31 protein-coding genes and 2 pseudogenes are annotated in these 45069 nt (G+C 47.8%); 12 read left to right on the forward strand and 21 right to left on the reverse strand.

What is annotated here, in order from left to right; translation table 11 throughout:
- Positions 1–76 precede the first annotated feature (76 nt).
- Genes E5S67_RS32310 through E5S67_RS07500 form a run of 3 tightly spaced genes read right to left on the reverse strand, consistent with a single transcriptional unit; the run spans position 77 to position 1124 of the window.
- Positions 77–664 (reverse strand): hypothetical protein, encoded by a 588-nt coding sequence (locus tag E5S67_RS32310; RefSeq protein ID WP_216670276.1) that lies wholly within the window; start codon positions 662–664, stop codon positions 77–79.
- Positions 651–884 (reverse strand): hypothetical protein, encoded by a 234-nt coding sequence (locus E5S67_RS07495; RefSeq protein WP_172186446.1) that lies wholly within the window; start codon positions 882–884, stop codon positions 651–653. Before E5S67_RS07495 ends, E5S67_RS32310 begins: the two co-directional genes overlap by 14 nt.
- A gap of 27 nt (positions 885–911) precedes the next feature.
- A complete protein-coding gene (locus tag E5S67_RS07500; protein ID WP_172186447.1) occupies positions 912–1124 on the reverse strand; it encodes a hypothetical protein in 213 nt (70 codons plus the stop codon).
- Positions 1125–1386: 262 nt separating this feature from the next.
- On the opposite strand from E5S67_RS07500, the gene E5S67_RS07505 reads away from it, so the two are divergent.
- Entirely contained in the window at positions 1387–1962 is a 576-nt protein-coding gene (locus tag E5S67_RS07505; protein ID WP_339382789.1) for a helix-turn-helix domain-containing protein, read from the forward strand.
- A gap of 124 nt (positions 1963–2086) precedes the next feature.
- On the opposite strand, the gene E5S67_RS07510 is transcribed toward E5S67_RS07505, so the two are convergent.
- The 3 genes from E5S67_RS07510 to E5S67_RS07520 form a co-directional block, all read right to left on the reverse strand.
- Entirely contained in the window at positions 2087–2860 is a 774-nt protein-coding gene (locus E5S67_RS07510) for a class I SAM-dependent methyltransferase (RefSeq protein WP_246276663.1), read from the reverse strand.
- 13 nt (positions 2861–2873) lie between these two features.
- Positions 2874–4832, reverse strand: coding sequence for a cation:proton antiporter (locus tag E5S67_RS07515; RefSeq protein ID WP_172186448.1), 1959 nt, complete (start codon positions 4830–4832; stop codon positions 2874–2876).
- A 453-nt stretch (positions 4833–5285) separates the two neighbouring features.
- Positions 5286–6563 (reverse strand): GH25 family lysozyme, encoded by a 1278-nt coding sequence (locus tag E5S67_RS07520; RefSeq protein WP_172186449.1) that lies wholly within the window; start codon positions 6561–6563, stop codon positions 5286–5288.
- Positions 6564–6675: 112 nt separating this feature from the next.
- On the opposite strand from E5S67_RS07520, the gene E5S67_RS07525 reads away from it, so the two are divergent.
- Both E5S67_RS07525 and E5S67_RS07530 read left to right on the forward strand, forming a co-directional pair.
- A complete protein-coding gene (locus E5S67_RS07525) occupies positions 6676–7170 on the forward strand; it encodes a DUF427 domain-containing protein (RefSeq protein ID WP_172186450.1) in 495 nt (164 codons plus the stop codon).
- A gap of 391 nt (positions 7171–7561) precedes the next feature.
- Positions 7562–8671 (forward strand): diguanylate cyclase, encoded by a 1110-nt coding sequence (locus E5S67_RS07530; RefSeq protein ID WP_172186451.1) that lies wholly within the window; start codon positions 7562–7564, stop codon positions 8669–8671.
- A 59-nt stretch (positions 8672–8730) separates the two neighbouring features.
- Here the strand turns inward: E5S67_RS07530 and E5S67_RS07535 are convergent, their stop codons facing one another.
- Entirely contained in the window at positions 8731–8970 is a 240-nt protein-coding gene (locus tag E5S67_RS07535; RefSeq protein ID WP_172186452.1) for a helix-turn-helix transcriptional regulator, read from the reverse strand.
- Positions 8971–9120: 150 nt separating this feature from the next.
- On the opposite strand from E5S67_RS07535, the gene E5S67_RS07540 reads away from it, so the two are divergent.
- Positions 9121–9300: a hypothetical protein gene (locus tag E5S67_RS07540; RefSeq protein WP_172186453.1), complete on the forward strand. Its 180-nt coding sequence runs from the start codon at positions 9121–9123 to the stop codon at positions 9298–9300.
- 106 nt (positions 9301–9406) lie between these two features.
- Here E5S67_RS07540 and E5S67_RS07545 read toward each other — a convergent pair whose 3' ends face one another.
- A complete protein-coding gene (locus tag E5S67_RS07545; RefSeq protein WP_246276664.1) occupies positions 9407–10423 on the reverse strand; it encodes a methyltransferase domain-containing protein in 1017 nt (338 codons plus the stop codon).
- Between the two features lie 583 nt (positions 10424–11006).
- Between E5S67_RS07545 and trxB the strand changes: the two genes are divergently transcribed.
- From trxB to rpoD, 3 genes are all read left to right on the forward strand, one after another.
- On the forward strand, positions 11007–12377 hold the full coding sequence (gene trxB / locus E5S67_RS07555) for a thioredoxin-disulfide reductase (protein WP_172186454.1): 1371 nt from the start codon (positions 11007–11009) through the stop codon (positions 12375–12377).
- A 265-nt stretch (positions 12378–12642) separates the two neighbouring features.
- On the forward strand, positions 12643–13527 hold the full coding sequence (locus E5S67_RS07560; protein WP_172186455.1) for an ABC transporter permease: 885 nt from the start codon (positions 12643–12645) through the stop codon (positions 13525–13527).
- 1844 nt (positions 13528–15371) lie between these two features.
- Positions 15372–16538, forward strand: coding sequence for an RNA polymerase sigma factor RpoD (rpoD, locus tag E5S67_RS07565; protein WP_172186456.1), 1167 nt, complete (start codon positions 15372–15374; stop codon positions 16536–16538).
- A gap of 211 nt (positions 16539–16749) precedes the next feature.
- Here the strand turns inward: rpoD and E5S67_RS07570 are convergent, their stop codons facing one another.
- From E5S67_RS07570 to E5S67_RS07580, 3 genes are all read right to left on the reverse strand, one after another.
- Positions 16750–16902, reverse strand: coding sequence for a chlorophyll A-B binding protein (locus E5S67_RS07570; protein ID WP_172186457.1), 153 nt, complete (start codon positions 16900–16902; stop codon positions 16750–16752).
- Between the two features lie 122 nt (positions 16903–17024).
- Positions 17025–18461, reverse strand: a complete 1437-nt coding sequence (locus tag E5S67_RS07575) for an ATP-binding cassette domain-containing protein (protein ID WP_172186458.1) — start codon at positions 18459–18461, stop codon at positions 17025–17027.
- A 199-nt stretch (positions 18462–18660) separates the two neighbouring features.
- Positions 18661–21213 (reverse strand): DNA gyrase/topoisomerase IV subunit A, encoded by a 2553-nt coding sequence (locus E5S67_RS07580; RefSeq protein WP_172186459.1) that lies wholly within the window; start codon positions 21211–21213, stop codon positions 18661–18663.
- 1454 nt (positions 21214–22667) lie between these two features.
- On the opposite strand from E5S67_RS07580, the gene E5S67_RS07585 reads away from it, so the two are divergent.
- Positions 22668–23063 carry a response regulator gene (locus E5S67_RS07585; RefSeq protein WP_172186460.1) on the forward strand — a complete coding sequence of 132 codons (396 nt, stop codon included), beginning with the start codon at positions 22668–22670 and terminating at the stop codon, positions 23061–23063.
- Between the two features lie 307 nt (positions 23064–23370).
- Here E5S67_RS07585 and E5S67_RS07590 read toward each other — a convergent pair whose 3' ends face one another.
- From E5S67_RS07590 to rpsT, 7 genes are all read right to left on the reverse strand, one after another.
- Positions 23371–27501, reverse strand: a complete 4131-nt coding sequence (locus E5S67_RS07590) for a DNA-directed RNA polymerase subunit beta'' (RefSeq protein WP_172186461.1) — start codon at positions 27499–27501, stop codon at positions 23371–23373.
- Between the two features lie 349 nt (positions 27502–27850).
- Positions 27851–29725 (reverse strand): DNA-directed RNA polymerase subunit gamma, encoded by a 1875-nt coding sequence (locus E5S67_RS07595; protein WP_172186462.1) that lies wholly within the window; start codon positions 29723–29725, stop codon positions 27851–27853.
- An 84-nt stretch (positions 29726–29809) separates the two neighbouring features.
- Entirely contained in the window at positions 29810–30901 is a 1092-nt protein-coding gene (locus E5S67_RS07600) for an HNH endonuclease (protein WP_172186463.1), read from the reverse strand.
- A 142-nt stretch (positions 30902–31043) separates the two neighbouring features.
- Positions 31044–34430 carry a DNA-directed RNA polymerase subunit beta gene (rpoB, locus tag E5S67_RS07605; protein WP_172186464.1) on the reverse strand — a complete coding sequence of 1129 codons (3387 nt, stop codon included), beginning with the start codon at positions 34428–34430 and terminating at the stop codon, positions 31044–31046.
- Between the two features lie 267 nt (positions 34431–34697).
- Positions 34698–35063: a hypothetical protein gene (locus E5S67_RS07610; RefSeq protein ID WP_172186465.1), complete on the reverse strand. Its 366-nt coding sequence runs from the start codon at positions 35061–35063 to the stop codon at positions 34698–34700.
- Positions 35032–35811, reverse strand: coding sequence for a TatD family hydrolase (locus E5S67_RS07615; protein ID WP_172186466.1), 780 nt, complete (start codon positions 35809–35811; stop codon positions 35032–35034). The genes E5S67_RS07610 and E5S67_RS07615 overlap by 32 nt, the downstream gene beginning before the upstream one ends.
- A gap of 276 nt (positions 35812–36087) precedes the next feature.
- Positions 36088–36390: a 30S ribosomal protein S20 gene (gene rpsT / locus E5S67_RS07620; RefSeq protein WP_172186467.1), complete on the reverse strand. Its 303-nt coding sequence runs from the start codon at positions 36388–36390 to the stop codon at positions 36088–36090.
- Positions 36391–37266: 876 nt separating this feature from the next.
- Here rpsT and hisD point away from each other — a divergent pair.
- Together hisD and E5S67_RS07630 are read left to right on the forward strand one after the other, a co-directional pair.
- Complete coding sequence (gene hisD, locus E5S67_RS07625; protein ID WP_172186468.1) at positions 37267–38574, forward strand: histidinol dehydrogenase; 1308 nt, start codon at positions 37267–37269, stop codon at positions 38572–38574.
- A 348-nt stretch (positions 38575–38922) separates the two neighbouring features.
- Complete coding sequence (locus E5S67_RS07630) at positions 38923–39345, forward strand: universal stress protein (RefSeq protein WP_172186469.1); 423 nt, start codon at positions 38923–38925, stop codon at positions 39343–39345.
- Between the two features lie 41 nt (positions 39346–39386).
- On the opposite strand, the gene E5S67_RS07635 is transcribed toward E5S67_RS07630, so the two are convergent.
- From E5S67_RS07635 to E5S67_RS33160, 3 genes and pseudogenes are all read right to left on the reverse strand, one after another.
- Positions 39387–40661, reverse strand: coding sequence for an ATP-grasp domain-containing protein (locus E5S67_RS07635; RefSeq protein ID WP_172186470.1), 1275 nt, complete (start codon positions 40659–40661; stop codon positions 39387–39389).
- Between the two features lie 202 nt (positions 40662–40863).
- Positions 40864–41757 (reverse strand): isoaspartyl peptidase/L-asparaginase family protein, encoded by an 894-nt coding sequence (locus E5S67_RS07640; RefSeq protein ID WP_172186471.1) that lies wholly within the window; start codon positions 41755–41757, stop codon positions 40864–40866.
- A gap of 386 nt (positions 41758–42143) precedes the next feature.
- Positions 42144–42335: pseudogene (locus tag E5S67_RS33160) on the reverse strand (hypothetical protein); the annotation flags it as partial.
- Between the two features lie 8 nt (positions 42336–42343).
- Here E5S67_RS33160 and E5S67_RS07645 point away from each other — a divergent pair.
- Both E5S67_RS07645 and E5S67_RS33165 read left to right on the forward strand, forming a co-directional pair.
- A pseudogene (locus E5S67_RS07645) lies at positions 42344–42580 on the forward strand (geranylgeranyl reductase); the annotation flags it as partial.
- 369 nt (positions 42581–42949) lie between these two features.
- Positions 42950–45069, forward strand: a 2120-nt coding sequence (locus E5S67_RS33165; RefSeq protein ID WP_246276665.1) for a two-partner secretion domain-containing protein, incomplete at its 3' end; no start/stop codon positions are given.

A 45069-nucleotide genomic window follows, 5' to 3' on the forward strand; every position in this document is an offset into this window, starting at 1 on the left:
CATCTTTCACCGATCGCGTCATTGGTTTTCTCACCGGATGGTCTTGGATTTTACATTCTTTATCTCTATCACATCTTTAAAAAAATGGTATGAGATCTGCTGAATATATCCATCCTTCTACAATAGCTTTAGTAATATTACTTAAAGGAATATTATCCAGAAGACTCTCGACAGCAGATATACTACCAGCTTTGACAGCACTAGCTACGCGAGACTTTAAAGCAGGAGGAGTTTCATCGTTAACATAGGCTACTTTTTCAGCCTCAGTAGCAGTAGGGTTTGACTTCTCTAGTTGCCTGAGAAGTTGCTGAATTTCGACAGCAGCTTCAGCAAGTGTTTGTTTTCTTTCACTTCCTTGATTAATGGTTCCACCAACATAATCACCACAAATGTAAAAACCTCCCTCCTGAACAATGATCTGACTAAACTGATTCACTAAAGAAGATCGTGTACTATCTAAAGCTTTTCTGAACGCATCAATAGTAGCAATTGTAATTAAGCCCAGAATAACTATCAAGGCCTGCTGTAACTCAGCAGCCATCTCAATCTTGACTAACACACCAATTATAGAAAGAAGTATTATTGAAAGATACACCGCAACCGAAGTTTTAAGTCGCTTTTCAAATTTGAACGCACTAATTAAATCTAGTTTATTCTCTTCCATTTTTCTGATCCTCAGACTGATTATCCTTGTCCTTTCCCTTATAGAGAAGTTCATTTGAATCTTTGGAAAAGCCTTTCAACCCATCTAAAAAGTCGCCGATTTCTCCCAAAGAATAGCCTAAAGGTTTAGCCAATCCTAAAATTAAAAATAGCGAACCTGCTAAAGGAACAGTTTGTATTAATAAAACCCCTATTCCAACGGAAAAAAGGCTAGCTACCATTTGTTGATATCGTTGAAAAATGTCTTTTTATTTTGCTTTGTGAAGTTGAAGTTCTGCCGATTGTTGTGTGTAATTTAATTGCCTTTCTTTTCTATCCAATTCATGAAGTCCCTGTCTCAACTCTATCAATATTTCGTATTCTTCTGGTGTTTTCGCTAGTGCGAATTTTTCAACCAGAATCTCTTTATAAACTTGGATGTCTGATTGATTTTCCTGTTTTGTACTCTCTCCACTCTGCATCTGATAAGGAAGGCAGCAAAGTGATATTTCTTGGTTGATCTAGTTTTTCATCGGTCATTTCCTACCTCTGCATTGGCAAGTAGTTAGGTACAATACCAGTTGCTCCTATAATTTCTGCTTTATATGGGATTATGAACATTTTAAGATCCTCATAGTAGACTTTTAACGCAAAAACTTCAAGGCAGAAAAAGTTGGAAAAAGTTGGATCTTTCTCAAATTGGCACAAACAATTCGGAGGCGAGGTCAAAAAAGTTGGAAAAAGTTGGAAAAAGTAGGGTATAGTAACGGTATTCATCTCATCGGCCTACCTATGAACATTCCTCAGATGTTGCAATCCGTCGATGAAACTGTCTGCGCTAAGACAGGCAAACATTTAAACGACTTGCAGCGGAGAATTATCGCGGGAATACTGAATCGTCAAAAGTATGCTGGGGTTGCAGAAACATACGGTTACAGTGACAAGCACGTTAAAAAAGTCAGTCACGAGCTTTTACAAATGTTATCTGATATCTTTGGCGAACAAGTTAAAAAAAGTAATCTTGAATCTGTGCTAGAAGGTCACATAAATGTAAATATAAGTTTAGGAAATAAAAACACTTGGAATAAAAATAATGTCAATATAGGTTACACCCACAATTGCCCCGATGCTTCAGCTTCTACCCCAGATGAAAGTCAGCCTGCAACTCCTGACTTCCAGCAGCAAAGCAATAATTACACAGGCCTCGCAATAATTGAATTAATTGATAAGTTGCGTCAGTTTGGTTTGACGGATGAGCAAATTGCAGAAGCGCTAAATCTACCCTTGAATGAACTTAATAGGGTGGATTTAGAAATTTGATTTGTTGGCTGGGAATGTAGCGAGAGTGCTAGAGGCTGTGCTGCGACGGGACATCAATATTGTGTGAAATATGTGTCTTAATCCTATTGATTTTTTTCCCCGCAAGCCATCAACCAAAAACTCATCATCGATCGCCCGCAGCTACAAACTCATCCCGCGAAACCAGATAGCTGGCTATTTCTGACTCTGAAACCAAGCCCTGTTTGACCAATTGCAAAATGGGGCCGGAGTCAAGCAAAGGTTGAAACGCCTCAATTCCGATGATATCGCTGTGGCTGACAACCGCTTCTAAATCAACGCTAACAAACCCAGCTTCTTTGAGAATGCGGCACAGATTTCGCCCGACGGATAAATCGCCGCCCCGCGATGCCATCACCTGCTTGAATTTCTCCCGGACAATCTCGACTGACCAAGGTGGATTTGTCAGCCAAAACAGATCCGCGTCGCTATCAATAATCACCAGTTTGCCGCCGGGTTTCAAGATGCGGAATATTTCTCTAGCTGCTGCGACGGGATCTGGGAGGTGAACGAACAGCAAACGGGCGATCGCAAAATCGAAAGTGTTAGCCGCCAAACCAGTATCCGCAACCGATGCTTGGATGCGATCTACTCGATCGCCCCCTTTGTCCTGCAAATATGCTACTGCTTTTTCGTGCAGTACCGGGTCAATTTCTACCGCCGTTACCGAACTGTTTGGCAGCAACTCTAACAGTTTTTCGGTAAAAAATCCCGGCCCGCTTCCAGCTTCCAAAACATTCATCCCGTCGGCTAAACCGAACCACTTTAAAGTGCGCGCTTCCTTTTCCCAACTGAGGAGAACTTGAGCTTTTAACCGCTGAATTTCTCCCTCAAATTCTAGATTGAACGTGTTTGCTTGATACGAACCTTCTGCTGTCATAAAATCATTCCTCTTACCGCGAAACTGGTGGCTGCAAAATTTCAGCATCCTTTGCTATTTCCGTTTCCTCCAAAACCGGCTCTAAAACCGGAGGAGGAATCGGCACTTCTTCAACTACCTGATGCTTTTCCAAAGTCAAACGAGACTGCGACGAACCAGACAATCTTTTCAACAATTTCGGTGTCGGATCGTACAGCAAATAAATAATTCGATCGCCCGCTTGCCAAATCTGGGTTGCCGAGACTACTTGCAAGTATCCTTGCCTTTCCAGCAGCAGCGGTGCCAACTCCCCGGCTTGAACCAAAGCTTGCAAGTGAGCAATCTGAAACTGCAATCCCTCACTTTTTAACTCAGTTTCCCCCAATTTTACTTCGCCGTCGCTCAAATATTCGTTCCAATCCTTCAGCGACAAATCGGAGACAAAAGCTTGATTGATTTTAGCCTGATTTGCAGGCGTATTTGCTTGCGGATCTTTGGGGAATATTGCCAAAACCCTCGGCGGTGCAAACTCTTCGGCCGCTCGCTGAGCTAACACTAAGTTTACCTCGCCGTTGTTAGTCATTGCCAAAAAAGTTCCCATCGAATCGAGTCCGGCTTCTTCTAACACGCTGTGGTCGAGAGCACTGCTCAAAAACACTCGCAAACCTTCTCGTTCTGCTTGTGCGCAAGCTTCCGGGTCGGTGTCGATAATTGCCACAGATTCTCCGCGTTCTTGAAACAAGCGAGCAATTAATCTGCTCAAAGGATTTGACCCCACAATTGCTGCACCGGTTACAGATTTTGAGGTGATGCCCAACAGTTGAGCCATCCGTCCGGCGGTTAGTCCCTGGACAAAAACTGTCATAATAATTGTTAGGAAAACTAAGGCTTTAATCGAGTCGCCGCCGTTGATTCCCCGCTGGGTGAGCAAAATTGCAAATAAAGATGCGATCGACGCTGAGACAATTCCCCTCGGCGCTACCCAACAAATAAATAATTTCTGCCGCCAATTCAGTCCGCTGTTCCAAGTACACAGCCAAACATTGATCGGCCGCACTACCCACATTAAAGCTAAAACTGTAAACAAACTTCCCCAACCGAGGGCGACCACACTAGCGAGGGATAAATCGGCCGCTAGCAGCACGAATAGAACGGAAATAGCAAGGACTGTGAGTTGACCTTTAAACCTCCTCAGCAGCCTTTCTTCTGGGACAGCAGCGGTTCTGAGGACGATGCCGGATACCACAGTTGCCATCAGTCCAGATTCGCTGCGGATTTCTTCTGCTAAGCCGAAAAATCCCCATAAACTGGCTAAAACTACTAAGTTTTTGAGGTCTTCTGAGAGAAATTGCGATCGCTTGAGAATGAATCCCAGCAGCCAACCTCCCGCAACTCCGACGATTGCGCCAACGAAAAGCCGCACGATTAAATCTCGGAACAAAACCAGCAAATCAGGATTGCCGTTTAAAATAATATTCAGCACCAATACTGCCAGAATTGCTCCGACAGGATCGATTAAAACGCCTTCAGCTTCTAGCAAAGCGGCGACTTGTTTGTCAACCGATACTTGTTTGAGTAAAGGGCCGATTACTGTCGGACCGGTGACGACTACTAGAGAAGCATACAGAAATGCGATCGGCCAGGGAAATTCCCCCAACCAGTGTGCGGCCATTCCGCCGCCAATTAGCGTAATTAAAGTGCCTACCGTAACTAAATTGCGGATGCTGCCGGAAACTTTGCCCAAATCTCGCAATTCCAAATTCAAGCCGCCTTCAAACAGAATTAACGCTACGCAAAGCGATACCATAACTTCCAAACCGCTGCCCAGCAGATTGGGGTGCAGCAATCCCAAGCAGTCTGGGCCGGCTAAAATGCCAAACAACAGCAAAAAGACGATCGCCGGAACTTTCAGATAAGCTGCGAGAACTTGAGCGCTGATGCCACAGATGACGGTCATGACCATCAACTGGGTGATGTTAAAGGGGATTTCCATAGATATAATTGTTACAGGCTGCCCGCTCAGTTTTAAATGTTCGATCGCGGGTAATTGGAGTGCAGGCGCTCTTTTCGGCGCAGCTTACAAACTCGGCACGGCCCTGGATTTTTCCCAATAAGATTAAAAAACCTTGATAGTCGCTATAACTTTATCAGATAATCCTCTTGGCGTCAAAGATGGCAGCAAGCTGTAGCTAAGCGAGAGATGGTCTGTTATGTTCGAGAGTTCGACGGGGATGCGCACACAGAGGGAGAGGATTTGACTTGTTTTGATGTGGAGTCAATCTCAAATCTCAAATCTCAAATAGCAAGATTTGGCGGCTTTTCAATTACAGAGCCGTCAAACCCCCAGATTCATTTGTGGAGTCAATCTACAATCTAAAAGAATCTAAAATCGCAAGATTCATCTGTAGAGTCAATCTAAAATCTACAACTTTAAATATCTAATCTATCATCGATTGGCATTCTGCCACCTGCGAAAAAACTCCGATAGAATGGCCGGCGAAATTCGCCCTTCCAGCCAATCTAAAGACTGGTTTTGGTTGGGTGCTGCCCGATAAAATTTGCACGCATCTATCAGCCGAATCGGAGAATTATTGACAGTAGATTGAGAGCGCCACTTTTGCGCAAAATCGGTAAGAATAGCCGGAGAAATTTGTGTTTGCAGCCAATCTAAAGCTTGGTCTTGTTGTGCTAAACCGCGATAAAATTTGCCGACATCTATCAATCGCAAATTAGTGTCTGGAGGTAAGGCAGTTGCCCGCCATTTTTGAGCAAAGTCCCCTAAAACAGAGGTAGGCACCTGACTTTGCAGCCAAATTAAGGCAGTATCTTGGCTAGCGCTAGCTTGATAAGACGAGAATACCTGAGTCAGCCGCACACCTGATATGGGAGGGGGAGTTGGAGTGGGAGTCGGCTGCGGGGCGGGTGTCGGCGCTGGTGGGGGGACAACTACTTTGGGAGATTTTCGCATCAAAGCGGCCCAGGTTTTGAGGCTTGCAATCCCGTCTGGATTGAGACCTTGAGATTTCTGAAACGAGATGAGCGCCGCTGTGGTGGTGGCTCCAAATTTACCGTCCATCGCGCCTTGATAAAAACCTTTAATTCTTAATTCCTTCTGGATGTCTGCAACTTTATAACTTAGGGCGCCTTCTCGGACGCTTTCATAAATATTGGTATCTACATTGCCCGATACGCCGGACACGGTGCCTGTATCGCTGTACTGCCAAAAAGTCCAAGTTTTCCAGCCGCCGGGAACCCAAGGTTCCTCAGCACTGGTATAGTGAGCAATCCACAGCGGGTAATCGGCAAACCGTTTTGTCCCCAGGCTGTCCCAGAAACCGGGGTAAGTGTAGATAATCGGCCGCATCAACGTGGCTTTTTCGACTGCTTCTAACCAAATTGCCGCTCGATCGCACAATTGAGTCACAGTCAAACCGCCTGTAGTTTCCAAATCCAAGACTGCCGGCAAATCCCCCGCTTCGAGTTTTACAGTTTTCAAGAACAAATCTATTTGTCCTTGAACGCTGCTTGCAGGTCGAAAAAAGTGGTAAGCACCGCGTTGAATCCCTGCCGCTTTCATCGCCGCCCAATTGCGAGCGAAAGTTTGGGCAACTAAGGTTGCACCCTCGGTCGATTTGACAAAACTGAAGGTAATACCATCCCGGGCAACTGCTTGCCAATTGACATTGGGCTGGTAGTCGGAAACGTCTATACCGCGAATACTCATATACGAAGAGTTGAGAAAAGCTGGTTTGGTCTGAAGCAGCGACTCGATTAAGGGTACATTAAATTGTAATGCTAAGTCGCTAAGTGTTTTTTTTGCAGGGGAGATTGTGCAAATGAACTTCGATCGAATAGAGCCCGGCCCCGGTCAAGAGTCTGTTTGGGATTACCCGCGTCCCCCTCGCCTTGAGGAATTGACCAAACACGTACAGATAGTTTTTAATGGAGTGACGATCGCCGACACGCGCCGTCCTCAGCGGGTATTGGAGACAAGCCACCCTCCTGCCTACTATATCTGCCCCGAGGACATCAAAATGGAATATTTGCACAAAACTTTACGGGGTTCTTGGTGCGAGTGGAAGGGACAAGCCGGTTATTACACTGTGACGGTGGGAGAAAAGGAAGTAGTAAATGCTGCTTGGTTTTATCCCAATCCCACCCAAGTCTTTGAGGCTATTAAAGATTATGTATCTTTTTATCCGAGCAAGATGGATGCCTGTTATGTGGACGGGGAATTAGTGCAATCTCAACCAGGGGATTTTTACGGTGGCTGGATTACCAAAGATATTGTCGGCCCGTTTAAGGGAGGGCCAGGAACTTGGGGCTGGTAAGGGAATGTTGAGTTTTGACTTGAGAACAGTGGCAGAAACCACGTTTTTTTTACGCAAAGCCTCGTTACAGCTTCAGCCCGGTTTAAAAACCTGGTTTCTTGAGTTTGTGGGCGCCGTGAATGAGCTGAGGACTTGCCCAGAAACCTGTTTTTTTTACTACGCAAAAAGCCAACTATCAAAAAATGAGTAATAATTCCATAAATCTATAATTGAGTGAAGATGAATCAATGCAGTGCAGCAGGCACGGCAGAAGCTAACGCAGCAGGTTATCCATTGAAATAAACAGTGTCGTCAAAAATACAGCCACTGCTAATATATAAATGTTAGTATAAGTTAATACCTGACACTAGCTTTATTGCTTCTTTATTATTTATTTATTCGGATCTGCGCTGTGTCTTTTGAATTTATCTCGCCATCTAACTCGCCAGAAAAACTACCAAAAAATTTATCTTTAGAGTCTACTCTTAAGGATCTGGCTGTATTCAATTTTCAAGTTGAAGCTTCATCCCTAGCCAAAGAAGTAGCCCGGTTTTTTCAAGCTCACCCGCTGCTTCCGGGAGTTATCTTGACCGTAAAGGGCGAATTTTTAGGGATGATATCGCGTCGGCGATTTATGGAACGCATGAGCCGCCCTTATGGAGTAGATATATTTGCTTGCAGACCGATTATAGCTTTGTATCAAATAGCTCAAACCGATATTTTGATTTTACCAGGAGTAGCCTTAATTGTCCTGGCTGCTCAGCGAGCCGTGCAGCGACCGCCTGAACTGCTTTACGAGCCAATTGTTGTGCAGTTAGAACCTCAAGTTTACCGATTGTTAGACGTGCATCAACTGTGGGTAGCTTTATCCCAAATTCACCAACAAGCTACTTGGTTTATGAGCGAACTTTATTACAACTTAGCGCTCACGAAATGCGAGCTAGAAGCAGCTAATTCTCAATTAAAAGCAGCTAATTCGGAATTGTATCGCCTTGCCAACTTAGATGGCTTAACTCAGGTTGCCAACCGCCACTGTTTTAACGAATACTTAGAGAAAAAATGGCAAGAATTGGGAGAAGCAGCAGCAGAAATATCTTTAATTTTATGCGATGTTGACTTTTTTAAGAAATACAACGATACTTACGGACATCAGGCGGGAGATGCTTGCTTGCAGCAGGTAGCCCAAGCTATTTTGGAAGCCGTAAATTACTCGACAGGCGAAGTTTCGGGCGAGACTCTGGTAGCCCGTTACGGAGGCGAAGAATTTGCAGTGATTTTGCCTCGGACTTCGCCTGAAATAGCTGTCTGGATTGCAGAGAAAATTCGAGTGTGGATCAAAGAACTAGAAATCGAACACGTTAATTCGGAGGCGTGTTCTCTCGTGACGCTGAGTTTGGGGGTAGCGAGTACGTTTCCTCGATCGTCCGCAGCACAAAAAAACTTGATTGCAGCGGCAGACCGCGCGCTTTATCAAGCTAAAGACCGAGGGCGCGATCGAGTGATTTTAGATTTTAGATTTTAGATTTTAGATGGGAAAAAGTGATCCACGGATTTATCCGTGGGCTTGTTTAATGGTTTCGATCACAGATTGTCTGGCAAATCGCCGATCGACCTCCCGATGCTAGCCAGCAATTTCTCCAAAGCTTTCATCTGCTTGACGGTGAACGTGGGTACGTTCTTCCCCAACTCCCAACGGCTGATTGTTTGCGAGGAAACGCCAAGCTCTCGCGCCAAATCTTCCTGACTCATCTCCAGTTCTTCCCTGAGCTTCTTCAAATGCGACTCTTCATCTTCAGGTCGCGGAACGGGCTTTTTCGGCATATCCTCGATCGCACATTTTTTATATAAGATGCTTAAGCATCTTGACTAAACAATAAATTGATTAGACAATATGTTTAATAGCCAGCCCGGAACCGTGGAAAGTACAAGGACTGGCTCTAAAACCCCTTTGGAAAGGAGCATGAATCGATTATGCCTTACAAACAGCGTCTGAATTCCTGGATTATTGTTCGCTTGCTTCCCAATTTACAAAGAAGCGTTGTGGGTAGGTTTCGCAGTTGGTCGGATGCAGACGGTCAGATCCGCATTTTGCGACAGTTACTGCCGGAGGCTCGCCTAATAGTCGTGTTCGATCCGGGCGATCGCTGGTAGAGCAGTTTTGAGAATAAAAGCGATCGCGCAACGGTACGGTCCATACCTGGAAAGGCGCGATCGCTTCTATTCTCATTTGAAATGTTATCGGACGATCGTCCCGTGCCTACAAAGACTCGCACCAAGCACGTTCTGCCGTCCAGTGTCTGTCCGAAGATTCATAAATCCTCAACCCATCCAACCCGGCATTTTGGATCGTCTCCTCAACTTCATCCAGCGTAAATGCCGCTTGCAACGAATCGCTGAATAACTGTTTCTGATGCGCGTTGCAATCTCCCGCATACAGCTTGACTAAATTATCCCTGATTTCCGCTTTTTCCTGCCGCAGCAAATCCCGCAAAAAAATTGCTCCCTGCGGCTTCAACACCCGCTTGACTTCCTGCAAAAACGGCAGCGGATCGGGCAAATGGTGGATAATGCTGTTGGAAATCACCATGTCAAAATAACTGTCAGGGTAAGGCATTGCCTTAGCATCAATTAATTCGAGACTAATTTGCGATCGCACGCCCGCCTTTTCCACATTTTGGGCCCCGACTTTCAGCATATTTGCCGACAAATCAATGCAAGTCAATTTCCATGCTGGCCGCATTTGACAGAGGGCGATCGGAATTCTCGCCGTACCCGTCCCCGCATCCAAAACGTTTCCAAAAACCGGCCCCAACGCCACAGCACTCTGAGCAAAAGCAGCATTAACCTCAGTAAAGTCCATCGAATCGTATTCGATCGCCTCTTCCAAGGAATCCATCACTTCCGGTTCCAAAACTCGCTGCATAAAATTTATCTCGTTCTCTGGCATTTCCATATAGGGGTTCAGTTTCGCCTGCAAAAGCTCGACTAACTCGGGTTCCATATATTCGTAATTGTCCGGGATTTGCAGGCAAATAACTTTCTTGCCTTCGAGACTTTCGGGAAATTTGCTGCGAAGTCGATCGCCATGCTTCTTCTCCATCACAAATATCAAATCCGCCCAACCGACAAGACCCTCAGTTACTCTAATTCTTGCACCTTTTTCCGTTCCAGCCGATCGCACGCTGTAACCGCTAACTTTCTGGCATATTTTCTCGGCAGTCAAACTTCTCCACTTATTCTGACTGCACACAAACAATATCTTGATTTTATCCATTCAGACATAATTACAAAATTCTATGTTTATCGTGGCACGGGCGTCCCGCCTGTGCTTCCGAAGCGGTTAAAAATTTCCTTCTAATTTCCCCCGATCGCACTTTTAATACCACAAATCATCTATTTTGTCAAATTGACCCAATCTCCGTTACAATTCTTAAACCAGAAAATGCGGATTTTGCATAAACAATTGTACTTATTACATTTGCAGAGTTCGTTAATTTTACGATTTTACAAGCTTTCAGCGTCAAAAACTTAAATTATTCATAATGCTGCTGGATTGTGAAAATCGTACCACAAGCCTCAAAGCAAGTAAATAGGTAAAATAATTGAGAATGAAGTCAATAATTTGGGTCATCTTTAGATTTGCTTAAGATTTCAGCGGTCAAAATAGATCGAACATTTAAAACTAAATCGACTTTTAGATTGTTTTTGCTTATAAAATAAGCTGGAGTTGCCCCGAAGACCGATCGACCCTCAACAATAGATACAGATGCTCGATCGCACAATGGCATCAAACCAAACTCGATCAAACTCTGCTAGAATTAGTAAAACGAAGTCGTTATGAGTTTGACTAAATAGCTATGACCGAACAAACCGTAGAAAACTTAGTGATTATCGGCTCAGGGCCCGCAGGCTACACCGCAGCCATCTACGCCGGGAGGGCAAACCTGAAACCCTTAGTGTTTGAAGGCTACCAAGCCGGAGGCGTCCCCGGCGGTCAACTGATGACCACCACAGAAGTCGAAAACTTTCCCGGTTTTCCCGAAGGCATCACCGGGCCACAGCTCATGGATCGGATGAAAGCTCAATCAGCGCGCTGGGGTGCCGAATTATACACAGAAGATGTAATTTCGGTGGATTTGAGCCAGCGGCCGTTTACAGTACGATCGGAAGATAGAGAAATCAAAACCCACACGATAGTAATCGCTACAGGCGCGACGGCGAAAAGGCTGGGGCTGCCTAGCGAACACGTATTTTGGAGTCACGGCATTTCTGCCTGTGCGATTTGCGACGGCGCTACCCCAATTTTTAAAGGAGTAGATTTAGCTGTCATCGGCGCAGGCGACACCGCAGCGGAAGAATCTATTTATTTGACAAAATACGGCTCTCACGTACATATGCTGGTGCGGCGCGATCGGATGCGCGCCAGCAAGGCCATGCAAGACCGAGTGCTGAGCAATCCCAAAATTACCGTGCACTGGAATACCGAAGCAGTGGATATCTTGGGCGAACCGGGCGGGAAAATGGACGGGGTGAGAATTAGAAATATCGAGACCGGCGCCGAGAGCGATTTGTTAGTGAAAGGATTGTTTTACGCGATCGGTCACACTCCCAATACTCAACTTTTCCAAGGTCAATTAGAACTCGACGAAGTAGGCTATATCGTTACCAAACACGGTTCGGTAGAAACCAGCGTCGAGGGAGTTTACGCCGTCGGCGACGTACAAGACCACGAGTTTCGCCAAGCCATCACCGCCGCCGGTAGCGGCTGTATGGGGGCGATGGTGGCAGAACGTTGGCTGTCAGTCAACGGTTTAACGCAGGAATTCCATCAAACCCAGGAATCCGAGCAACCCACAGCAGCGCCGGAAGCTCAAAAAGTTCGCAAAACCAGTGAGAACTTTGATATCACAGACACGCGCCACGAAGGAGGTTATGCTTTGCGGAAGTTGTTCCACGATAGCGATCGGTTGATTGTGGTCAAATATTCCGCTCCGACTTGCGGCCCTTGTCACAGCCTCAAGCCGATTTTGAGCAAAGTAGTAGATGAGTTCGAGGGCAAAATCCACTACGTGGAAATCGACATTGAAGAAGATCCAGACATTGCTGAAAATGCTGGCGTGATTGGTACGCCGACGATTCAGTATTTCAAAGACAAAGATTTGGTAGCTGAGCTCAAAGGAGTTAAGCCGAAAAGCCAGTACCGCGAGTTAATTGCCAGTAATTTGTAGGACTTTCGATCGATTTTAGATTTGAGATTCGCCAAGGGAAATTTAACCTAAACTCGACTTGCGTCCCACCTGCCAAAAACCCGGTTTCTCCCCTGCGCGCCAGTCCCGTGCAGGGGAGAAACCGATTTTTTTTAGCTGCATCCCGCGAAAAAACCCGGTTTCTCGCGAGTGTTTGGCGAATAAGAAAGAGGATTTTTGAGTGTTCTGGGTTTTTTCGCCTGAGTCCTACTAAAATCTAAAAGTCTTATATTGGTCGATCGTCATTATGGCTCAAAGCCGCCTCCGACTGCCGCGATTTCTCAACAGTGCCTCACCGTCAAGCCTGTCAATGAAAATGATGTGGGCAGGTTTGGCAATAACTGCCGTGTTTGTATTAGTAGCCACCTTGTCTCCAGCTATGCAAGCTTGGGGATGGCTGCAAAATCCTACTGAGGCTTTGATTAACCCCATCCACGAACCGCCGTCGGCGAATTATTGGTTCGGTACTAGCCGCAGCGGCTACGATGTGTTTTCCCGCACGCTGTTTGCTTCTCGGGCGGCTTGGCAAGTGGTAATTTTAGCCACTGCTTTGAGTTTGTTTATCGGTGTGCCGCTGGGTTTGGTTAGCGGTTATTTGGGCGGAAAGCTCGATCGAGTTTTGTTATTTTTAATGGATACAATTTATACTTTGCCGGGGCTCCTACTTTCTTTGACGCTAGCGTTTGTAGTGGGGAAAGGAGTTTTGAATGCTGCGATCGCCCTGAGCATTTCCTACATCCCTCAATACTACCGCGTTGTCAGGAATCACACCGTTAGCGTCAAAACCGAATTGTTTGTCGAAGCCGCGCGAGCAATGGGTGCTGACACTTGGACAGTGCTTTCGCGCTACCTGTTTCTGAATGTGATTCAGAGCGTACCAGTGCTGTTTGCTCTCAACGCTGCCGATGCAATTTTAACATTAGGAGGTTTAGGATTTCTCGGATTAGGACTTCCCGAAGCCACTCCCGAATGGGGACACGACTTGCGTTTAGCTTTAGATGCGCTACCTACTGGCATTTGGTGGACAGCTTTGTTTCCCGGTTTGGCAATGACTTTAATGGTAGTGGGACTGTCTTTGGTGGGGGAAGGATTAAACGAGTTTGTTAACCCTCGGCTGCGGAATCAGCAGTAATTTGTGTTGCGGTTAAATTAAGTTCGCAGTCAGGACTTTAATTATTATTCACAAAAAAATTGAAGTCCTGACTACAAACACGCGCTATAAAGAGATGATAATATCGCCCCGATTAATTACTAAATTTTTCTCTTGCAAAGGTGAATGCTTTCTAGTAAACCTTCCTTGGGTTGTCAATATAGACACGGAGCGGAAATGTTTATTGATAGCTTCATTCTCTAACAGTCAAGCCACATAATTTAAAGGCGGGTAGAGGATAAAGCCCGGATACGTTCTTTCTGAGGAAGCTCTGTAAATAATAACAAAACTTTGAGCATCGCACCAGCGTCCTACCGCTCCACATTTTTAACTGCATCCAGCAGCTTATGCCTTGTCCAACAAGAGCAAGCACATCGCTAACTGGGTAAATTTTCCTTCCCTTGCGGAGTTATCATCTGCAGGCAGTTGCAGCAACGCCGTCTGCTGATTTTGTTCCGTCTGCTTGAAATTATCAAGACAATTCGAGAATGCTACCTAAAATTGATTAAAGGGCTTTATTAAATCTTCACACTGTCACGATATATTTAAAGGAATCGTGAAGTTATACTTCCGGAAGATGGCGAATTGTGGTTTTTGTGAGAAAGTGCGATCGCGCAAGTGCCAGCCGGAAGTCAACAGATTTTAGAGCAGTTTGCAGCCGAGCATTGCGCATTGCGTTAAGTCTCAGTAGAATTTATCCGGGTGGTTTTTGCCGCTGACGCGACAAACTCGTGTCGAACTGCTTAAATGAGAAAGTGACGTTAAGAACTTAATGTGATTTAACGTCAAAATTAAACCCAATTTCTGAGATTTGAGCTAACTTAACAATGAAAGCCCCTGTTGCATTACTCAACCCGCAACGCTTCATTTGGGGTCAGAGTCGGTCTCTAATCCAGAGTTGTCGGCTTAAAACTAAAGCTACGAGCTTTATTCAATCGCACATTGCGTATGATTCAATTCAGGGAAACAGGGTAATGATGGGTGTATCTACACGGATTGTATTGGTCCCAATTCCGGCAAGTCAAAAACTGTCTGCTAACTGTCTGGCCAACTACGCCGCAGCCGTTCACCCAGATATGCGCAGAAAACAGCGCCGTTCGATTGTGCCAAAGTTTTTACTGGCCATTCTCAGGATTTAGCAGATTTAGACACGAGTCCCTATTGTCAAGCTAAGCTGATAGTGTTTTCCTAGTTCTTGACAAACAATGGAAAACAACTTCCATTTTTTGTGAGAAAGGCTACAATCGGAAAGGTCTTTGCAAGATCCGATTCTCCCCGTTTGGTGTTTTGACTCTCTGCTGTTGCATTTGAGCCAGCAGACCCGCATCCAAGGTGGCGAAAATTTGCCATGAAACTGTCATGTCTGACAACATCATGAAAGCACCAGGCGCATAAAAAGTTCGACACATCGAACACAGAAGTTAGAGGGTTCCGTGCCGGAAAACTTGTACTGGTAAAAGATCGAAGTACCGAGTAAAAAAGTTAGTATTTTTTGAGGTGCGAGCGATCGCATTTCATGGTTTGCTTCTCTGGGCAATGTATCGCAGATAATGTGGTAACTCGCTCCGAAAGAAAAAGCCGCACGCTCAATCCCATGTCGCGATGTTAAACTCTGCGATCGATTGAATGCGCTCCCTGCTTCAAACCATAACTGGAACTTTGACTCATAAAACTGGTGCAGTTTCGGTAATAGATTCAGCTAGCCGACCGAAAATCCCACTATTTCTTCCTGCGGGAATGTCAATACTGGCTAACTTGTCTAAACTACAAACAGACACTATTCCACTGTTATTTATTCTTTAATTCAGGAGCATGAGGAAGACGGCATGATCCAGGCTAACACCGTACTCGAAACCACAATCACACCCCAAATGGAAACTATCGAGTTGCTTCGGAGCGCCGAAAGCGTTCTACCTGAGAGCGAGTTGGAACTCTTTATCGACGAAGAAGACGATAGAGAAGAATTCTTAGATTCTCAATCTGAGGAGGACACTAAATCTGGCAAAGGTGCCAAAGCCCGTCGTCGGGCACAGGCAAAGAAAAAGCATTATACTGAAGACTCTATTCGTCTTTACCTGCAAGAAATCGGTCGGATTCGACTGCTGCGAGCTGACGAAGAGATTGAACTAGCGCGCAAAATTGCAGATTTGCTGGAATTAGAGCGAGTTCGAGAACAACTGCTTGAAGAGTTAGACCGCGAACCCAAAGACAGCGAATGGGCTAATGCTGTAGATATGGCACTCCCTGCATTCCGTCACCGACTCCACGTCGGCCGTCGGGCCAAGGAAAAAATGGTGCAATCAAACCTGCGTTTGGTGGTGTCGATCGCCAAAAAATACATGAATCGCGGTTTGTCTTTTCAAGATTTGATTCAGGAAGGCTCTTTAGGTCTGATCAGGGCGGCTGAAAAATTCGATCACGAAAAAGGCTACAAGTTTTCTACCTACGCAACTTGGTGGATACGTCAAGCCATCACCCGGGCAATCGCCGACCAATCGCGCACTATCCGCCTGCCGGTTCACCTTTACGAAACCATTTCGCGGATCAAGAAAACTACCAAACTCCTGTCTCAGGAAATGGGTCGCAAGCCTACGGAAGAAGAAATTGCTACCCGCATGGAGATGACGATCGAGAAGTTGCGGTTCATTGCTAAGTCCGCACAGTTGCCAATCTCTCTAGAAACTCCGATCGGCAAAGAGGAAGACTCACGTCTGGGAGATTTTATTGAATCAGACGGGGAAACACCAGAAGATCAAGTCTCAAAAAACTTGCTCAGGGAAGACTTGGAAAGCGTTTTGGATACTCTCAGCCCCCGAGAACGGGATGTACTGCGGCTGCGTTATGGGTTAGATGACGGACGGATGAAGACCTTGGAGGAAATTGGTCAAATCTTTAACGTCACCCGCGAGCGGATTCGCCAAATCGAGGCTAAAGCCCTGCGGAAGTTGCGCCATCCCAACCGCAACAGCATCTTAAAAGAATATATCCGCTAGAGTAATTTTCTAGCATCACCCAAAAGAGTGATTAGCACTCTTTTTGGGGGGGAGACCCCCCGCCCCGGTTTGGGCTATAGCTGTTAAATTTTGTGCTGCTAACTGCACGGAGCAAGTGGCTATTTGTTGCCCAAATCGCGCTGCCAAAATTTAGGGAGTCCGTTACGGAACTCCCAAGCTTTGCAGTGTCACAAAAGTCTTAACTAGAAAATTACATCAGGCCCCAAAAGTGAAGCAGGCCTTGACCGGAAACCAATTCGATTATGACAGCGGCAGAGAAACCAATCATCGCCAAACGACCGTTCCAATTTTCGGCTCCTTCGCTGAAGCCCCAGTTCCAAGCATTGCGTTTTTGTTCTTGCATAGTGCGAACTCCTTTCGTTAACTTTTGTAAGGCTTATGTAAATTAATATAACAGTGACTTGAAAAAACTTCAACTTTGTGAATCCTAATATCGGTCAAAACGGTCGATCGACCTTGAGGATTTTACCTAACAGGAAAAATAGCCAACTCAGTATCGGGGTCGAACAAGTGAATTTTGTCATGGGCGATGGCCAACCACAGCTCCTCGCCAACTCGGATCGATCGCTCAGGCGGAACCCGCACTTGCATCCGCACGGCCGGAGCATCCGTCAAACAGACCCGCAAATAAGTTTCGTGTCCCAAAGCCTCTACAATTTCCACTTGTACCGAAAGATTTTTGGTAGCAGGAGGGTGAATGCTCAGATGTTCCGGCCGAATGCCCAAAATTAGCCCTCGCCCGTCATATTGTTGTAGACTTTTTGCCCAAATATCGGGTAAAGTAAAGCGAAATTGCGGGTGAGAAATCAACAGCGGAGCACTAAATTCCACCGACAAAAAATTCATCGGCGGAGAACCGATAAACTCAGCAACAAACAAATTAGCCGGCTTGTTGTAAAGCTCTAAAGGTTGAGCTACTTGCTGAAGCTGACCTCTATTCATAATAGCAATCCGATCGCCCATAGTCATCGCCTCAGTTTGGTCGTGAGTCACATAAATAGTTGTAGTTCCCAACTGTCGCTGCAACTGCACAATTTGCGATCGAGTTTCCGCCCTCAATTTCGCATCAAGATTCGATAGCGGTTCGTCCATCAAAAACACCTCAGGATTTCGAGCCATCGCCCTACCCAAAGCTACCCGCTGCTTTTGCCCTCCCGAAAGTTGTTTCGGCAAGCGATTTAAAAGAGATTCTATTTGCAATAATTCAGCTACCTTCAGGACTCGTTCTCCTACTGCCTTTTCCCGTTCCGACAAATAGCGCAAACCCGGAGGCAGCTTTCGAGTCGCTCCTCCTAAAAAGTCCTCAAACAAAGGATAAGCTAGATGAGTTTTAAAAGAATTAGAAGCTAAATAATTAATAACCTCTTCTACCTTATTCCTAATTTTTTCTTCCTTCTGGATGCTTCCTTCTTCTCCTTGTATCTTCCCCCTTATCCCTTCTACTTTCTTCTCTCTTCCTTCTTCCTTCTTCCTTCTTGCTTCTTCCTTCTTCCTTCTTCCTTCCTCTTTCTCCCTTTCGGAGCGGCGCAATCCAAAGGCGAGATTATCGTAAACTGTTAAGTGAGGATAGAGAGCATAATTTTGAAAGACCATAGCGATATTTCGGTCTTTAGGAGGCAAATCGTTAACCACCCGATCGCCAACCCAAATATTGCCGGCCGTCAAAACTTCCAAACCGGCGATCGATCGCAGCAAAGTGCTTTTTCCGCAGCCAGAAGGCCCCACCAGCACCATGAATTCCCCGTCTTCGACCGTCAGGTTAATGCGCCGCAGAACGCTGTTAGACGAAGGGCGATCGGCCGCAGGCGAGACACTTTCTGCGACGCTGTTTGCTTCTTTTTCCTGTTCTCCTTGGCGGAGCGGAAAACTTTTGTAGATATTTTCTAATACAACTTGCGCCATCAAACAATTTTAGATTTTAGATTTTAGATTTTAGATTGGGGAATTGGAGGCAGAGCCTCCGGGTATGTATTCCCAGGCAAAGCCTGGGAACAAGGCTTAATGGGGAATGGAATTGGACGTATACGCTCGAAGGCAACAAAGGCAATCTTTAATTGACTCACAGCGAATAATGACACAATGAATGACCCATGACTAATGACTATTGACTGCTGATAACTTTGATAATTTTTTCACCCGGATTGAGGTCAAAAACTCGATCCCCCCCAGAATCTTTCCCCCAAAAAGCTATAGCATCAATAGCCGATCGCAGTAGACGGCCAGAATTAGTTAAAAGTTTGACATCCGTATCGGGAACAGCCCGCAGCAAGCCAACTAAAGCATCTTTAGGCTCTGAGAAACGAAAAGCTTGAGTGCCAATTTCACCTCGGTTAGTAAGTCTGACAGAACCTGCAGGCATTCGTTTTGCCCAACCCAACTCCGAAAATAGCACCAAACTGTCGTCCGGGTCGAGAGTGATGCAACCCACCAACTGTTCCTGCTTCCGCAACCTGGTTACTTGAGAACCCTGGGCGGCGCGGCCCATTGGCGGCAGTTGTTCGTCATCGATATCAAACCGGAGGACTCGGCCTCCTGAAGTTGCGATCGCCACTTGCTCGCCGACTTTGCCCAGACTCGCGCAGCGCAGCCGATCGTCCTCCTTGAGTTTAACAACAGTAACGCCGCGATTAGTCAAATCAGCAAATTCCTGCATCGGCAAGCGCTTAATTTTCCCTTGCTGAGTCAGAGTTACTAAATCCGCTGCTTCCGAATTTTCCGGCAAAATAAAGTGTGCAACTGTGATTTCCGACAAAGCGCGACCGGCACTTTCTTTAGTAGCACTCGGCGACAACAAACTAACGATCGGCGTTCCCCGGTCTTTGGCGCTACTACTAGGAATATCGGCCACTTTCAGCGGGTAAGCTTTGCCGTTAGGAGTTAAGACGACCAAAGTGCGATCGGTTTTCGTCTGCTTTGCGGTAACAATAAAATCTTCATTTTTTTCTAAAGCTGAAACCGATTTTTCGCGACTTTTCGAGCGAGGCCGTTCGCCAGCGGGCAAGCGCCGCACGTACTGCTTGTGCGAAAATTCAACAATAGTTTCCTCTGCCTCTAGAACGGGCAATAAGTTAGGCTGAACGGTTGCCGGCGACAACTGCTTCACCGCAGAATTTTTCTTACCAGCAAATTGTGGTTCGGCGTTTGCTGCGCGTCCGGTTCCATTGGCGAATTTAGTGCGGCGGGGGTCAGCGTACTTGCGTTTGAGCGATCGAAATTCCTTCTTTAAAGCCTTCAAAAGTTCGCGCCTGTCGCTCAACAACCGCTGCAATTCTTGAATATTAGCCATCAACTCATCAAACTCAGACTGCAAATTTTGCCTTTCCAAACCAGTCAGCCTGCGCATCGGCATCGCCAAAATAGCATCAGCTTGACTTTCGCTCAAATTGAGGCGAACTTGCAAAGTTTGCTTAGCAGTAGAGCCGTCAGGAGAATTTCTGAGAATGTCGATCGCTGTATCGAGATTTGTCAAAGCCAACATTAAGCCTTGGACAATATGACAGCGGCGTTCCGCAGCCTGCAATTCGTAATTGTAGCGGCGGGTAAGAGTTACTTCCCGGAAATCCAGAAATTCCTGCAACAATTGTCTCAGCGTCAACTGTCGCGGTTGACCGTTAACAATTGCCAGCAAAATCGCGCCAAAATTTGTTTGCAGGTCAGTTTGTTGGTAAAGACGAGCCAGAACCGCTTCCGGGGTAAATTCCCGCTTGAGTTCAATCACGACTCGAATGCCTTCGCGATCGCTCTCGTCACGCAAATCAGAAATACCGTCGAGGCGGCCGGAATTGACCAACTCCGCCACCTTTTCAATCCAAGCCGCCTTATTTACCTGAAACGGAAACTCCGTCACCACGATCGCCGTTTTAGTGCGCACCTTGCGATTACCTGGCACCTCTTCCACCCCGGCCACACCCCTGACCGCAATGCTGCCTCGACCCTTAGTGTAGGCGTCAACAATGCCCTCTGTAGCGACGATTTCCCCTCCGGTCGGAAAATCCGGCCCCGGAATCAGTTCTATCAACTTCTCGTCCGATAGTTCCGGGTTTTCAATCAAAGCAATTAAACCGTCTACCACCTCCCCCAAATTGTGCGGCGGGATATTAGTTGCCATCCCCACAGCAATGCCCGTACAGCCGTTGAGTAATAGAAACGGCAACTGAGCAGGCAGCGCCGTCGGTTCCTGCTGCGAACTGTCAAAGTTTCCTGTAAAATCAACAGTTGCATCGCCGACTTGGGTGAGCATCGCTTCGTGGGCGATCGGTGCCAGCCTAGTTTCCGTGTAGCGCATAGCAGCAGCCGGGTCATTGTCCACCGAACCGAAATTGCCGTGACCCGCAAGCAAAGGATAGCGGCTCGAAAACTCCTGAACCATGCGCACCAGAGCGTCGTAAACCGATTGGTCGCCGTGAGGGTGATATTTTCCCAAAACATCTCCAACGACCCGCGCGCACTTGCGGTAAGGTCGGTCTGGCGTCAGACCGAGTTCGTGCATCGCGTACAAAATTCGACGGTGAACCGGTTTTAAACCGTCGCGGACATCAGGCAAAGCTCGCCCGACGATCACACTCATGGCATATTCGAGGTACGATTGCTGCATCTCGGCGTGCAGAGGCGTAGAAATTACTTGCCCGGAAAGTAGGTTGAGTTGTTTAGCCATGAGTCCTTGTGTCCGTTAATTCCTGAGTGAAGACAGCCTCTGTCAATAATGCCGAGGTTGCCTGTCTCGAGTGAAAAGCGTTTGCCGCAGGCGAACCGAAAGTTCGGTCCAACCGCCCAGTTGGAGAATAAAAATAAACTTAACTTGTGAAAGCAGAATCCGAGTGCCGAAGACGGGCAACGCTTGCCTCTTACTCTCCACTCTTACCCTAACCTCTATGTTGCCTTCATTTGCGCCTACCTGTCTATTTACTGCCCGCCGTCAGAAGGTTGATTCACAGGAGAACACCGAATGCCAGAAGCTCAGAACGTAATGAGGCTTTAGCCCTTCCTAGCAAAGCGTCACGAGGGACTTTAGTCCCCGTCAATCTATGATAGAATTTAATTGCAATTAGAAATAACCATCTACGCGAATAAATATTCTCTTCAGGAAAAAAGCCCGATCGATCTCGTCTCGGTACAGCCGTAGCGTTTATCAATCAGCACTGGTAGAAGATAGAGCCTAGCGCATTTTGGCAAGCGCGATCGACTCGGAAAGCATTAAAAAAAAAGTAAGCCTAATTGCAATACCTCTAGTAGGGGTACTTGTTTTGAGCGTGTAGAGGTGTCTGGACTACGAGTGAAGTCCAAGTTTTGGCTTATTCAAGAATGCAGGCTCGCGGTGACTCGCTGAGAGTGTCAAAAATGCCTATATTGAAGAATTCAGCAGTCAAAAGCTCTCATCGCGACATCTCCTAGTCTGACCTCCGCTTGATGAACGGAAGCGTCGATATTTTCAGCCGTCTCGATCGGTCAAAACTGAGAATTAGGAATTTCTAACAATCCCCACTAGATTCGCTACTCCGAATGCGGCGGGAGTATGTGAATAAACAAGGCTTGATTCTAAGAGCAGGAAAGTAAATAATTGTCACACCTCCCGCACTCTCATATCAGTTTCAAAAAAGAATGCAACTCTAGACCCGTGCTCCAAACCCATATCCAGTCACTCATTCCCCATCTAAAATCTAAAATGGTAGAAGCCGGAGGCTTGACCGAAAGAGAGGATACTATAGTCCTGGACGCACGGGTAGTCAGAAACCGGGTTTTTCATAGCAATACTTCGTTATAGCCCGCCTAAACGATCGAGAACCCGGTTTCTAGGCATCGTCCATGCGCCCCGGATTGTACTAGAAACCTGCTACCTGAGAATCTTGAGACTCTCACCAGTGCCAGGTCTAGTTATAAAAAACAACTAAACTGTCTGTGTGTAGTAGTCTAAATGATGATGGTATTGGATGCTTCTAGGCATCTTTACACCTTCTGACAGCTAGTAGATCAAAGATATACATACGGGTTTTGCAGGGTTCCCGGCTGATGGCGCTAAAAACTCTGCATTTTTGACGGGGAATGTAGTCCCCGTGCCGTGTTCCTCTTTGGACTAAAGTCACAAAGTTTCTATACTTCCCATATTTATTTATGAAAACCGTTCTGATTGTAGAGGACGATTTGGTTAATGCTCGGGTTTTTTCCAAAATTCTGACTAAGCGGGGGGGCTTAGCCGTGAAGCACACGGAAAATGTTGAAGAGGTGATGCAGATTGCTGCAAACGGCGAAGCTGATTTGATTTTAATGGATGTGTCACTTTCCCGCAGCGTGTACCAGGGGAAATCTGTTGACGGCATTAAGATTACTCAACTGCTCAAAGCTGACCCGCAAACGGCCTCGCTGCCGATTATTTTGGTGACTGCTCACGCGATGGCCGGTGATAAAGAAACTTTTCTGGATCAAAGCGGTGCTGATGGTTACATCTCTAAACCTGTGGTAGACCATCAAGAGTTTGTCGATCAGATCAAGGCTTTGCTGCCTGATTGAGTGAACCATACATTAAGTGGGAATAAGAAGGAAGAAGGAAAAAGGAAGAAGGAAGAAAGAATTTTTTGTTTGAAACAACAAATCAATAAAACTCTTGAATTACAAAGTTTTATTGAATTCTGACTCTTCCTTCTTCCTTTTTCCTTTGGAGATCCCGATCGCACAATGCGACGAGTTCTGACTTTTAATGAGTGAGGAAAAATTTGAGATTTTTCAACTCATGAGAGCGAAGAGTGCGTTGCGGCGAGGAACCTCTGCTCAGCGATCGCAACGCTATTCACTCATTCATGCAATCTCAAAACTATTATTAGTCTTCGTCCTCATCGAAGTCAAAACCGATATCATCATCATCGTCAGCATCAGGCCCCAAGGAATCATCCTCAGTCTCAGCGACAAAATCGTCATCATCAACCTCAACTTCCTCAAAATCCTCATCAGCCTCAAGGTCTGACCCGCGCCCGATCTCAAAACCGGTGTCGATCGTATAAGCGCGACGTGCAGTGCGATCGTCCAAAACCACATCCTCCTGCAAATCGTGGATGTCGTCATCAAACACAGCACCATCAAAACCCGCATCCTGAACCCCAGCATCCTCATAGGCATTGAACCCAGTACCCGCAGGAATTAGGCGGCCGATGATGACATTTTCCTTCAGACCCCGCAGCCAGTCAGACTTACCTTCGATCGCAGCCTCAGTCAATACCCGCGTAGTCTCCTGGAACGAAGCCGCAGAAATAAAGCTATCAGTATTCAGCGAAGCCTTAGTAATCCCCAGCAACACCGGAGTATAATCCGCAGGCGCTCCACCAGTAATTGACATAGCCTCATTCACCTGCTCAACCTGCCGCAATTCCACCAACTCGCCGGGGAGCATAGTAGTATCGCCGCCATCTTCCATCCTCACCTTGTTAGTCATCTGGCGGACGATTACTTCGATGTGTTTATCAGAAATATCCACGCCTTGAGACTGATAAACCGACTGCACCTCATTCACCAAAAATGTCTGCACCTGTTGAAAACTCTCCAAAGCCGCCTCAAAAGTAGGCTGCCGCTCTTTGAGAACCTGGAAGAACACCTCTAGAATTTCGTGAGGGTTAGCAGGCCCGTCGGTCAAAGCTTCGGCAACGCCCACGCGCTGTCCGTCGGAAACGATCGGGTTTTGACCGGGCAACAAAGGATACTCTTCAATCCGGCCATCATCCTCAATCACCGCAAGTTCCACAACATCATCATCCGTAACTACCCGAGCCGTTCCCGGCCGCTTGGCTAAAATACAGGCTTCCTTCGGCTTGCGCCCTTCGAGAAGTTCCTCAATCCGTGGCAAACCCTGAATGATATCCCCAGTCTTTGCCCGCTCAAACACCAGAATCACCAAATTGTCACCCCGCTGCACCAAATCGCCGTCGTCTACGTGCAGCACCGCACCGGCCGAAACCCGGTAAGGGCGAGCCACCCTGAGCAAGAGTTTCGCCGGTTCTGTCTCCGACGCAGGTACAACCTTCACAACTTGGCCGGACTCTTCGAGAACAACCCCCGGAGCTATTTCAGTACCAGCCACCAGCAGTTGACCTGGACTCACATCCGGCGTACCCGCCACAGAGATCGAAATAGAATCCGCATCCCGCATCACCAACAGTCGGCGCACGGGTTCGTTAAGTCCCTCGCGGATGCCCCGAACGATACCCGCTTCTTTGCAGAGAATCTCGGTGCGGGCGACTACTGCCCCGGGGGCGATCGACTGCCCATCCTCCACCAACAGCCGCGTGTGAGTGCTGCCCTGAGTCGGATCGGCAGACACGTCCCGCCGAATTACCAGCGATTCCAAAATCACCAACTGCAAGCGGAAAGTTTTTGAAGCTCGATCGCCCCCATCGGCCACAGTCATCGCCAACTCTTGCGACGCACTAACGTCTTCAGGCGAACCCCAAGCCGGCCCCGAACCGTCAGCCCCAAAAGCCATAGCATCTTCCTCATCCGGCAGCAGCTCGATATCCGCCGCCAATTGCGGAGCTCCGGAACCAATTTCCAAAATAAGCTGAGTCCGCAGCAGTTCCAATCCCTCGACCGATTTGACGCGCTCCCCATCCTTATAGGGCAGCCGCTGCACCGCTTTCAAAGAGATTGACTCATTCAGCGCCGTCTGAGAAGGCACCGGCGGCTTGTCAGGTACTGGAAATTCCACCACAGGCCGCAGCAGCAAAGCCGGGCCCTCGGGAGTTTCGATATACTCGGCATAGCCCAACTCTTCGGCAATCAAGCCCGGGAAAATCTCTTGACCCGCGTTGACAATTTGACCTTCCCCGAGAGTTAGCGGCGGGCGGTCAACCACATGGAGTGTCCCCGGTTTAATCACAATTTCCCGGAGGATGTCATTTTTCTGAGTGATTTCCACTGCCCCGCTGGTTTGGCAGAAAATATCCTTAACCACCTCAGTACCCGCCTCCACATACTGCCCATCTTCTACCAGCAGCAGAGAAATATCCTTATTCACCTCGTGGCACTCTTCCGGTATCCAGAGCAGAGTCCCGCCTTTGACGACTTCGTAGCCAAGTTTAGCTTTGCCGCGCTTGTGGACTTCTACTCCGCCGTACTTGACAATGCCCCCTGTCGCTGTGCGGTAGCTGTCGTCGAGCAGTTCCGCCACCACTTCCCCGTTAATCACCTTGCTTCCGGGAGCCGTCTTCAGGGAAAACCGCTGCTTAGAAGCTGTTTCGATCGTGTAGTGGTCGCGGCCGCCTGCGCTTTCGGCCCGCACGATGGCTTGGTCGAGCAGGACTTGCGCGGTGATAATTTCGATTTCTCTCGGGTCAGCGATACGGACTACACCGCCGTGTTCGGAGACAAGTTTCGTTTCGGCAATCACGCTTTCGGCCGGAATGCGATCGCCATTTTTCACCGCTGGTTCGGCGCCGGGGGGCAAGTTGTAGACTTCTCCTGAGAGAATCCAAATCAGCCCGCCTTTGCTGGCTGTGCGGGTTGTGTTCCCTTGGCGGTCGGTTTTTTCTTCTGGCACCAAATCAGCAAATTTGGCTTCTCCAGCTAAGTCGGAGGCTACGTCCGTAGTGACTTTTTCCGTAGTTTTGCGGGCTGCGCGACCGACGATCGGCACTTCTGCCAAAACTTGACCGGGAATGGCGCGCTGTCCGTCTTTGACCATCAGAGTAGAACCCTGGACGATCGCCAATTCGATTTTCAGTTTTTGATTTTTGGCGCCGGATTTCCCTTCTTCAAAGCCGTCGCCCTCAAATACAAGTTTGCCGTTGTTTTCTGCCACCAGTGCTTCTTCGCCGTGTCTGGTGCGGAACGAGCGGGTGCGCAAGTTCTTGAATTTGACTACGCCGGGGAAGGGTGCGCGTTCTTGTTTCGCGACTTCTCCGGTGAATACGCCGCCTGTGTGGAAGGTACGCATGGTGAGTTGGGTTCCCGGTTCCCCGATCGACTGAGCCGCAATAATCCCGATCGCTTCTCCCATGTCCACCATTTGCAAGTGGGCGAGACTCCAGCCGTAGCAGTGCTGACAAACCGAGCGCGTAGATTCGCAAGTCAGGGGCGAGCGTAAATATACCTCTGCCACCCCAGATTTACCAATTTCCCCCGCCAGCTCCTCGGTAATTGGCTGATTTCGGACGGCTTTTTCGTTGCCGTAAGCCACGAGTTCCCCGGTTTTGGGGTGCACCACATCTCGGGCGAAAACGCGCCCCAGCAGCCTGTCCTTCAGGGGAATCAGCACTGTTGCTCCGTCCGTCATCGGCCGCACTCGAATTCCCCGCTGGGTGCCGCAGTCTACTTCCCGCACAATTACGTCTTGGGATACATCCACCAACCGGCGAGTCAAATAGCCAGAGTCTGCCGTCCGCAACGCTGTATCTACTAAGCCTTTGCGCGCGCCGTAGGAGGAAATAATGTATTCGGTAACGGTGAGTCCTTCGCGGAAGTTGGTTTTAATTGGCAAGTCAATGATTTCTCCTTGGGGGTCAGCCATCAATCCGCGCATTCCGACTAGCTGCCGTACTTGAGAAATGTTCCCCCGAGCCCCGGAGAATGCCATCATGTAGACCGAGTTTAGGGGGTCTGTGGCTCGGAAGTTTTTGACTACTTCGTCTTTGAGGTCTTCTGAGGTGCTGTTCCAGGTATCGATTACTTTTTGGAAGCGTTCGACTTCGGTGATTTCGCCTCTGGTATATTTTTGTTCTGTGATGCGGATTTCTTCTTCGGCTGCATCTAGGAGCGATCGTTTTGACGGGGGCACTTGCAAATCGTCTACGCTAATCGAAACTCCCGCTCGTGTCGCAAAGCGGAAACCCAAGTCTTTGAGTTTATCGGCCATTTGCGCTGTACGGGCCGTTCCGTAGTGCATGAAAGACCAAGAGATTAATTTTTTGAGCTGACCTTTGTCAACAACTCGATTACGAAAAACAATTTCCTTATTTTCTGTCATTTTTCTGAGTAGTGGTAATTGGTAATTGGTAATTGGTAATTGGTAATTGGTAATTGGTAATTGGTAATTGGTAAGTAGGGAGGCACGAAAAAACTACAAGTATCTTCTCGGGGCAGGTTTAGCATATAAGGACGAGAGCTAAGCGAGGAGATGAATCCATTCACTCGCCCTCCCCATAGTAATGTTTCTTTTCACCTACGTACTTAATTAGTAATTGGTAAGAGGTAATTAGTAATCGGTAATTTTTTCTGCTTCGCTCGCTATTATTTGTTAGCGATTATTTGTCAGTTATTACCCATTACCTCTTACGTCTTACCCCTTACCTCTTACCGATTACCCTCCCCAATTTCTAATTGTTAATCACCGATTCGATCGTTTGGTGATAGATAATCCGGCCCGGAGTAGTGCGAATGAATTGATTGATCACCTTGCCCTCTCCGTCTTCCCGAACCCGGCGGAACTTGTATTCTTTCGTCACTATACCGTCGGTAGAGCGTTCAACCTTCAGTGGTTCTCCCTCGGGTTCTGTGTTTTCTATGGCGCCTTGAAACCTCACCCACACGTATGAGTGCAAGTCAACGACTCCTTGTTCGTAAGCTACAACCGCGTCGGTAAGGTTGGAGAAATAGTGACCGGCGCCTTTTTGAGCGTCAGGATTTTCGGCTGTCAAGTAATAGCAACCGAGCACCATATCTTGAGAAGGAGTAACGATCGGTCTTCCGGTTGCCGGCGACATAATGTTGTTAGAAGCCAGCATCAGCAAGCGTGCTTCCGCCTGAGATTCCAGAGACAAAGGCACGTGCACGGCCATTTGGTCGCCGTCAAAGTCAGCGTTAAAAGCCGGACAGACTAGCGGGTGAAGCTGAATTGCCCTCCCGTCCACCAAAATCGGCTCAAAGGCTTGAATCCCCAAACGGTGGAGGGTAGGCGCCCGGTTTAGCATTACCGGGTGTCCTTCAATCACCTCCTGAAGCACGTCCCAAACACTGGGATCGTTGCGCTGGATCAGTTTTTTGGCAGCTTTGATGTTGTTGACCAATCCTTGGCGGATCAGGCGGTGGATGACGAAAGGCTGGAAAAGTTCGATCGCCATTTCTCTCGGCAAACCGCACTGATGAATTTTCAGTTTCGGCCCCACCACAATCACCGAACGCCCGGAGTAGTCAACCCGTTTCCCCAGCAAGTTTTGCCGGAAGCGACCTTGTTTCCCTTCAATGATGTCCGACAGCGACTTCAGCGGGCGGTTGTTTGCCCCCACCACCGTCCGGCCCCGGCGACCGTTGTCAATCAGCGCATCCACAGCTTCTTGCAGCATCCGCTTTTCGTTGCGGATGATTATCTCCGGCGCCAGAATTTCTTGCAGTCTCGCCAAGCGGTTATTGCGGTTGATGACTCTCCGATAGAGGTCGTTGAGGTCACTCGTTGCAAAACGCCCGCCGTCTAACTGCACCATCGGCCGCAAGTCCGGGGGAATCACCGGAATCACATTGAGCACCATCCAATCGGGATGAGAACCCGTAGCGATGAAGTTGTCAATTACTCGCAAGCGTTTAATCAACTTCGCCCGTTTTTGACCTTTAGCATTAGCAATATCTTCCCGCAGCTTTTCCGCTTCAGTTTCTAGCGGAATATTTTGCAGCAAAACTTGCAAAGCTTCAGCACCAATCCCTACTTCTACACCTGTGAGTGTGGAATCTTCGCTGTAAAGTTCGTCTTCTATTTCCAGCCAAGCATCTTCCGTGAGCAATTGCTTGTATTGCAGCTTCTCTGCATTACCTGCATTGAGGACAACGTAGGCATTGAAATAGACGATTTGTTCGACATCTCGCAGCGGCATATCTAACAGAATTGCCATGTAACTCGGGATACCTTTGAGATACCAAACGTGAGCGACTGGAGCTGCTAATTTGATAAAGCCCATGCGATGGCGACGGACGCGAGATTCAGTGACTTCAACACCGCATCTTTCGCAAACAATGCCTCTATGGCGAACTCGTTTGTACTTCCCACAATGACATTCCCAATCTTTTGCAGGCCCAAAAATGCGCTCGCAAAACAAGCCATCCATTTCAGGTTTTAACGTGCGATAATTTATGGTTTCCGGTTTTGTCACCTCTCCAGTAATCTGACCGTTGGGTAAAGTTCTCTCTCCCCACTGTCGAATTCTTTCTGGTGAAGCTAACCCAATCTTGACGTAATCAAAGCGTTGTTCTATTTTAGCCATTCTTGACTCCAATTAATAATTTACAGTCGATTATTTGTGGTTGTTTATCTTTTTGGGTTGCTTGTTTCACGGCTTAAATCAATGTTATACTCCTCTATATGTGACGTGATTTTTAATATCAGAGATGACACTTGACGATACTCCAAAGTCATCAGCGATTTGAGAGATTGATTCTCTACCTCTAATTCTTTTTCGTACCTCAAGAGCTTGCTCGAAAGTCAATTTGCGATCGAGATATCCACCCATCCGAGGAACTGGAACCTCTTCGCCTGCTTCCTTCCAAGTGACGTGATACTTAATATCGTGTATGGTTTTGCGACCAACACTGTATTCCTGAGCTACATCCTTCACTCTCTTTCCTGCTGCTAGTTTTTGCCTAATTTCTCGCACCTTTTCCCAGTCTAATTTGGCATTGGAAAGGGGATGACTTTTGCCTTGAGTGCGTCCTTTCTTAGAAGCATCTAATAAATTTTGAGTGCGAGTTCTACCCCAAAGGTGTTCTGGATTAATACAACTGGGATTATCGCAGGTATGACAAGCATCCATCGAAGTGGGAACTTCACATCGTAATTTCTCTGCTAAAACAGCACGAGTAACTGATTGGGATTTCCCATTTTTAAAGTACCTGCCATAACCACCTTGACCATCTTTTGCACCTTGAAAAATTATGCAGCCACTGTCTTGAATTTCTCCTACAAAACCGGGGGGAACTGTAGTGAAGTTATGGGGAATTTTTGTCTGAAGTATCTTAGTAATAGTGTCATACTGTACGCCATACTCTTTTATTAGGTGGCTTTTGATGGTTCCAGCTAAATATTTACGCTGAATTTCCTGCAGTTGTTCGATCGAGAGTTTGCCAATACCGGGAATACTTTTGCGTCTGGGAGTTTTGCGATCGCGCTCCATCATCTGCTGCGTATTCTCAGCCGAAGTTCCAGCTACGAGATGTGCTGGGTTGATGCAGCTTGGATTGTCGCAGGTGTGGCAAGCAAAATAACCGGAATCTAGAAATCCTGGTATTTTTGATTCGAGCACTAATCGGTGGACTAATACCGTTTTGCCCTCTATCCACTTGCGCGCGTAACCATTTTTCAGCTTGCTCCCTTGCCAATTAATACAGCCCGTCGCCCGGTCAACTTCTCCTTGAATTCCTGGGACAACTGTTACAATATTCATGTTCAGCGTCTCTCCTGTTTAGAGCGTTGATTCGCCTCAGCAGTGGTACGAACACTGCTGAGGCATTTTAATTTGAGAGTGTCGATTAAAGATTAAAGAATTGAATGCTGTCAAAAAATCTTTAATCTTTAATCTTTAATTCCTAATCCTCGTCAAGTTCGTCACGAGAAAGGGATTCGTAAGTAGGCCGGGAGGGCGATCGCTTGCCCCCAGCATCCGCCATCAAATCCACCTCAACGTGTTCGCTGCCCTCGTCGGACGTATTCACCTTGTGCACAGCAATATCCAAGCACAAAGATTGCAACTCCCGCATCAGCACCTTGAAAGATTCCGGCGTACCGGGGCGCGGAATAGCTTTGCCTTTGACGATCGCATTCAGCGCTTCATTCCGCCCCTGCATATCGTCCGACTTCACAGTCAGCAACTCTTGCAAAGTATAAGCTGCGCCGAACGCTTCCAGAGCCCAGACTTCCATTTCTCCGAACCGCTGACCCCCCTGCTGCGCTTTGCCGCCCAAAGGCTGCTGCGTTACCAGCGAGTAAGGGCCTGTGCTACGGGCGTGGATCTTATCGTCTACCAAGTGAACCAGCTTCAGCATATAGGCGATGCCGACTGTGATCGGGCGATCGAACGGTTCCCCAGTTCGGCCATCGTAGACAATAGTCTTGCCGGGGTGCTTTTCGCTAAACACCCAAGGCTTGCCGGTTTTTTCCCTGGCTTCCTGCAGCTTGCCGTGTACGGTTTCCCGCGACTTTTCAGCGCCGTGCATTTCATCAAAAGGCACCATCTTGAACCGCATCGACAGATTTTCGCCGGCCCATCCTAGCAAGCACTCAAAAATCTGACCTACGTTCATCCGCGACGGTACGCCCAACGGATTGAGCACTATGTCAACGGGAGTCCCGTCGGGTAAGTAGGGCATATCCTCCATCGGCAGAATCCGGGACACAATACCCTTATTTCCGTGGCGGCCGGCCATTTTGTCGCCGACTTGAATCTTCCGCTTTTGAGCTACGTAGACGCGGACGACCATGTTGGCGCCGGGAGGCAGTTCGTCGCCCTGTTCGCGGGTAAACACCCGCACATCCACCACGCGACCTTTTTCGCCGTTAGGGACGCGGAGGGAATTGTCGCGCACGTCGCGGGCTTTTTCGCCGAAGATTGCCCTCAGCAGTTTTTCTTCCGGCGGTTGGTCGGATTCGCCTTTGGGGGTGACTTTGCCGACTAGGATGTCGCTGGCTTCTACCCAGGCACCTTTGCGGATAATGCCCTGTTCGTCTAGCTGGCGCAGCGCGTCTTCGCCGACGTTAGGAATTTCGCGGGTGATTTCTTCGGGGCCGAGTTTGGTTTGGCGGGCTTCGATTTCGTATTTTTCAATGTGGATCGAAGTGTAGACATCTTCGTACACCAAACGCTCGCTAATTAGCATCGCGTCTTCGTAGTTGTAGCCTTCCCAAGGCATATAAGCTACGAGGATGTTGTGGCCCAGAGCGAGTTCTGCCCCTTCAGTGGAGGAACCGTCGGCGAGAACTTGACCGGCAACTACTCGATCGCCCTCATAAATCAGCGGACGCTGGTTTAAACAAGTATCTTGGTTAGAGCGCTGATATTTTTGCAGTTCGTGTTCGATGCAGCCAGCATATTTTTGCTTCCAAACCGAGGGCTGTTTGACTTTGAGATCGTCGTATTCCCGAATCAGGAAATGTTCCTCGCTGGAATTCGATTCGGCATCCACAGCTAGGGGTTTGACAATAATCCGGGTGGCGTCTATGTAAATTACCTCGCCGTTAATCCGGGAAACCACAACCATCCCGGAATCTCGCGCTGCCTGAGCTTCCAAGCCCGTACCGACTAGGGGCCGTTCTGGTTTCAGCAGCGGCACAGCTTGCCGCTGCATATTCGATCCCATCAGAGCTCTGTTGGCGTCGTCGTGTTCCAGGAACGGAATCAGCGATGTCGCCACGGAGACGATTTGCACCGGCGAAATCGCCATGTAGTCCACCTGCATCGGCGTAGTCGTCGTAAATTCTTGGCGGTAGCGGACGGCTACGGTTTCGCCCAAGAGGTTGTTGTTTTCGTCGAGACTGATGTCTCCGGGGGCGACGCGCAAATCGTCTTCTTCATCGGCTGTCATGTAAACGGGGGCTTTGTCGCGCAGCACCTGTCCTTTTTCTACTGGATAGAAAGGAGTTTCTATGAACCCGTAGGAGTTGACGCGGGCGTGGGTTGCCAAGGAACCGATCAGACCGGCGTTGGGGCCTTCTGGTGTTTCGATCGGGCAAATCCGGCCGTAGTGGGACGGGTGAATGTCTCGCACCGCAAACCCGGCGCGTTCCCGTGTCAAACCTCCAGGCCCAAGGGCGGAAAGCCGGCGTTTGTGCGTCAGTTCTGCCAGAGGGTTGGTTTGATCCATGAACTGCGAAAGCTGGGAGGAACCGAAGAATTCCTTGATTGCTGCTACCAGCGGTTTCGGGTTGACCAGAGAAGCGGGGCTGAGGGAGTCGGCATCCGAGACGGTCATTCTTTCGCGGATGATCCGTTCTAAGCGGTTGAGGCCGACGCGGACTTGGTTTTGCAGCAGTTCTCCGACACTGCGGACGCGGCGGTTGCCTAAGTGGTCGATGTCGTCTGTCGAACCGATGTCGAATTCGAGGTTGATTAAGTAGTCGATCGCCGTCAAGATATCTTGCGATGTCAGCACCCGCATCGTATCCGGGACTGTCAAGCGCAGTTTTTTGTTGAGTTTGTAGCGGCCGACTCGGCCCAAATCGTAGCGTTTGGGGTCGAAAAAGCGCGAGTTGAGGAGCTGTTCGCCGCCCGCCACGGTGGGGGGTTCGCCGGGACGGAGTTTGCGGTAGAGCTCCATCAAAGCTTCTTCTTCGCCAAATTGTCCTTCTTTCTCGATCGTTTTCTGGAAGTATTCCGGGTGGCGCAGGGAGTCGTAGATTTCGCCGTCTGTGAGTCCCAATGCTTTGAGCAGCACCTGGGCTGAGAGTTTGCGGGTTTTGTCGATTCTGACCCAGACTAAATCGTTTTTGTCTGTTTCAAATTTCAGCCACGCACCTCGGTTGGGGATCAGCGAGGCGTTATACGAACGGCGACCGTTTTTGTCGGTTTCTGATTTGTAGTAGACGCCGGGCGATCGCACGATTTGGTTGACAATCACCCGTTCGGCGCCGTTGATAATGAAAGTGCCGCGCTCGGTCATCAAGGGCAAATCGCCGATGAAGACTTCTTGTTCTTTGATTTCGCCTGTTTCTTTGTTAATCAGGCGGGTGGGGACGTACATTTGCACCGAGTAGGTGCTGTCCCTGCGCTTGGCTTCGTCCACGTCGTATTTCGGGCGCTTGAGTTTGAAGTCTTTGCCCATGAAGTGGAGTTCCAGCTTGCCCGTGTAGTCTGTAATCGGGGAGAAGCTGTCGAGTTCTTCGATCAGCCCGGCTTCTAGAAACCAGCGAAAACTTGCCCGCTGGATTTCGATCAGGTCGGGCAAGGTGAAGGCGAATTCTGTGTAATCTTTAGTGGTCATGGGTATCCTTTTTTCGCAGTGGCTCTAGCTTTTTACATGGCGCCAAGGCTTGGCTTTTTTACCTTGTTGCGTTTTTTTGATGGATTGTGTGAGAGAATTTATATGATATTTTTGCGATCCTGCCAACTGCTGCAACGGTTATTTGTGCTGGTTGCTCGCATAAGTTTTATGCTGATTTTGGCTTCGATTGAGATGCTTTTAGCTCCGATATCGTGGTGTTCCAAGATAAAATTCCTACACTTTTGACTCCTAAAATTGACTTGACAGCTATTGCCAAATTGCTGAGTTTCCAAGTTTTTTCTGATGTGTAAGTTTGAGCGTGAAATTTTGAGGTATTGCGTGAAGTTTTTGCCGATCCCGAAGGTTAGCGTACTCGCGTTGTGTTGGCATTTCCCGGGCGACATCGCAGTCGCGGATAGTAAGCCAACGCCCGATCGGTCGGTTCTTTTTATTATAGGACGCAAATCCGATCGCAGCAGGCAACGCCAAAAGAATCTCCAATAAAGGATGAATCCGGTTTTTCTGCAGGATATAAATGGGATTCTCTCTATCGCTGGCCCCTAAATCGACCTGTTTTCCTCGTTTCTTTGTTCTTCTATAGCTAAACTGAAAAACCGAATAGCTGACACGCATTTTCGGTTGTCTGCTGGGACAAAGTTAAGAGAGAAACTCCTCTCAATTTAGCAACTTGCTCGGCTACATAGTAGACGTAGGCTGGTTCGTTGCGTTTTCCCCGCTGGGGTACGGGGGCGAGAAAAGGGCAATCTGTCTCGACTAGGATGCGATCGCTATTTACCATACAAGCTGATTCTTGTATTTGCAAGGCTTTTTTAAAGGTGACTGTGCCGCTAAAACTGATGTAGAAACCTAGGTCTAAAAACCACTGGGTTTCTTCGGGTGTACCTCCCCAGCAGTGCATGACCCCGCGCACTGACCCGCGTGTTTGCCAAAAGTTCCTCAGCATTTCGGCCATTGGGGCGGCGGCGTCGCGACAGTGGATAATGACTGGTTTGTCAAGTTGCTGGGCGATTTCAAGCTGTGCCTCAAACACTTTAAACTGGTGTTCTCGATCGTCTGCTTTATAAAAGTCCAGTCCGGTTTCGCCGATCGCCACTACCCTAGAGTCCGAACTTGCTAATTCCCTAATCTGGCTCGCAGTCTCGTCTTTCCACTTGTCGGCATCTAGGGGGTGGAGTCCCACCGCAAAGGAGACTTCGGCAAACTGATTGGCGATTGCTTGAATTCCGGCAAACTCTTCTGGCTCTACACAAGAATGAACCAGCCGAACTACACCAGCTTCGCGCCAGCGTTCTCGAATGGCTTCTAACTCAGATTTGTAGGTTTCAAAGTTGATATGAACGTGAGTGTCGATGAGCTGCATGGGGGAAGCAGATTAGAGGTGATACGGGAGAGTCCCAGTGGGTGAGGTATGAGGGCGAGAGGGCGAGAGTGGGGGAGTGGGAGACTCGACGAAACAATTGGAAGACTGGGAGAGGGGGAGATTGGGAAAAATCTTTCCTCTTCCTTTTTCCCTCAGTATCCATCCGTTAAATCGCATACACCATCCGTTGCCGAACTCCGCGCTTGAATTCTTCCCTCAAAATCGATTAAATCCGTTAAATCCCGTACACAATCCGTTGCCGAACTTCCTTCTGTCTTAAGATGCTACCGAGGATGCTTCGTGTGGCTTGAGGGTTCTTGCCAAGCGGGACTTTTTGCGAGCGCCGTTGTTGCGGTGGAGTACACCTTTTTTGACAGCTTTGTCAATTTTGCTGTAGGCCTCAGACATTCGCTGCTGGACTTCTTGCATTAATTCAGGGCTCGGAGCTGCGGCGTATTTGTCAACTGTCGCAAAATACTTCTTCATCAAAGTTTTGACCGCTGACTTGTAAGATTTGTTGTACAAGCGGTTGCGTTCGGCGATTTTGACTCGTTTGACGGCGGACTTAATATTAGCCATAGTTCAGTTGCTGGAAGTAGGTATTCATTGATACACCTTAGTCTCAAGACAGTCTCAAGACACGGGGATTTGGAAGGACAACCTTTTCGGGATCGATCCGCAAAAAGCTTGATTTTAAACGGCTGAGTCAGACAGCCACTCTCCATTCGCTCAGATAAATCTGAGTCTGTGGGTATTTTTTGGCGATCGCCCGCGCAATAATTTTTTATTGACTCATTTAACTGCCTGCTTTGTATCCCTGACGATACCCAAAGGTATGACACTGGTGTTACGAAGGCGTTTTGCGGTGTTTCCACCGTCACGAGTTAAAGTCACGGTTTCTTGCGCGCAATTTTCAAGTATACAATAATTTGGCGTTTTTTTATAAAAAAATTATCAGGTGTTGGAAAAACTAATATAGCATCTATTCTGCAAAGAATGTGATTCCCTGAAAAATCCAAGTTAAGCTATAACAAAGAGTACGGGTTATTTGGGGTTCGGCAAGAAGCACTTACCGAAGGTAGAAGGTACAAGGTAGCCGGAGCAGAAGGTAGAAGGTAGAAGGTAGAAGGCAGAATCAAAATTCTCCCGCTTGCACACTCTCCCCCTCACTCACTCTCGGGCTCGGACACTCTCCCGCTCTGGGATCGAACCCTCTCCCTCCGCACCCGGTTTTATGGCGCACAATTCCTCAGAAAGGTTGTGACTTGTCCTCAGTGTTGCAAAATCCTCGACAGAGATTTAAACGCTGCACTGAAGGCTTTGCAAATGCCGCGAGTCTCGCGGTTTAAGCTTGTGGACTGGTGGTGACCTACTTCTGCAGGAAATCGATAGCCACAAAAATCCCCAATTGTCAAGCAAATGTTAGTGAATTTATAGACGGCATTCCTAATCTCCATGCTGCGAATCATTACTCAGTGGGTTGAGGCACAAGCTGAACTGCGACGAATCTGCGATCGCACCCATGACGAACTTGTTGTTCACAAAGAAGCCACCGTGCGGGAGGTGCTGCAAGCTGTAAGGCGCAGAGGCGATCAGGCTGTGCTGCACTACACTGCTGAATTTGACCGCATGACCCTAAATGTGGAAGATTTACGGGTGAGCGGCGCCGAATTGGATGCTGCTTACCAGCAGGTGTCGAAAGAATTATTAAATGCAATCCGGCTGGCTTGCAAACAGGTAGAGGCGTTTCACCGACAGCGCGTCCCGAAGTCTTGGGTGCAGTTTGGTGATGACGAGATTGTTTTGGGCAAACGCTACACCCCGGTCGATCGAGCGGGAATTTACATTCCTGGCGGTCAGGCGTCCTATCCAAGCTCGGTGATCATGAATGCGGTTCCTGCGAAGGTCGCCAAGGTTCCGAGACTGGTGATGTGTACTCCCCCCGGACAGGAAAAGAAAATGAATCCTGCGGTGCTGGTAGCGGCTCAGGAAGCGGGAGTTGATGAGATTTATCGGGTAGGCGGGGCGCAGGCGATCGCAGCTTTGGCTTACGGTACGGAAACTATTCCGAAGGTGGATTTAATTACTGGGCCAGGGAATATTTACGTCACCCTGGCTAAAAAACTGGTTTACGGGACGGTGGGGATAGATTCTCTGGCTGGCCCGTCGGAGGTGCTGATCGTAGCAGACGGCTCGGCTAATCCTGTACACGTAGCTGCGGATATGTTGGCTCAAGCTGAGCACGATTCGATGGCGTCGGCAATTTTGCTGACGGCGGATTCGGTGCTGGCGAGGAAAGTGGTTGCTGAGGTAGACAGACAGTTGACCAATCACCCGCGCCGAACTTTAACAGAAAAGGCGATCGCCAACTATGGTTTAGTCGTGGTAGTTGACTCGCTCAAAGCCGCGGCGGAACTCTCTAACGAGTTTGCCCCGGAACACTTGGAATTGCAAGTTGCAGATCCCTGGGCTTTGCTCGACCAAATTCGCCACGCTGGGGCGATTTTCTTGGGCTGCTCGACGCCGGAAGCTGTAGGTGATTATTTGGCTGGCCCGAATCACACTTTGCCGACTTCTGGGGCTGCGCGCTATGCGTCGCCGCTGGGTGTGGAAACTTTTATGAAGCATTCGAGTTTGATTCAATATTCGCCTGCTGCACTTAAGAAGGTGAGTAGGGCGATTAATGTTTTAGCCGAAGCAGAGGGGCTTCCTTCTCATGCTGATTCGGTGCGGCTGCGCACAGAAAATGATGGTGATTTTTAGATGGTAGATTTGGGATTGGCGATCGAGATTTAAGTAGATGAGCGGGAAAATACATAAGTAGTCAAAAACGAGTGAAACGCAGTCAAACGAAGCAATTCGCTGGCGATTACGGTAGCTTTACATTCTGTGACAGCCGGCAAAGTTTATTTGCACCTACCTACTTACGGACTGCGGGTTTAAAAAACCCGGTTTCTTCAATTATCTGCCTTAAATGACGCAATTATGTTAAGAAACCGGGTTTGTGCGTAGGTAATGATGATGTTGGTGGGCAGCGCGAAATTGTGGAAAGTAGGCGACAATCAAGGAGAAATTCAAAGTCTACTATCTGAGATTTAAAGGTGCACGGCATTGAATACTATTTTGGTAGCGATCGACAATTCAGAGTTAGCGACTCAGGTATTGCAACTTGTAGGGCAATTTCAGCTAGAACCGACGGCAAAGGTGATTCTAGTTCATGTTGTCAGTTCTGGTACGTCGGATTTTGACGCGGTTGTCGATCGACCTCACGCTCAGGGAGATGAAATTGCTTACCGAGAAGTGGAGAAGTTACTGCAATCTTATCAGGAAAAGTTGCCTTGCCAGAGCGATTTAGAAATTGTGTCAGGGGAGCCAGCAGAGGAAATTTTGCGTTTGGCTAATATTTATAAGGCGGATTTAATTGCGATCGGCTGTCGGGGTTTGACTGGTTTAAAGCGGATTTTGGAGGGTTCGGTGAGTGCTGAGGTTGTGGCTGAGGCTCCTTGTTCGGTGTTGGTGGTGCGGGTGAGATGAGCGGGAAAACCCCATAACCGCTGCAATCGGTAGAGTAGATATCAACCCAATTGCTGCAATCCCTTACTGTGCAAATTCTGCTCGATGTGCTGCATTTCCTTCATATCCTCACCCGCAACTATCCCGTAAATTTCCGTGTAGATTTTTCCGTATTTAACCTTCTCTAAAGCCGACAAAATTATCAAGTCCTTGCGATCGAGTTCTGGCTTCAGGGTGACAAGAATCGATTCCAAAGTCCCATCCATTCGCCAGTCACTCGAATATTTAGCCACCTCCTTTCCCAGCCCCAGTAAGGTATGGCGCTGCACGCAAAGCGGAGTCGAGCCATTAACTCGGAAATTGGCATCGATCGCATACAACTGTCCCTCTGAGTCTTCCAGCACGTCGAAGCCAATAACGCCAAAATAACCCTGTTGGTGAGCATATTTACCAATAGCGGCAATCATCTCAAAAAACCTACTCATGTCGGTTTCGCGGTAGTGAATTAGTCCCCCTAAATAGCTGCCATCTGGAGTGACAAGTTGGCTGGTAGTGCCGATAAGCCTGATATTTCCAGTTTTGCTTACATAGAACTGCACACAATAATTCTGCACTTCATTCTTGACGAATTCCGAGATAATAATCGTATCCAGCAACTTAATATCGAGATATTTCCTCACTTCCTGCAAGCAGTAGTTCAGATCGCTGGCGCTTTTGATAATATAAGTGCCTTCTCCAGAAAGTCCGTGGGATGTTTTAATCAAGTAGGGGAATTGCTCTGGTAACTGAATGCTTTCGAGATTGACTTCGTGCAGATTGTAGCTTTGGTATTTCGGACATTGCACCCCTAATTCTGCTAGCGTTGCTTTGCTGAGCAAGTGGTAGTGGATGTCGGGATGGACGGCGTGTTTTTCAGGTTTGAGATTGTCGAAGGGAAATAGAGTGAGGAGTTTGTCAAAGCGATCGCTTCGACTGAGATCTTCGAGATAAGTTGAGCAGTCTATCATCTCCATACTGCTGTAGCTGAAGCCAAAATGCTCCCGCCAATAGTCAATCAGCGAGTGGGGTGGTAAATTAATCACAATCCCTGGGATGGCATCGCCTAACACAGCCAGATTTTTCCAAGGTTCCTTCTGGCCAATCTTGTCGAAAGAAGTTTTGGTGGCTTCACTGCTGCCGTCTTGAATAAAGTATTTTTTCCTGTTGGGGTAAGCAGCCCAACTCGCAGTTGCAGGGTAATTTAGGATGAACGCATAACGTGCATCTGTGATGTCTGGAGCAAACAAATCGGAAAGAGAATTGCCTTGAAAGTAAAGAAAATCGTATGTTGAGTTCATAGGAATATCCAAGTCGAGTTTGAATTGAACAGTTTTCCCGGCCACTAAGTAGCTCGACATAATTAAAAGTAGGGTGGGCAATGCCCGCCCTACAAATTGAAAGAGTGTTTATTGATGTCAAGCTACTTAATACCTAGGAAATAAGATATTAGTTGCAGAATTTTAACTCTCTCCAACTAGAGAGAATGCAACCTCAATAATTTCAACGATGGGCGAGTTGTTTTTTCTTAGTGAACACAGCCACCTTGTCCATTTCTGAGGTTCTATAAGCACAAGCCATGTCGGTTGAATTATGCGCCCAGCCAACCCGCCCTTGAGGGTCTATGATGACGCACCCAGCTTCTCCTGCTATCTTAGATGCCAGAGTCTCAATTGCCATCTGCGCTGCTTCGTCTGGGTGCTTGCCGGACGCTAGAATGTCGATCGCCGTCTTAGCCAGAACTACTGGCATAATCGACTCGCCATCGCCTGTGGTCGAGCAAGCGCCCTGTTCATTTTCAGCAAACAAGCCTGAGCCAATAATGGCGCTGTCGCCGACGCGACCGGCGGGCTTATTCATAGTGCCTCCTGTTGAGGTACCGGCAACTAAGGTGCCACTGCTGTCCAAAGCTACACAACCAACGGTATTGGGGCGGTCAATAACTTCTTTTTCCTCCTCCCACTCTTGCTGTTGCTCCTCTGCGATTAAGTCTTCTTTTGTACACCTCTCGGCTCCATTTTCTGCTGCAAAATGTTCTGCGTGATCCGCTACTAAGAACATGGGTTTTTTATCCATAATCTTTCGCGCCACAGAGATGGGATGGCACAGGCCTTGAACATTGGCGATCGCTCCCCAAGCTAATGAACCGCCTTCCATGATCCCTGCGTCTAGCTCTACCTCTCCCTTACTGTTGAGAACCGATCCAAAGCCTGCGTTAAATGTCTGGTCAGCTTCCAGAACCCGGATAGCTGCCTCAACTGCTTCTGCTGCTGTACCCCCGCTTGCGAGCACTGCCCAACCCGCTTCTGCTGCTGCGGTACAGCCTGCATTGTTGGCTGCAACCTTCTCTTGTGAGATGGTTTTTGCTCCACCGTGAACAATAATACTCAATACCATAAATTTCCTTTTTTTTATCTTAAGCTCTACTTAAAAATGCCTTATATCAATCAATTTATTATAAGCAATTTTTAAGTATTTTATTTGATGCTAGTTATATAGCCTAGCTGTGTTTAATTTAAGATTCGTATATCTTCAGATATAATTATTTTTGTCGATATTTGTATTCCTCCTGACTTAGCTCTTTACGAATTATTAATATATATGTTGCCAAAGTTAGGTCAATAGTTTGAGGAAATTTGGCTGCGAGTTAGTTAAGGAAATTGAAAGAGTTAGGGAGTAAAGATGAGGTAAAACTTAAGGCGATGCACTACAGCTTAACAGGCAAAATCGGTAAACGTGAAGAAGGAGACTTTGAGAGACAATAAGTGCGATCGGCCTTCACATCAGTCTGAACCTTTCTGCTTCCCCGCCAAAAACTCTCGCAGCCGCAACAAACTCGCCGTTTGTCCAAAATTCAGCGCTAGCAGCGACACTCCCTTCAACCGAGACTGCACTCAACCGTCGCCCCAATACCACTCGTGAAATCCGTCAATTCCCTGACTCAACAACAGTCGCAGACAATTCTGCTCAGCAATAATATCGCGGTGGGACGATTTCCCTGTGCATGGTCAACGAATTTGACTTGCCACAAAGTATTGTTGACCGCCAAGTCAGAAAAATGAAAATGATTTCCCCCTCCAACATAGAGGTGGACATCAACATCGAAAACGCACACGAATATATCGGTATGTGCCACCGGGAAGTGTTCGACTGCTTCCTGCGCGATCGTGCCGCTTCCTTGGGTGCAAAGCTGATTAACGGCATCGTTTACAAATTAGAGTTTGTAGGGTGTCTCAGCAGTTGATCGCACTTTTGCTTTGATTTCTAGCGCACATTACGCAGGCTGGGGTTTTACACACCATAATTACACATAAAACTCTATTTTTAAAATAATAAATTATGATTTTAAAACGTTTTTTATCTGTCAATGTACGGTATAAAACTATAAATTATAGCTTTATAGCTGGCTAAAAATAATTAAAAACCGCTCGTGACTGTTGAGGGTGAAGAATGTGGGTTTCAGGTATAGCAACCGCCCTGATGGTGACGACGTTCTTAATCGCTAAGTCTACACCGCAGTTGACCGCACTGACCAGCCAATACCTTAAACTTATAATTGTCTGATACGTGCTCTGCCAGCTAAAAGTTAATGAAACTAGCCTTCTTTCCTATACATGGTGCTGCAATGCTAGCGATCGCAGCCACTATTTTGAGTACAGCGGTGGTACAAGGACAACCCATTGTTCCCGCACCCGATGGAACTGGCACTACTGTCACGCCAAGCGGCGATCGCTTGAATATTACAGGTGGCAAAACTTCTAGAGATGGAGCGAATCTTTTCCACAGTTTTCAACAGTTTGGGCTTACCGAAGGGCAGCTTGCTAATTTTATTTCTACTCCCGCTATTCGCAACATTTTAGGGCGGGTAGTAGGCGGCAATCCTTCTATTATCAACGGTTTAATTCAAGTAATTGGCGGCAATTCCAACCTGTTTTTAATAAATCCTTCGGGCATTATCTTTGGCCCTAATGCTAGCTTGAATCTTCCGGCTGCTTTTACGGGTACTACTGCTACTAACATCGGTTTTGATTCCGGTTTGTTCAATGTTGCAGGAGCGAACGATTACATTACGCTGATAGGAACTCCGAACACTTTTTACTTTAATCTCAGCCAACCGGGAAGTATCCTCAATGCAGGTAATTTAGCAGTCATGCCTGGACAAAGTATAACTTTAATTAGCGGTACTGTCGTCAGCACGGGTTCCCTCAAGGCTCCCCAAGGTAATATTATTGTCGCTTCTGTCCCCGGTAAAAATGCTGTTCGGCTTAGTCAAGAAGGACATTTATTAAGTTTAGAAATACGGGTTATTGACGGCGAATTGTTGGCACAGAATGGGCAATTGTCTCTGCCTTTGTCTCTTCCACAATTGCTTGCCGGTGCAGGTGGGAACTCTGCTACTGGTATCTCCGTTAACGGTGCAGGAGAAGTGGTTTTGACGGCGGGTTTGAGAGTGGAAAGCGGAGATGTGGCGATCGCTAGTTCTACTGTTAATAGTCAGAATGCTACACTCTCGGCAGCACGTAATCTCACTTTGGTAGAAAGCCAGCTACTTACTGAGAACAATTTGTATCTGTTGGCAGGAGATACGGTGCGGGTGAGGGATGGAAATAACGCTTTCAGGGCGATCGCAGGTGGCAATCTTACAATACAAGGTAATCAAAATATTGATATCTTCGCGCTAAATTACCCTAACCCTGCATTCCAATCCGCAGGGGATATCACATTATTGAGCAATGGCAATGTTTCGGGTGATGCTCACTTCGCTGCGCGTGGTAATTTTTCTATTCTCACATTGTCTGGCAACGGCGGCAGTTTTGTGAGCTTGTACGACCCGATTATTAGCTCCGAGGGAGATGTGAGATTTGGAGATTATACTGGAACCTCACTTAAGGTAGAAGCAAAAGGCGCGATCGCCGCGGGAGATATTACCATCACTGGGCCAGATACTACTTTGTTGGGTTCCGCCGATCCAGATGCGGCAGTGCTTTCAGGTAGTGCAGCTTTAATTCTGCGATCGGGCGTTTCGACTTTGGCGAATGCTGCGAATCTGCCGCCGAATGTCACCGAAGGGGAGACATTTTTTGCTTCACCGGGTGTTGCTTCGGGCAATAGCATCGGAGTGGGAGCGATTTCGACAGCAGGCGGGCCTGTGATTTTGGAGTCGGGAGGCGACATTGCGCTGGATGCGATCGCCACTTCTGGGGGTAATATTACTCTCAAAGCTGCCAGCGACATCGCCGTTACAGGCACTCTTCAGTCTACTGGCGGCAGTGTTGACATCACGGCTGGCAATCTTCTCACAGTCAGCGGCACTTTTACAGATAGTAACGGTGTAAATGCGAGCATTTCCAGCGCTAATAATGGCACGGGTGGCGGCGCGATTACTATTCGCCACGCGGGGAGCACGACTACACCTTTTATTGTCGGCGATGCGACAACGAATGGGACGACGGGAGCCATTACATCAGGTTCCGAGACAATTTCGCCGCAGTTCGCGGTGCCGGTGCCGCCTAGCACTTACACTCAGGGCAATATTGCGATCGTTACTTCCGCGCCATCTACAACACCGCAACCGACACCATCTCCAACACCACAACCAACGCCATCTCCAACACCACCACCAACCACAGCACCAACACCAGCACAAACCCCAACAACCAACCAACCAACCACAACGAAACTAACAACACAAAACAAAAAACATAAAAA

It is taken from the genome of Microcoleus asticus IPMA8 (assembly GCF_013179805.1).
In the GTDB taxonomy this organism is placed as follows: Bacteria; Cyanobacteriota; Cyanobacteriia; order Cyanobacteriales; family Microcoleaceae; genus Microcoleus; species Microcoleus asticus.

Coding starts and splice junctions, on each gene's coding strand:
- E5S67_RS32310 (WP_216670276.1), bottom strand. CDS start 664: ATGGAAGAGAATAAACTAGATTTAATTAGTGCGTTCAAATTTGAAAAG.
- E5S67_RS07495 (WP_172186446.1), bottom strand. CDS start 884: ATGGTAGCTAGCCTTTTTTCCGTTGGAATAGGGGTTTTATTAATACAA.
- E5S67_RS07500 (WP_172186447.1), bottom strand. CDS start 1,124: ATGCAGAGTGGAGAGAGTACAAAACAGGAAAATCAATCAGACATCCAA.
- E5S67_RS07510 (WP_246276663.1), bottom strand. CDS start 2,860: ATGACAGCAGAAGGTTCGTATCAAGCAAACACGTTCAATCTAGAATTT.
- E5S67_RS07515 (WP_172186448.1), bottom strand. CDS start 4,832: ATGGAAATCCCCTTTAACATCACCCAGTTGATGGTCATGACCGTCATC.
- E5S67_RS07520 (WP_172186449.1), bottom strand. CDS start 6,563: ATGAGTATTCGCGGTATAGACGTTTCCGACTACCAGCCCAATGTCAAT.
- E5S67_RS07525 (WP_172186450.1), top strand. CDS start 6,676: ATGAACTTCGATCGAATAGAGCCCGGCCCCGGTCAAGAGTCTGTTTGG.
- E5S67_RS07535 (WP_172186452.1), bottom strand. CDS start 8,970: ATGCCGAAAAAGCCCGTTCCGCGACCTGAAGATGAAGAGTCGCATTTG.
- E5S67_RS07540 (WP_172186453.1), top strand. CDS start 9,121: ATGCCTTACAAACAGCGTCTGAATTCCTGGATTATTGTTCGCTTGCTT.
- E5S67_RS07545 (WP_246276664.1), bottom strand. CDS start 10,423: ATGGATAAAATCAAGATATTGTTTGTGTGCAGTCAGAATAAGTGGAGA.
- trxB (WP_172186454.1), top strand. CDS start 11,007: ATGACCGAACAAACCGTAGAAAACTTAGTGATTATCGGCTCAGGGCCC.
- E5S67_RS07560 (WP_172186455.1), top strand. CDS start 12,643: ATGGCTCAAAGCCGCCTCCGACTGCCGCGATTTCTCAACAGTGCCTCA.
- rpoD (WP_172186456.1), top strand. CDS start 15,372: ATGATCCAGGCTAACACCGTACTCGAAACCACAATCACACCCCAAATG.
- E5S67_RS07570 (WP_172186457.1), bottom strand. CDS start 16,902: ATGCAAGAACAAAAACGCAATGCTTGGAACTGGGGCTTCAGCGAAGGA.
- E5S67_RS07575 (WP_172186458.1), bottom strand. CDS start 18,461: ATGGCGCAAGTTGTATTAGAAAATATCTACAAAAGTTTTCCGCTCCGC.
- E5S67_RS07580 (WP_172186459.1), bottom strand. CDS start 21,213: ATGGCTAAACAACTCAACCTACTTTCCGGGCAAGTAATTTCTACGCCT.
- E5S67_RS07585 (WP_172186460.1), top strand. CDS start 22,668: ATGAAAACCGTTCTGATTGTAGAGGACGATTTGGTTAATGCTCGGGTT.
- E5S67_RS07590 (WP_172186461.1), bottom strand. CDS start 27,501: ATGACAGAAAATAAGGAAATTGTTTTTCGTAATCGAGTTGTTGACAAA.
- E5S67_RS07595 (WP_172186462.1), bottom strand. CDS start 29,725: ATGGCTAAAATAGAACAACGCTTTGATTACGTCAAGATTGGGTTAGCT.
- E5S67_RS07600 (WP_172186463.1), bottom strand. CDS start 30,901: ATGAATATTGTAACAGTTGTCCCAGGAATTCAAGGAGAAGTTGACCGG.
- rpoB (WP_172186464.1), bottom strand. CDS start 34,430: ATGACCACTAAAGATTACACAGAATTCGCCTTCACCTTGCCCGACCTG.
- E5S67_RS07610 (WP_172186465.1), bottom strand. CDS start 35,063: ATGCGTGTCAGCTATTCGGTTTTTCAGTTTAGCTATAGAAGAACAAAG.
- E5S67_RS07615 (WP_172186466.1), bottom strand. CDS start 35,811: ATGCAGCTCATCGACACTCACGTTCATATCAACTTTGAAACCTACAAA.
- rpsT (WP_172186467.1), bottom strand. CDS start 36,390: ATGGCTAATATTAAGTCCGCCGTCAAACGAGTCAAAATCGCCGAACGC.
- hisD (WP_172186468.1), top strand. CDS start 37,267: ATGCTGCGAATCATTACTCAGTGGGTTGAGGCACAAGCTGAACTGCGA.
- E5S67_RS07635 (WP_172186470.1), bottom strand. CDS start 40,661: ATGAACTCAACATACGATTTTCTTTACTTTCAAGGCAATTCTCTTTCC.
- E5S67_RS07640 (WP_172186471.1), bottom strand. CDS start 41,757: ATGGTATTGAGTATTATTGTTCACGGTGGAGCAAAAACCATCTCACAA.